We start from the raw sequence: 56757 nt of genomic DNA on the forward strand, positions 1-56757 counted from the left end.
GAGGCGGATGAGCTCGCCCGCGATCTCCTTGACGTGCTTGCGCGCCTGGCTCTTGGTCTTGGCCCAGTCCGAACCGCCCATCTTGTTCAGGCTGGGTGACTCGCCGCCCGTGTACTTGGTGACCTGGTCGAGCTGGTCGGACGGCACGAACAGGCGGTCGCCCGGCTGGCCGCGCTTGCTGCTCGCGTACTCGATCACGAGGTACTCGCGCGTCGCGGCGTTGCCGCCCGTGCCGAGCGTGCGCTGCACGAGCTCGACGAACTTCCCCACGCCGTGCTGCTCGTGCACCACATAGTCGCCCGCGCGCAGCGCGAGGGGGTCGACGACGTTGCGCCGCCGCGAGGGCATCTTGCGCATGTCGCGCGTGCTCGACCCCTGGCGTCCCGTGAGGTCCGACTCGCTGAAGACCGCCAGCTTGAGCTCGGGCGCGACGAACCCCGGCCCCACGGGCGCGGGCGTCACGAGCACCACGCCGCCCTCGGGCTCGGTGTCGATCGACGCGACCAGGCGGGCCGCGGTGTCGACCGCGGAGAGCTGCTCGGTCATGCGGCGTGCGGGGCCGTGGCCCTCGGTCGTCAGGACCAGGCGCCAGCCGGCGTGCTGGAGCGAGCGCAGGTCGTCGAGCGCGCGCTCGACGTCCCCGCGGTAGGACTCGACGTTGCGCGCGGGCACGGTGAAGGTGGTCACGCCGTCCGTGCCCATGCCCGACGTCGGGCCCTCGCCTCCGGGGAGCTCGTCACCCGGGTGCGAATCGCCGTCGGGGGTCGCGCCCTCGTCGAGGCCGAACGGGCTGAGCGTCCACCACCCGAGGCCGCGACGCTCGGCGACGTCGTGGACGTCGGCGAACGTCTCGAACGACGCGGCCGAGAGGTTGATCGGGGTCGAGCCGCCTGCGGCCGCACCGGTCCAGGCGGCGGCAAGGAACTCCTCGGTCGTCGCGACGAGGTCGTGCGCGCGGCGGCGCACGCGCTCGGGGTCGTTGATGATCAGCAGCGCGTCGTCGGGGACGAGCTCCAGGACGGGCAGCATGCGGTCCACGAGGACGGGCGCGAGGGACTCCATGCCCTCCACGGCGATGCCGGCGGCGAGCTTGTCGAGCATGTCGGTCGCTCCGGGGAGCGTCTCGATCAGCTCCGCCGCGCGGGCGCGGACCGCGTCCGTGAGGAGGATCTCGCGGCACGGCGGCGCCCACACGCCGTGGTCCGCGATCTCCAGGCTGCGCTGGTCCGCGACCGCGAACCAGCGGATCTCGGTGACCTCGTCGCCCCAGAACTCGACGCGCAGCGGGTGGTCCTCGGTGGGCGGGAACACGTCGAGGATGCCGCCGCGCACCGCGAACTCGCCGCGCCGCTCGACCATGTCCACGCGCTGGTACGCGGCCGCGCTCAGGCGCTCGGCGACGTCCGTGAGGTCGGCCGTCTCGCCCGTGCTCAGCTCGACCGGCTCGAGGTCACCCAGGCCCTCGACGACCGGCTGGAGCAGCGCGCGGACCGGCATGACCAGGACGCGCACCGGGCCCGACTGGCTGATCTCGCTGGTCGGGTGAGCGAGGCGCCGGAACACCGCGAGCCGCTTGGCGACCGTGTCGCTGCGCGGCGACAGACGCTCGTGCGGCAGCGTCTCCCACGCGGGCAGGACCGCGACCAGGTCGCCCAGCTCGTCGGGCAGGTAGGCGCGCACGCTCGCGGCGAGCTCGTCGGCCTCACGACCCGTCGCGGTCACGACGACGAGGGGCCGGGAGCCCTGGGCGGGGGCGCCCTTCTCGGCCCCGGCGGCATCACCGGTCGCGGTCGCACCCGCCATCGCCGCGAGCAACGGCGGGCGCACGCCGACCGGTCCGACGACGTCGACGGCGCCCCGCAGGCGCACGTGCTCGACGACCGCGCGCGCGGTCGGGTCGGCCAGGAGGGCGGGCAGGATTCCGGTGAGGTTCATGAGTTCCTTCGAGCAGGTCACCGACGGCGTGGCAGGGCGCCCACGGGCAAGCGCCCGGGCAGGTGTGGACACCGTTCGACGCGACCCGCAGCGAGAGGCGGGCGCGCCGGAACAGCACGAGCGGCCCGGACCGAGGTGGAGACGGTCCGGGCTGGGGGTGCGAGCACCAGGTTACGCCGAGGGACCGACACCTTGCCGTGTCCGGTCGCGGCGGACCATCCATCGATGACACGTGTCGTTTCACCCCGCGTCGACGTTGACGCCGACGTCGGGCCGACCACTAGCCTCGATACTGACGGCGGAACGGTCACGCCGAGCGACCGAGAGCACCGAGAGCACCGACGGGGAGGGGGCCGGGCGATGAAGCCGCCACCCGCCACGCACCTCGTCGAGATCACCGCGTCACGCGCTGCCCCGCGGAACTTGACGTGCACGGGGGCCAGAGCATGACCGCCTCCGTACCGGGATCCCTCCTGTTCGGCCCCCGCGCACTGCTGGTCAGGTGGGCCGTCGCTCTCGCGGTCGGTTTCGTGGCGCTCTACTGGTGGGCGGTCCGGACCTCGGCGGGGCAGCGCCAGGACATCCTGGTCTTCGCGGACGCCCAGGCACTCAACCAGGCCCTCGCCCCGGTCGCGGGGGCTCTGCGTCCCGGTCTGCCGGCAGCGGTCGGGCTGTTGGTTCTCGGGCTCGGGGCGATCTCCGCCTACCGTCGCCGCTGGCGCCCGCTCGCCGCGGCGGCGGTCGTCGTCCTCGTGTCGGTCGTCCTGTCGGAGACACTCAAGGAAGACGTGCTCGAGCGTCCCTATCTCGGTGACCTCGGCTACACGGTCAACAGCTTCCCTTCCGGTCATGTCACCGCGGCCACGGCCCTCGTGGTGGCGACGCTCCTGCTCTGGCCGCCGGCGCTTCCTCGCGGCGCCCCCTGGGTCGCGGGTGGCGTCGTGCTGGCCGCATGCGTGGCATCGGTCGTCGGCCACGCGCACAGACCGAGCGACGCCCTCGCATCGGTCCTGCTCGTCGGCTCGGTGACCTGCCTGACCTGCGCGCTCCTGCGCGTCCCGAGAAAGGCGCCGGCGTGACCGGTGCACAATCGGACCGTGTGCGCCGTCCTCTGGGAGGGCGCCGACCGAAAGAGGTAGGACATGACACGCTTCATCGTGGTCGGGGCAGGGATCATCGGGCTCGCGACAGCGGCCCGGCTCGCGGCCCGCGGGGACGAGGTGACGGTCCTCGAGAAAGAGGCGGACGTCGCCGAGCACCAGACCGGCCGCAACTCCGGAGTGATCCACTCGGGTCTGTACTACCCGCCCGGCAGCCTCAAGGCGACGCTCGGTACCGCGGGGGCGCGGTCCATGACGGAGTTCGCCGAGGAGCACGGGATCGCGGTCGAGACGTGCGGCAAGCTGGTCGTCGCCGTCGAGGAGGACGAGGTCGCACGGCTCGCGGTGCTGGCTGAGCGTGGACGGGCGAACGGCGTGCCCGTGCGTGAGATCTCCGCGGCCGAGGCACGCGAGTACGAGCCCCACGTGGTCTGTCGTGCGGCGCTGCACGTCGAGAGCACCGGCATCGTCGACTATCGCGGCGTGTGCCGAGCGCTGGCGGACCAGGTGCGCGCCGGCGGCGGCGAGATCCTGTTCGGACGGGCCTTCCGCGGCGCCCGGACCGAGGGCGACCGCGTTCGGGCATGGGTGGATGTCCTCGACGGAGGGCAGCGCGAGGAGATCGTCGCCGATGCCCTGGTCGTCTGCGGCGGCCTGCACGCGGACCGGCTCGCTCGGGCATGCGGTCTCGAGCCCGAGGCGCGCATCGTCCCGTTCCGCGGTGAGTACTTCGAGCTGGCACCCCAGGCGGCCGAGCTCGTGAACGGACTCATCTACCCTGTGCCGGATCCCCGCTTCCCGTTCCTCGGTGTGCACCTGACCAAGATGGTGGGGGGCGGAGTCCACGCCGGGCCGAACGCGGTTCTCGCCCTGGCACGCGAGGGCTACAGGTGGCGTGACGTGTCGCCCGCGGACGTCGCAGACGCCCTGACCTGGCCCGGCCTGTGGCGTCTCGGGGCACGCAACTGGGTTCCAGGTGCCCGTGAGGTGGCACGTTCGATGTCACGCTCTCTCTTCGCATCGTCGCTCGCCCGCCTCGTCCCCGAGATCGGTCGCGACGACCTCACTCCCTCGCCCGCCGGCGTCCGTGCCCAAGCACTTCGACGTGACGGCGGGCTCGTCGACGACTTCCTGATCCAGACGGTCCCCCGGCAGGTCCACGTGCTCAACGCTCCGTCCCCTGCGGCCACGGCCTCGCTCGAGATCGCCAAGCACATCGAGCGTGAGCTCGATGCGGGTATCGCGGCATGAACGCGCAGAGCGGCACCTCACGGCGCGTGCTTCCGCTCCCGGCAGACGTCCAGGATCTCTGGCTCCGACTGCAGACCCGCGTCGTCGAGGCGGTGCGGTGGCGGGTCGGCTACTACACCGAGCTCATGCTTCCGCCGTTCCCGGCCGGCGGCATCGCCGGACCGGTCGCCACGCTGCGCCAGCACGTGGTGTCCGACGGCGAGGGACGCATCGAGCTCGAAGGATCCGCCGGCATCCTGTTCTGGAACCCGTTGCTCGAACCAATGACCACGACGGCGGAGTACGCGCGCTGGCTCGCGGTGCGCAACCGGATGTTCAAGGAGAGCAGGGGGCCGTACTCGATCGCGATCGCGACGACGGACGACGACCAGTACGTCGGCGAGCTGACGATCTTCCCCCTGCGAGACGTCCCGCAGACGGTCGAGCTGGCCATCGCGCTTCGTCCCGCGTTCCGCGGGAAGGCGTTCGGCCGGGAACCGGTCGAACTCGTCCTGACCTGGCTCCGAGAGACCCAGCAGGTCCACCGCGTCGTCTCGCGCCACAACGTGCTCAACAGACCGGCCTGCTTCATGAGCACCTCGCTCGGTCTCGAGAAGGAAGGCGTCATGCGCAGCGCCTACCACGCGACCCCCGAGGACGACGTCCGGTGGCAGGACGCCTGCCACCACGGGCTGGTCCTCGACATGCCGTCTCCGTAGGCACCGGGAAGCCTGCAGGCGCTCAGCCGCGATCGAGGAGCAGGAGCCAGTCGCCGTCCCCCGCGGCGTTGGCGCCGGGGGTCGTCATGTCCGCCGTCAGGGCGACCTCCACGAGTGCACCCGACGTCGGGTCGAACCACCGCGCACGGGTCACCTCCGGGACGAGCGAGAGGTCCAGGGAGAGCCTGCGCGCGGTGGGGACGTAGACGACGGCGAGGTCCCCCGCCGCGCTACGGGCCGACGTCGCCCGGTCGGACTCGAGAACGTCGGCGAACCCGCCGTCCTGCGTCCCTCGGGTGGTCGCCTCGCCGCCGCCCTCGACCAGGAGCGCGTCGTCAGCGTCGGGGACGAGGTCCCACCACCGGATCGACGAGAACTGCGCGTGGATCAGCTGGAGCTGCTCGACGGCGGGAGTGTCCGTCACCGACTCCCAGTCGTCGCTGAACTGCCACACCGAGCGGTGACCGTACGCGGCGCCGGTCCCACCCGACGTGTAGGTCCAGAGCATCTGACGGCGGAGCGTCTCGTCCGTCGTCGGCGGGCCGCCCTCGTTGTTCTCGGACTCGAAGTTCGCCTCGATGAGCATGACCGGCGCGATGCCGCGCTCGTAGGCGGTCAGGACCGGGCCGTAGGAAGGTCGGTAGGTGTAGGCGGCCTCGAGCTGGTAGACACCACGCCAGGCAGGGTTGTCGTAGGACGTCGAGTCGGTGTTGTAGTACTGGACCGTCACCAGGTGCCGGTCGCCACCCGCCCGAAGCCCGTCGACGAAGGCGAGCATCTCGGCGTCATACCGTTCCCAGTCCTCCGGGCGGTAGTCGACCCCCATGAGCCACACGATCCCCGGGGTGGCCGCGTAGCGCTCCCCGATCGCCCGGCCCATCGCGCTCGCCTGGTCCGCACCCCACGCGTGCCCCTGCTGCTCGGCCGCGACGCCGGCCCCCGAGGCCGCGAGGAAGACCGTGATCCCGTTCTCCCGTGCCACGGCAAGACGACGGTCCAGCTCTGCCCAGTACTCCTCGACGAACGTGACGCCGTCGTCCTCGAACGGGCGCAGCCCGTCCACCGTGGCCATGGACTCACCATCGAGGCCGATCCAGGGCACCGGAGTCATGAGCACCGCGTTGAAGCCCTGGGCGTGCCGACGGGCCATGTGCGCGGCGAACTCGTCGCCGTCGAGACTCTGCATCGCTGCCCAGATGGTCTCTGCGTGGACCAGGAGGGGATCGCCCCGCTGGTCGACCAGGTGCTGCCCGTCGGCTCCCGCGACGACCGGCAGGCCCTCCGTGGACCAGGTGCCCGTCGGCGCCGACGGCGGAGCGCTCTCGGAGCGTGCCGGTGCCGACGACTGCGGTCCGGCGGTGCTCGGTCCCGTGGTGAGGCTCGGCTCGCGCTCCTGGGGCCCGCCGGTGCACGCTCCGAGCAGCAGGGCGAGGAGGAGCGCGCCGACCGCTCGCGTGCGCATCGTCATCGTCTCACCGCCGCACGGGCGCGCTCGAGCGTCCGGGCGATCCGCAGGGCAGCCCGTCCAGCAGCGTTCGCCCCGTACACGATCTTGCCCACGGGCAGTCGGCCGGGGTAGAGCGCAGAGGCTTGTGGATAGGTCTGCGGGTTGGCGCTGGAGTCGAACTGCAAGCCGCTCTGCTCCATGTGCCGGATCTCGGAGAGCCGCCCCAGGTTGCCGACACCGAACCTCGAGAACCGCTCGTCGTAGGCGTCGCGCATCCCGAACCACCGGTCCCCCGCACGGAGATCGATGGTCGAGAACACGGTGACGTCCCCGGCGCGCAGCTCACCGACGAAGAGCTCGCCGGCGTCCCGCAGACCGTCGGTCACCTCGGCGAGCCAGCGTGCGCCGTCCGGACGCGTCGCCACTCCTTCGCCTCCGCGCGCGACGTCGCCCTTCCATCCCCGCTGCTCGAGCGCGATGAAGTCGACGATCGCCTGCGGGTCGTCAGAACGGTCCGACCAGGTGACGCGGCCGACATCCCGGGCCAGGCCGGACAGCGACCGGTTGAGCGACTTGCGACGACTGCCCGACAGGTGCCCGAGCATCGTGGCGTCGATGGCCACCGGCGGGCCCGACGCCGGCCGGTCGACCGGACCCGAGTCCGCAGAACCGTGCGCAGGCAGGACCGCCCCCCGTTCGCCCCGGTGTCTGACCAGCACGTTCGAGCCCCCGACGGCAGCGACGAGGCCGTCCCACGCCGGACCGTCGAGCCGCTGCTGCTCGACGATGACGACGACGGGCGCACCGTGCACCCCACGACCGACCTCCGCCAGGATCTCTCGAGACGCCTCGAGATGCCGTCCTCGCCGCAGCAACGGCGTCTGGAGGTCCACCACGGTGGAGCCGAGCGGGGGCCCGGTGCTGCGCACCACCACCCCCGTCCGCGAGCGCCTCTGGACGTACGGGAGGACGCCGCACAGCCCGTCGTCGTCCCGGACGAGGACGACCCAGGGGTCGACGTCAGGACGAAGCCGACGGTGCGTGGTGCGCAGGAAGTCGACGTCGAAGTAGGGGTTCGGTTCGACGGCGTCTGACGAAAGCCCTCGCCATGCCTGAGCGTCCTGCGCACCGACGTCCGACAACCGGACGGTCTCCGACCTCACGATCGGCTCCTCACCCCGGAGCGGCGGTACTGCTCGACGTAGTCTCCCGCGACCCGCTTCCAGCTGTAGCCTGCCGCCCGGACCCGGCCCGCGTCTCCCAGGCGGTGGGCCAGGACGGGATCGCCCACCACCGCGGTGATCGCGGCGGAGAGGCGCGCAGTGTCCTCCGGGTCGACGAGCAGGCCGTCGACCCCTGACGTCACGAACTCCGGCGGTCCACCGTGCGTCGTCGCGATGACGGGGAGGCCTGCACGCCAGCCCTCGAGGATCGCGATGCCGAAAGCCTCGGCACGGCTGGCGACCACGAGCAGCTCCGCGCGGGACATGCACTCGACGACCTGGGGCCGTTCGAGCGCACCGGTGAACAGTGTCCGGTCGTCGATGCCCAGGTCGCCGACCAGCCGCTCCAGACTGCGCCGGGCAGGGCCGTCCCCTGCGACGACGAGTCCCACGTCGTCGGGGAGCGACGCCGCGGCAAAGGCCTCCACGAGAAGATCCATGCCCTTGTTGTCGACGAGCCGACCGATACCCAGGACGTACCGGCCCGGGAGTCCCGCCGGCGCAGCCCCCCCGGGCTCGTGCAGGTCGATGCCGTTGGGGATCACGACCACGTCGGCCGGCTCGATGCCGTACGACGTGAGGTCGTCGGCGGCATACCTGGAACAGGCGGTCACTGCCGCAGCTCGGCGCAGGGACCGCCGGAGCGCGGCAGGAAGCAGCCTGGACGACTGGAAGACCTCGTCGGCGTCACCGAAGGTCTCACCGTGCGTGGTGACGACGAACGGGATCCGGTACGCGCTCGCCACGGCCGATGCCCAGACACCGTTGGGGCCGAAGCAGTGCACGTGGAGCAGTCGCGGCGAATCCGCGCGCATCGCCCGACGCCACTCGGCGAGTGCCTGCGGGGCTCTCCGGGCGAAGGACAGGACGGCGCGCGGGGAACGAGCGGGCAGCGGGCACGGCAGGTAGCGCACGACGATCCCGTCGACCTCGGAGGGAGCCCCCACGTCGCTCTGGTCGACGGCCCAGATCGCGACGGAGACCCCTTGCGCTCGCAGCTCCCGCGCGACGTTGAGCACGTGCTCCTCGACACCGCCGAAGCGAGGGAGGAACGAGCTCGTCACCAGCACGACGTCGGTCATCGGTCAGGTCTCCACCTCGTCGTCCCGTGTCTCGTTCGGCTGCCGATCGCCAAGCCACCCCAGGCCAGGAGCATACGTCGTCGGTCTGCGGCTGTGACCTCGACGGGCAAGATTCACCCGTGCCACCCGACCCCGATGAGAGAGAATCGTGACCATGGCGTTGCACCGTCGAGCGCCCTGTGTCAAGAACCTCGAGGAGCACCGTGCCGACACGGCTGACCATAGCCACTCTCGCTTCTGCTGCCCCGATGGGGGCACAGGTCTACGAGGAGGAGATAGCGCGGCGAGCGCCGCAGGTGGCCCCCGAGCTCGACGTCCGCCGGACCGTCGTGCGGAGCCTCCGGTCCGATCTGCCCGGGACTGATCGGCTGCCGGCGTGGGTCCTCGGCGCCGCTCCCTCCTCGGTGCGACGCGCGGCCGGGAGGCTCGTCTATCCGCGGAGCGGGCTCGTCCATCGGATGGGTCTCTCGCTCCCGCCCGCCCCAGGGCCAGAGGTCGTCACCATCCACGACACGGTCGCCTGGCGATTCCCGGACGAAGGTACCCCCGAGCCGCACGCGGCCGTCGAGGCGCGACGCGCCGCCGCCGTCGTGTCCGTCTCTCGGTTCTCCGCCGACGACGTGGCCGAGCGCCTCGGGCTCGAGCACGTCGACGTCGTCCACAACGGCGTCGACGACGCGTTCTTCCACGCCGAGCCCCTGTCGAAGGACGACCTGGCGCGCCTCGGAGTCGAGCGCCCCTATGTGCTGCACGCGGGAGGCTCCTCGCAGCGCAAGAACCTCGACGGTCTCGCTGCGGCCTGGCGCCTCGTGGAACGCGCGGTCCCCGACGCCCTGCTCGTGCTCTCCGGCCCGCCGTCGACGCGACGCGACGCGCTGTTCGGCCCCTCGCGGACGGCGACGCGCGTCGGAAGGGTGCCCTCACGGCTCGTTCCGGGCCTGGTCGCCGGTGCGCGCGCCGTCGTGGTGCCGTCGCTGTACGAGGGCTTCGGGCTGCCTGCGATCGAGGCCATGGCCTGCGGGGTCCCGGTCGTCGCCGCCGACCGGTCGTCGTTGCCGGAGGTCTGCGGGGACGCCGCACTGCTCGTCGAGCCCGACGCCGACGGGATCGCCGAAGCACTGATCGCGGTGCTCCGGGGCGAGGTGCCGCTCTCGGACATGATCGAGCGTGGTCGCGCCCGAGCGCGCAGCTTCACGTGGGAGGCGAGCGCGACCAAGCACGCCGAGATCTGGCGGCGCGTGCTGGCCGCCGCCTGACTCGGGAGCGCAATTCACCCCGTCCGCGGTGCTACGAACCCCGTCACTTGGCTATCGTTCCCTGTGTGTCCTCCTCCACTCCTGCGGTGCGTGTCGCCGGCCTCGGCAAGACCTATCGCATCGGTCTCTCGGGCGACCGTCCGACGACCGCCGTCGAAGCAGCGCTTCGCTGGGCACGCAATCCGGTCCGTCGCGGGTCGCACGAGCTGTTCGACGCGCTCGACGATCTGACGTTCGACATCCCGTGGGGCGAGGCGACCGGCATCATCGGACGCAACGGCGCCGGGAAGTCGACACTGCTCAAGGTCCTGACCAGGATCACTGCCCCGACACGCGGCCGGATCGAGCTCAACGGACGCATCGGGTCGCTCCTCGAGGTCGGGACGGGCTTCCACCCGGAGCTGACCGGCCGCGAGAACATCTACCTCAACGGCGCTCTGCTCGGGATGACGCGTGGAGAGATCCGGCGACACTTCGACGAGATCGTCGACTTCTCGGGAGTCGCGCAGTTCCTCGACACGCCCGTCAAGCGGTACTCCTCCGGGATGTACGTCCGCCTCGCCTTCTCCGTCGCGGCACACCTCGAGACGGAGATCCTGGCGATCGACGAGGTCCTGGCCGTGGGAGACGCCGAGTTCCAGGCGAAGTCGCTCGCGAAGATGCGCGACGTCGCGAAGGACGGACGAACCGTCCTGTTCGTGAGCCACCAGGTGCAGACGGTCACCGCACTGTGCACGTCGGCGATCTATCTCGACAAAGGACGCCTGGCGTACGAGGGAGACGTCGCGGGCGCGCTCGACCTGTACCGGCGCAGCTTCGAGAAGTTCGCCCTCGAACAACGGGACGCCGGCACCCGGCCTGGATCGGGAGAGCTCCGGGCGATCGACGTGGAGATCGGCGAAGACCAGCTCGAGCCCGACGGGGAGAAGACGATCCTCGTCCGGGTCGGTGCCAACCCGAAGCTCATCGGGAGCTACTTCGTGTCCTGCCACATCAACGACGTCAACGGCAGCGTCCTCGTGCAGTGCGACTCGCGCGTGGTCGGCGGGTGGTACGACGCCGCGACGGAACACACCATCCGGCTGACCGTCCGGACGCCCTGGCTCAAGCCCGGCCGCTACACCGTGGACGTCTTCGTCTGCAAGACCGGTGTCCTCGACGCCTGGGAGGGCGCAGCCGGCTTCGAGGTGCTCCCGCACAACCCGTACCCCGAGCTGGCCGGCGACGAAGCGCTGACCAAGGGGCTCGTCCTCGCCGACTTCGACTACAAGGAGGACTGACCGTGGTTCAGACCGTCATCACGCCGCCCGGCCGGTTCGCCGCGCCGAACCTGCGGGAGATGTGGAACGCCCGGGAAGTCCTCTATCGGTTCGGCATGCGAGACATCGTCCTGCGCTACCGCCAGACCGCCGTCGGCGTCGTGTGGGTCCTGCTGCAGCCGCTCGTCTCGGCGGGCATCTTCTCGATCGTCTTCGGCCAGGTCGCGGGGCTGTCGAGCGACGGCAAGCCCTACTTCATCTTCAGCTTCGTTGGGATGCTCGCCTGGAACCTGTTCTCCCAGGTGCTGAACCGTTCAGCCGGCTCCATGGTCGGTAGCCAGGCGCTGATCTCCAAGGTGTACTTCCCGCGCATCCTCGTCCCCCTGTCGGGGATCCTCTCCGTCTTCGTCGACTTCGTCATCGCGCTCGGGCTCTGCATCGTGCTGCTGTTCGTCTACGGCATCAATCCTGGCTGGCCTGTGCTGCTCCTCCCCCTCTGGGCAGTCCTGATCGCGTTCCTGGGCGCGGGACTAGGGCTGGCGGCATCGGCGATCATGGTCCGATACCGTGACGTGGCCTACGTGCTGCCCTGGCTCGTCCAGACCCTCATGTTCGCGTCGCCCGTCGCGTACTCGGTCAGCGACGTCCCGTCGAACCTCACCACGCTGTTCAACCTCAACCCGCTCGCATGGTTCCTCGACCTGTTCCGCTGGTCGCTGCTGGGCACCCCCGCACCCGAGCCGTGGAAGTTCGTCGGCGCCGTCGTCGTCTCGCTCCTGGTGCTCACGTGGGGCATGTTCGTGTTCCAGAAGTTCGAGCGCGAGTTCGCGGACGTGATCTGAGTGCGCCTCCACGCGTACGTGCTGGCTGCCGACCCGGCGTTCCTCGCCCAGAGCGTGCAGTCCTACTACGACGTGGTGGACCGGATCGTCGTGTCGTACGACGCGGAGGGTCTGTCGTGGACGGGTACCCCGATCCCCGTCGAACGGTGCCTAGAGATACTGCGAGCCATCGACACCGAGGACAAGTGCGTGTTCGTCCCCGGGGCGTTCGCCCGCCTCGACCACGAACCCCTCGAGAACGACACGTACCAGCGCCAGACCGCGCTCGACCTCGCGTCCGAGGGCGCGGACTGGGTGCTCCAGCTCGACACCGACGAGGTGCTCCCGTCGTCGGCCCCGCTGGTGTCGGCCATCCGGTCGGCCGAGGCGTCGGGCCACGGTGGCGTCGACTACCCTGCGCGTTGGCTCTACGCCCGCGTCGGCCCTGGTACCTACCTCGAGGCCAGCACCCGATCAGGCCGCCCGGCCGCGAGCTTCCCCGGACCGCTCGCTGTACGGTCAGGGACCACGCTCAGACACTGCCGGCAGGCAGACGTACCGCTCTTCCGCGTCGACCTGCGGCCGTGGAACACCGACCCTTTCCACCCGCGGACGGCCACGGTCCACGAGGTCGTGGGCCATGAGGATGCGGTGATCCACTACAGCTGGGTCCGCTCCGACGAGACCATGCGTCGCAAGTTCGGCTGGTCGGGACACACGGCCGTGTACTCGCGGCCCGATGTCTACGACGCCTGGGTCCGTCGTGCACGACACCCTCGACTCACCGCCCTCACGAGCCCCCTCCGCTCCCGAGACTGGTACCGCGTCACGCACGCTCCTGACCACCTGGAGGGCGAATGGTGAACCCCACGGTGTCGGTCGTCATCATCACCTACGCTCGCCCGCACTTCGTGGGTGAGTGCCTGCGCCACCTTGCCGCCCTGCGGACGGCGCCCCACGAGGTGCTCGTGGTCGACGCCTCCCCGGACCCTCGCACCCGCACCCTCGTGAGCGAGGACTTCCCGGACGTGCGATACCTGCGCAACGACCTCGGACCGGGCACGATGCCCGAGTCACGGCAGATCGGGTTGGTGAACGCGACCGGTGACGTCGTCGCGTTCATCGACGACGACGCGTACGTCGACCCCGACTGGCTCGACGAGCTCGTGCGGCCCTATGCCGATCCGAGCGTCGGCGGTGTCGGTGGGCGCGCCTCGAACGGGATCGACGGCGAGGAGTCGCGAGGGCTCGACCTGATCGGTCGCTTCCTGCCGGACGGGCGGCTCACCGGGTACTTCGGGGCCGATCCGGGACGTTCGATCGACGTCGATCACCTCCTGGGCGCGAACATGTCGTTCCGTCGGTCCACGCTCCTCGCCCTGGGCGGCATTCGTGGCAACTATCCCGGCACCTGCCTGTGCGAGGAGTCGGACATCTCGCTGCGCGTTCGACAGTCGGGCCACCGCCTGGTGTTCATGCCGACAGCCGTGGTGCGGCACGTCGCAGCCCCGTACCAGACCGGTGGACAGCGGTTCGACCGGAGATACCTCTACTACGCCCGGCGCAACCACGTGGTGCTCCTTGCTCGCGTGTTCGGCTTCCGCGCCCCGGTGCTGCGACGATACGTCCTGACCGCTCTCCGAGAGCAGCGTGACTACCTGCGGACGACCTACCGGTTGGTCCGCGGGCGGCCCGACCACGAGGGGGTCGTCCCCTCGAGACGGCGCCGGCTGACCGCCCCGGTCGTGCTCACCCGCTCGCTCGCGGAGATCATCGGACTGGGCGCCGGGTTCCCCGCCGCGCTCGTCGCCCGACGGCGGGACCGCGCCGAGGGGGTGTCGACGCCGTGAGCCGAGGGGGTGCGGTTCTCGGACACACGCATCTCCTCACTCCGGGGGACCACTACTCCCCCCGGACCGGCAGTGCCGTGCCCACCGTGGTGCACGGCCTGTGCGGTGCGACACCCACCACCGCACCCCGCCCACGCGTCCTCGTCGCCCGTGGCACCTACTCCGAACGCTACGACAGTGCCGAGAGCGTCGAGTACCCCCTGCGCCCCGGCCGACGGACCGACCGGTACCTCGACCTCGCGCTCGCGCGTACCCTGGCCGTGCGCCCGGCGGCGCGCGCCACCCTGCGACCGGCGCTCACGGCGCAGTCGGACTGGGATCCCACGGTGTTCTTCGCCCACAACCTGCCGCAAGCCGTCCCCTTGATCGACGCCGACCGGCACGCGCCCGTCCTCTACGCTCACAACCAGCTGCTGCGCACGTACGACCGGCGCGAGGCCCGTCGCACGCTCGGCCCCGCCGCCGCGATCGTCGCGGTGAGCGACTATCTGGCCGAGGCGCTGGCCTCGCACCTGCCTCCCGAGCTTCGTGACCGGGTCGTCGTGGTGCGCAACGGGGTCGACGCGGAGGCGTTCGCGCCCCGGACGCGGACCGACGACGGTGTGCTGCGGGTCGTCTTCGTCGGGCGGACGATCCCCGAGAAGGGTCCCGACGTCCTCGTCGATGCGGTGGTACGGCTCGGACGTCCCGACGTCCACCTCCTCGTCGTCGGGAGCGCGGGCTTCGACCCCGAGGCCCCCCTCACCGACTTCGAGACCCAGCTGAGACGTGCCGCCACCCCGGCAGGAGGACGAGTCGTCTTCCGTCGCTTCGTTGACCGCCCTGGTGTCGTCGACGTCCTGCAGGAGGCAGACGTCGCGGTCGTCCCGTCGCGATGGCCCGACCCCTGCCCGCTCACCGTGCTCGAAGGCATGGCTGCGGGCGCGGCCGTCGTCGGCTCCGCGACTGGCGGGATCCCCGAGACCGTCCGTGGCGCGGGGGTCCTGGTCCCGCCGGGAAGCGTCGACGCCCTGGCACAGGTGATCGAAGGGCTCGCCGACTCGCCCGAGGAGGTCGCTCGTTGGAGCGACGCAGGCATCTCCCGTGCACGCTCCAGGACGTGGTCGGCCGTTCGCGACGAGCTCGACGACCGGATCGCGCCATTCGTCGGACAGGGACCGGTCGACAGGAGAACGAGATGAACAGCAGGATCATCGACGTCTCGGCCCTCTCGTCTGACGACCTCGAGCGATGGCGCGCGCTCGCAGAGGACGTCGTGGAACCCAACGTCTTCTACGAACCCGAGTTCCTCCTTCCGACGCACCGGCACTTCGGCGAGGGGCGAGGCATCCGAATCGTGGTGGCTCTGTCACCGGGCGGATCGTGGTTGGCCGCGCTGCCGTTCGAGTCGGTCCCGGGAGATACGCAGTGGCCGTTCGCCCACGCGAGCAACGCGGGTCCGAGCCTCTACGAATACACCTCGCTCGGCACGCCTCTCCTGCGCGGTGACCCGGCGGAGTCTGCGCGTGCGCTCCTGGAAGCCTTGGTCGCGCACCGATCGGCTCTCGGCCGCGTCTTCACGTTCCACCTCGTCACGACGACCAGACCGGGGGGCCGTGCCCTCCTCGACGAGATCGCGCGCCGGCGTTGCGCCGTCCACGTGTGGGGCACCTCGGAACGCGCCGCGGTGGTCGCGGCGGACCGCCGTCCGACCAGCTGGCAGGACCTCGTCTCGACCAAGCGTGCCCAGGTACTCCGGCGACGCCTGCGCCAGCTCCGGGACGCCCTGGGCGGTGACGAGCAGCACCCGGTCGCACTCGTCCGCTCGTCGCAGGACGTCGACACGTACCTCGCCTTCGAGCTGGGATCCTGGAAGGGCGGCGACGACGGGCCAGCATTCGCACGACGCGACGGAGGTGCGGAGTGGTGGCGAACCGTGTTCGAGGGCTTCAGCGCACGGGGCGACGGGCATCTCCTCGAGCTCGCCGTCGACGGCGGGCAGACTGCCTACATGGGAACGTTCCTCAGCTCGGGTCGGAGCGTCTTCTGCATGTACGACGCATACGCCCCGGCTTTTAGCTCGTTCTCGCCTGGCTCGCTCGGGCGCTTGCTGGTCAACGAGCACTTCTCGGTCTCGGGGGCCTACGACCTCCTCGACACCTGCATGGATCCCTCCCGCTATCCCGACCAGACACGGCACTTTCCCGACCGGGTCAGCACCGTGTCATTGACGGTCGCACTTGGCCCATGGCCCGTCCACGAAGCGCTCAGGCTGCGGACCACGGCTGGGCGTGCGGTGCATCGCCTCCGTGACCGGCTGCGCCAGGACTGAGCTCGCGGCCGGAGAACGTCAGGACGTGAGCGACTCGACCAACCGTGCCAGCGAGCCGATGGTCAGGAACGCATCCCCGGTCACGAAGTCGTCGTCGATCGTGATCTCGAACCGATCCTCGAGGGAAGCGATGAGGTCCAGGACCGCGAGCGAGTCCAGCTCGGGCATCGCGCCGAAGAGCTCGGTCTCGGCGTCCAGGCTCGCTGCCCGGTCGGCGATGCCCAACGTCGAGACGATCACTTCGACGACACCGTCCAGAGTCGAACCCGCACCCGAATCACTCATGACGTCTCCTTTGCTGGTGCATCTCCGACGAGGACCTCGACGGCCTCGGGGTGGCTGAGGAAAGCTGTGGGACTCGCTGTCAGGCCGTAGGCCCCGGCCTGGAAGACAACCACGAGGTCGCCTTCCGTCGCAAGCGGGAGCTCGACCCGATCCCCGAGCAGGTCGAGCGGGGTGCAGGACTTGCCCACGACGTTGATCGGCTCCGTGGGTGCTTCGCCCATCCTGTTGCCGATCGCCAGGGGATAGTTCCTCCGGATCACCTGACCGAAGTTGCCTGACGCGGCGAGCTGGTGGTGCAGCCCGCCGTCCACGACCAGGAAGACCTGTCCGCGAGACTCCTTCCGATCGATCACGCGGGTCACGTAGACCCCCGCCTCGCCCACCAGGTAGCGGCCCAGCTCGATGACCGGCTGTGCCTCGGGCAGGGCCCGCCCCAGTCGGTCGACGGCAGCGGCGAGCCCCGCGCCGACCGCCTCGAGGTCGAGCGGCGAGTCCTTCTCGAAGTAGGGGATCCCGAAGCCGCCGCCCAGGTTGACGTAGCGGACGGGGTCGACGCAGTCGGCCGCGAGCTCGACCACGAGATCGACGGTCCGTCGCTGGGCGTCGGCGAGCACCTCGGCGCTGAGGTTCTGAGACCCGGCGAAGACGTGGAACCCGAGCAGGTCGACGTCGGCCTCCCCGAGCCACCGCAACAGGTCGGGCACCGCCTCTGCGTCGACACCGAACTGCTGCGCACCACCACCCATGCGCATGCCTGACCCCTTGACCACGAAGTCCGGGTTGACCCGCACAGCGACGCGAGGACGGATCCCCAGGGCGTTCCCGGTCTCGGCGACGCGCACCGCCTCACCTCGCGACTCGAGCTCGATCGTCGCGCCCGCGGCCACGGCCTGCGCGAGCTCCTGGCGAGACTTGCCCGGTCCCGCAAAGCTGACGCGTGAAGCGGGGACGGTCGTGTCGAGCGCCGTGCGCAGCTCGCGCCCTGACGCGACGTCGAAGCGGTCCACCACCTGCGCCAAGGCCTGGACGACCGGGACGAACGGGTTGGCTTTCACCGCATAGCTGAGCTGTACCGAGGGGGGAATCGCGCCGCGAACCCGCGAGACACGCTCGAGGAGGCGCCCCCGGTCGTACGCGAAGTACGGGGTGGTCCCCACGCGCTGCGTCAGCCGCGCAAGGGGAACACCCCCGACGAGGAGCTCTCCGCCCTGAGTCCTGTAGGAGCCGATCACCTGTTCGTGGCCGTTCATGAAGCATGCACCTCTCGCAGCGTCGCGCGGTCGAACTTTCCGTTCGGGCCTCGTGGCACCTCGTCGACCACGACGACCTCCGACGGCACCATGTAGCGAGGAACTTCCCGGCGCACGGCCGTGAGGAGCCGCTCGACGTCGACGACTGATCCGTCGGGAGCCGTCACCACGAGCAGGATCGACTGGCCGAGATCGTCGTCGGGGACACCCAGGGCAACGGCGTCGCCGACCAACCGTGTCGCGTAGACCACCTCCTCGATCTCGGTGGGGCTCACGCGGTAGCCAGAGGTCTTGATCATCTCGTCCGCGCGTCCCACGAAGTAGAGGAACCCGTCGTCGTCGGTGCGCACCAGGTCGCCCGACCAGACGGCGATCTCGGGTGCTCCCCACCCGGCGCCGCTGCCCGGGACCGGCCTGAACCTCTCAGCGGTGCGCACGGGGTCGTTCCAGTAGCCCAGCGCGACCAGGGCACCACGATGGACGAGCTCACCGACTTCTCCCGGGCCGGCGCGGGAGCCGTCCGGCGCCACCACCAGGATCTCTGCGTTGGGGATGGCCCTGCCGATCGAGTCCGGGCGCCTGTCGACCTCGTCGGGTTCGAGATAGGTCGAACGGAACGCCTCGGTCAACCCGTACATGAGGAACGGCGCTGCCGACGGGAAGGCCGAGCGCAGCCGGTCCAGGACGGTTCGCGGCAGGCGCCCTCCTGTGTTCGCGAAGTAGCGAAGCGTCCGCCCTGCCTCTTCCCACTCCTGATCGGCGATCTGCCGCCACAGCGGAGGCACGCAGGTCAGTCCCGTGACCCCATGCTGTGCACACAGCTTCACGACGTCCCGCGGGAGGAGGTAGTTCGTCAGGACGACGTGAGCCCCCGCTGCCAGGCCTGTCGTGAGCTGGCTGAGCCCCGCGTCGAAGCTGAAGGGGAGAACGGCCAGGAGGACGTCGTCCGGACCGTTGTGCAGGTAGGCGTTCACGCTGTCGGCCCCGGCCAGCAGGTTGCGATGAGTGAGGGCGACCCCCTTGGGCCCACCCGTACTCCCCGAGGTGTAGAGGATCGCTCCGAGGTCGAGGTCGATCGACCGTACCGCCGTCGCGCTCTCGTCGTCCGGACCACAAGGGGCGGTCAAGACGTCCCACGGGACGATGTTCGCCACCGATCCCTCCTCGTGCGTGGCGGCACCCACGAGCACGACATGACGCAGGGACGAGGCCTCCGCGCGTGTCGCCGTCAGAGCCCTCCACCGGTCCGCGGAGGTCACGAGGATCGTCGCACCGCTGTCCCGGAGGATGTGCTCGACCTGGCGAACCTTGAGAACAGGGTTGATCGGTACGAAGGCAAGGCCCGCGGCCGAGGCACCGAGAATCGTCGTGACCAGCTCGTGGCGCTTCTCCAGGAACACGGCCACGCGGGCACCCCGCTCGGCTCCGAGGCGAGCGAACCCGCGCGACACGTCCAGCGCTGCGCGGCGGAGCTCGCCGTAGGTCGACGTCGACTCGCGGTACGTGATCGCAGGCGCATCCGGGTCCCGCTCCGTCGCGAGCTCGACGAGGTCGAAGAGTGTCGTGAGCACGCGGTGCGCTCCCTTCCTGGGCTGCTCAGCCATTCGACTCGGGAGAGCCGACGGTACGCTCGATGAACATCAGCTCGCTGTAGAGGTAGTCGATCGCTTCGTCGGGGAATCCCTCGCCGCGGTACATCCGGTCCAGCCTGATTCCTGCGGGCTTGGAGAACCTCGGGCGGAATCCCGCAACTCGTTCCTCGATCAGGGTGAAGAGTCGCCCGTAGCGGAACAGGAACCAGCTGAAGACCCGCGGACCCACGGTCCTGAAGACGTCCCGGTCGCTCACGTGCAGGATCGCGACGACCCCGCGCTGCCTCAGCGCGACCATGACCCGGCCGAGCGCCAGGTCCGGGTAGGCCCGGTACGCGACGTAGCACGGCTTGCCGTCGGCGACGACGACGAGATGCTCGAGCTTGTCGATCTCTCGATGATCGAGATACTGCTGGAGCACGGCCCCCGTGAGCAGGCTCTCGATCTCCGCGGGGCGGGTGACGACGCGGATCCTGCGTCGAAGCGACATCCGCGGCACGTTCGGGACACGCTGCCCGACCTGGCTCAGCGACTCGAACCCGATGCGTTCGTTGATCCGGACCACCTTGGGGCTCGGCGAGACGTCGGTGAACAGGTCATGGTCCTGCGCCAGGAGCGCACGGAGCAGCCTGAGGCTCGCGATCCGGTGGTCCTCGTGGACCACCCACGTCGCCAGGTTGCAGACGCTCAGGTCTCGCCCTTCCACCGACCGGGTGGAGTAGTAGGCGAGATAGACGCCGACGACGTGCCCCGCGCTTCGAAGCAGGAACCCGTGGTTCGGCGCAGCACTGGTCCAGGACGGAGCGATGGTCCTCTGCCAGTCCTCGGCGGTGAGGCCCTCATGGGTGTTCTCCTGGAGGAACCGGGCGACCTCGGTGACGCTCTCCGCTCCGATCGGTTCGACGTCAGCACGAGACTGGCCACTCATCGGGCATCCCGTTCTGCCGACCCCGGCCGTCCACCGCGAACACCTGCGAGGACCAGCGCTGAGAACTCGTCCGTCCCCATTTCATGTGCGCCGTACCGTGCGAAGTTCGCCGTGAGGCTTCCACAGTCGATGACGTCCCACTCATCTCCCAGGGCGTCGACCAGCGTCGCCATCACCACTGCCCCCGCCCCGCTCTCGTGGTGGAACATGCTCACGATCCCGAAGGTCCGTCCGACCTCGATCCCCCAGATGCCGGCTACCAGCTCACCATCGCGGTACGCGGCGAGGTTCCGCACGTAGCCAGCATCTTCGACACGACTCCACGCTTCGACGACCGGAGCGACGATCCATGTGCGGGAACGGTCGGCGCACCCCGCGATCACGGGCGACAGCGGCGCGTCCATGTCCACGACGTACTCCCCTCGGCGCTGGTAGGTCCGCACCCGCTTCGGCACGTGAGCCGTGTCGACGTCGATGATCGCTCGCGGTGACACATAGCGGAAGACAGGCTCCGGCTGGGCGTCGCCGCCACGTCCCATGAGGACGAAGCCACGAACGTACTGTGCGACGACGTCCGAGGCAGTGACGGGTGCCAGCGGCGTGAGCTCCTCGGTCACATAGGCGACGGCCGCGCGTCGATCCCTCGTCGACTCCACTGCCCAGGCCGCGAGCCGGGGAGCCCCGAGCAGCTTGGTGAGAACACCGACCACCGCACGGCCGACATGCCCACCCAGTCCTCGTCCGATGTCACGGAGTCGCTGATGCTGCTCCCAGGACAGCGCCCTCACAGCTCGGCCTCGCTCGTGGTGGACGGATGGAACGCCCCCACGTAGCGCCCCTTGGCGAGTCGGATCACATTCCTCTTCACGTCGAAAGGGAAAAAGCGCCAGTTCGGGACGGTCCATCGGCGGACCACGACACCCACCGCACGTGCGCGCTGGGTGACGGAGGCCGGCGCAGTGGCGGCCTCGACGATCATCCGATGATTGAGGTACCACTGGGGAAAGGCGACCGGTCTGCGCCAACCGGGCGCATACGTCCGGACCTGGTCGAGCACGTCGCCGCCCTGAACCTTGTTGGTCTGCGCGTCGTGGCGTCGTGAGACGAAGAGCTGCTCGGGGACCTGGATCCACGGTGCACGCATCGCCATCTTGACGCCCAGGGCCACGTCGCCACCGTAGTAGCCGGGCAGCCCGCCCATCGCCCGGAGGACGTCCGTGCGGATCACCCCGCCGAAGCCGATCACCTGGTACACGTGCCGTGCCAGGAAGAGGTCGACGCGTGAGGACGGCGAGCCGTGCACGAAGTCCAGCCCCAGGTCGTCCATCTCGCCGACCGGGACGTCGTCGACGTCCACGAGGAGCACACGGGAGAACGCGATGCTCGCGTCACGGTGCTCGACGAGTGCGTCGCGGCACCTGCGCAGGTGGTCCGGTCGAACCACGTCGTCGGCACCGTTCCACATGAAGTAGGGGGCTCGGGCCTTCGCGAGCACCCGGTTCCAGTTCCAGGGGACTCCACGGTTCTCGGTGCTGCGCAGGACGACGAAACGTGGGTCGTCCTGCGCGAACTTCTCGGCGATCGTCAGAGTGCCGTCGGTCGAGCCGTTGTCGGACACGATGACCTCGATGTCAGCGAGGTCCTGCTCCTGCAACGCGACGAGAGTCCGCTCCAGGAAGCGTTCGCCGTTGTAGACGGGGACTCCCACGGAGACGGACGGCACAGCGTGCAGCCGGGGGGACTCGGGATCCACGGAGAGCTCCATCGGTCGCGGGCAGGTGGTCGACACTCACGAGCCTAGGGCAGCGACCTCCTCCGGACACCACCGTGACCGGGCGAAATACCGTCCGTCCCATGTCCTTCCCGAGCTCGCTCCGGCAGAATCGACAGGTGAACCGTCGTCGCCACCCTCACGTTGGAGAGAGAGTGATCGAACATCCTCCCGGCGCATCCGTGACACCGCGCGTGAGCGTGGTCGTCGCGACGGACCGAGGAGGTCCCTACCTCGCCGAGGCGCTCGAGTCCATCGATCGGCAGACCTTTCGCGAGGTGGAGACGATCCTGGTGGACGACGGCTCGAAGGCACCTGACGCACTCCGGGCCATCACGGACCAGTTCCCCGACGTGCGCGTGCTCCGCCAGCAGAACGCCGGAGTCTCGGTCGCACGCAACTACGGGGTCTCCGTGTCCAAGGGCGACCTCCTCGTCTTCCTCGACGACGACGACCGCTGGGAACCCGAACGCCTCGCGCGCCAGGTCACCGCCCTCGATGCCGATCCTGGAGCAGTGCTGTCGTACTGCGGGATGCGGACGATCGACGCGGACGGTCACGAGCTCCTCGCTGCCGACCAGCGCCAGGTCCGCGACGTCCACGAGGTGCTTCGTCGGACGACGGGGATCATCCTCCCGAACGTCATGATCCGCCGGGAGACGTTCCTGCGAATCGGTGGATTCCATCCATCGTTCCGTCGCGCCCAGGACCTCGACCTGGTCCTCAAGGCCGCGCTCGAGGGCGACTTCCTGTTCATCGACGAGACGCTCGTGGACTACCGGTTCCACGGAGCGAATAACACTCGGCGTCACCGGGAGCTGTGCCGCAGCATCGATCATGTCGTCCGGCTGCACCTGTGGAACGCTCGGGAGCGCGGACGCGGCGACCTCGTCCCGGACTACGAGGCGAGCCTCGCGGCGAACGACCGGTTCGCAGCGTGGAGCTCGGCCCGGGCGGCCAGACGGCTCCTCGCCGAGCGCCGACCTGGTCCAGCTCTCGGCGAGCTCGCCTGGGCGGCCCGGTTCGCACCGGGCGCACCCGTGTCGTGGGTTCGTCAGAGGCTCGGGCGAGCCGGAAGTCGTTCGACGACAGACTGATGTGCTCGGCCCCCGTGCCGACCCTTGTTCCATCTCTCGAGAAGGTCATCCAGCTCGCGGAGCTGGGCCTCGGCACTCAGCGCGAACTGGCGCGTAGTCGACGAGACGGCCGCGCGGACGTCGTCGAGGTGCGCCACCACGTGCTCGATCCGTTCGACAAGGTCCTGCCCGTCGAGGCCCCGTGCCTCGACGACGAGGTCTGACACCCCAGCCTCCCTCATCAGGCTGCGGACCTTGACGCGGTCCGCCACCGCGATGACGCCCGTCCCGCGGAGGAACGCGGCGACGAGGTTGTGGTACCGGGAGCAGACGACGACGTCGACATCGCAGAGACGTTCGACCGTGTCATGAAAGGCGGGCGAGCCCCAGACCTCGACGCGATGCAGTACCACCTCGTGACCGACCCGCCCTTCGACGACACGGACGAGCGCTTCGATCACCGGAGCGTCGGCCTTGTCTCCACCGAACACCGCGACCGTGCTCGTCGGGAGCAAGTGCTCAACGACGTCCGCGAGCGCCTGCACATATGCCGTCCGAGCAAGCTCGTCGGCCCAGCCCTCGCCGAGCCACGGGAAGCGCATCACGCCGATCGCCACCCGCTTCGGCCCTGACTGGGCGCGAGAAGCCCTCGAGATCATGGGTGTGGCGAATACCAGGTCGCTGCTGACCCGGTCGTCGTCCTGCGCACCGTGCATGCCGACCAGGGCGTCCTTGCTCGCCGCGTCACGGAAAGACCGATACTCCGCGTAGCGCATCGAGCGGACCAGAAGGAACCGCTCGAGCGACCGACGCATCGACGTCCCACCGATAGAGAGCGTCGCGAAGTGATGGTGCCGATGACTGCTGACGAGTGCCAAGAGGAAGAAGCCCACCGCTCCCACCAACCCCCCGGCGGCCGCGGTGGACTCCGCCTCGAACACCCCCCCACCGGTGATCACCATGGCGTCGAACTGCCGGGTGATCGTCCAGTCGCGTCCGAGCTGACGGACCGACTGCCAGCGTCGATGGACCGCGCGGCCGACCCGTGTCCGACCACGCTCCTCGACCGGTTCACCGAGCGTCATGAGCGGCAGGTGATCGATCGAGGTCGACGGCGTCGTCTCGTCGGCATAGGACACGAGCACGACCTCGACGTCGTCGTGATGGCCGCGTACATGCTCCGCCACGACCCGTGCCGTCGCGTCGTTCCCGATGTTCCCGGTGCCGAAGCCTCCATAGAGCCCGACCTTCAGCGGTTCGTTCCCGCCGACCTTCGACCGTCGTGCCATCGCATCACTCTCCGAGGGTGAGAACTGCCTTCCGGATGACGAAGCCCTCCGCGTACTGCCGGCGACACTCGACGCCACGCAGACGCATCAGGCCGAGGAAGGTCTCGGCGTCCCACCAGTCGCGGTCCACCTGAGACGGGTACGACGTGGTGAGGAGGGAGACCTTGCGCCGTGCGTTCTCCGCACTGACGGGCACGTAGTGGGTGACACGGCCGAGGTCGCCGTCCCACTTGGGGATCTCGTACTCGAGGACGAGCGCGTCGCGCCACGCGGTAGGGACGAGCTCGGCCACGAGCCGATGGTCCTGGTGCGAGTCGGTCTTGCTGGGACACAGGACGAGGTCCGGCCGCAGCGACGACGCGAGCTCCTCGATCGCTGCCTTCACCTCGCCCCAGTGCGCGGGCAGGCGGCCGTCCGGCAGGTCCCAGAACCTGACCTCGGAACCGGGGACGAACGCCTCGGCGGCCGCTGCGGCCTCGAGTCGGCGTTCGGGCGATCCGGTGAGCATCACGAAGGTCGCACGGACGTCCCGGGCGGCGGCGAGCTCGAGGAGCGTGCCTCCGCACGCGATCTCGATGTCGTCCGGGTGCGCCCCGACGCACAGGACCTCCAGCGGGCCCGCGGGGAGCGAGAGCTCGATCAACGCCGCCTCCCCGACCCGATCGTCGTGACGTCCCCGACCTCGACCACGGGCACGACTCGACCGGGCTCGCGGTCCGTCCCGTCCCACACGGCCCAGGGACTCTCGCCCGTCCGGTAGAGCTCTTCCAGGTGCGACCGTTCCTTGAGCGTGTCCATGGGGGCCCAGAAGCCGTCGTAGCGCACGGCACGGAAGCGACCGTCCTTGGCGGCGCGCACACAGCCGTCCATGACCAGGTCCTCGCCCTCGTTCAGGTAGTCGAAGATCCCCTGACGCAGCACGAAGAAACCACCGTTGATCCGCATCTCCATGTCGGCGACCGGCTCGATCCCGGTGAGGTTCCCCGTCGGGTCGATCTTCACGACGTGGAACGAGTCCTGGGGGTCGACCGCGAGGAGCGTCCCGACGGCGTCGGTCGTGAGGAAGTCGTCGACGATCTGGTCCATGGGGGCGTCCGTCAGGACGTCCCCGTAGTTGGCCAGGAACACCTCGTCGTCGTCGAGGTACCTGCGCACGCGCCGCAGGCGCTCTCCGATCGCGGTGTCCATCCCGGTGTCCACGAACGTGATCCGCCAGTCGCTGATGTCGCTCGACAGCAGCTCGATCTCCTGCCCACCCTTCGAGAGCACGAAGTCGTTGGAGTGAGTCTCCTGGTAGTTGAGGAAGTAGTCCTTGACGGCCCGGGCGCCGTAGCCGAGACAGAGGATGAACTCGGTGTGCCCGAAGTGCGCGTAGTACCGCATGATGTGCCAGAGCACCGGGCGCGAGCCGATGGGCATCATCGGCTTGGGCAGGGAGTCGGTCCCGGAACGCATGCGCATCCCGAGCCCTCCGCAGAACAGCACGACCTTCATGGCGTCACCCCTCCTGTCGGTCCGCGTCGCCCGCGGACGTGTCCGGCAGGCGCCGCGGTGCGGCGTACTCGCGCATCGCGGGCGCCACGGGACGTCCCCGCAGCAACCCGTCCGTCGTGCCGGCGTCGACGGCTCGTGCGTAGACGGCGAGCGCCCCGCGCGCCGCGTCGACCGTCAGGTCGAGGTCCTCGTCGGTGTGGGCCGCGGAGATGACGAGCGACTGTCCCAGCACGCCCCGCTCGAGCATCTCCTGGATGAAGAGGGTGCGGAACGCCTGCGAGGGGTTGCCCTCGTGGTCCCTGGTACCGAAGACGAGGCACGACGGGCGTCCCATGATCGTCACGTGGTCGGCGAGGCCCGCCTCCGAGGCAGCCGACACGAGCGCGTCGCGAAGCTTGGCTCCTTGCGACTCCATGAGCCCGACGACGTCACGCTCGGCATAGGCGTCCGCAACGGCGAGATAGGCGGCGAGACCTGTCGTCTCGGCGCCGTGGGTCGTGGACAGGAGGAAGGGACGGGACCCGTCGGTGTTGAGGCCACCCTGATCCATGAGGTCTCGACGGCCGGCGAGGGCCGACACCGAGAAGCCGTTGCCGAGCGCCTTGCCCCAGGTCGACAGGTCCGGACGGACGCCGTAGACGGACTGGGCGCCCCCGGCAGCCCATCGCATCCCCGTGATCATCTCGTCGAACACGAGCACGAACCCGTGGAGGTCGGCGAGCTCGCGCAGCCCCTCGAGGAATCCTGGTGCAGGTTCCGCGGTGGCGGTCGCCTGCTCGAGGATCAGTGCGGCGATCTGCCCGGGATGGGCGTCGAGCAGCGCACGGACCGAGTCGAGGTCGTTGTACCGGAAGGACACCGTGAGGTCGCGCTGGGCCTGCGGGATACCGGCCGTCATCTGGGTGGTGCCGATGAACCAGTCGTCGGTCGAGAAGAACGGCTGGGTGCCGCAGACCGCGACGAGGTCGCGCCCGGTCGCGGACCGTGCGAGCTTGATGGCCGCGGTCGTGACGTCGGAGCCGTTCTTCGCGAACTTGACCATGTCGGCGCCCGGCACCTGCTCGAGGAAGCGTTCGGCGGCCCGCAGCTCCCACACCGTGGGCCGCGAGAAGTTCACGCCGTCGCGCGCTGCTGCGGAGACCGCCTCGACGACGGGAGCGAAGCCGTACCCCAGCGTCACCGCACGCAGGCCCATGCCGTACTCGACGAACCAGTTCCCGTCGAGGTCCTCGACCCGGGCCCCCACGCCCCGGGCGATGACGGGTGCCATGTTCTCGGGGTACTGGTCAGACCCCCGCGCGTAGGTGTGCGCCCCGCCGGGAACGAGCTCGTGGAGCCTTCGCTGGGCCTCTGCGGACCGGACGAACGATCGACGAGATGCGGCACCGGACGGGGCGAGCGCGGCGTGGGCGGGGTAGGACATCTTTGGCTCTTCCTGAGGTTGCGGTCGTGCGGGCGTCTTCGGTGGAGGACCAGCTGACGGCGGTTGCGGCTCCGCTCTCCGGTGGAGGGCCGTCCTGCGTGATGCGCCACGGCGTCGACGGTCCAAGTGTCCCCGCCCTGCGGCAGGCAGGGAAGCCGACCGGGCCGTTTTCATCCGCGCCCGATTCATCCGCTCCCCCTGTGCCGCACGGGACGCAGCAGCCCTACGCTGAGCGGATGGAGATCATCGAGACGTCAATCCCCGGCCTCATCGTGTTCCAACCGACCCCCCACCGCGATGCCCGCGGCTACTTCTCCCGGACCCTCGACGTGAACATCCTGGCCGACGCCGGGATCGACCCGGCAGGTTTCAAGCAGGAGAACCAGTCGCGCTCCTACCAGGGAGTCGTCCGTGGACTGCACGGTCGCACGAACAAGGGGGAGGCAAAGCTCGTCCGGTGCGCCCACGGCGCGGTCCTGGACATCGCGATCGACGCCCGGCCCGGGTCGCCGACGTTCGGCCGCATGGAGACGTTTCTGCTCGACGACCAGGTCTGCCGCCAGGTCTACATCCCGCGCGGGTTCCTGCACGGGTACCAGGCGCTCACCTCGGTGACCGACTTCGTCTACCGGATCGACGACTTCTACGGTCCCGACGAGGACGTCACGGTGAACTACCTCGACCCCGAGCTCGCCGTCCCGTGGCCCGCGCCGATCACCGTGGTGAGCGACCGGGACAAGGAGGGCATGTCCTGGGCCGCCTTCCAAGAGACGCTCGGCGTCTGAGGCACGTGCCCAGGCACGACGAGAGGGACTCGACCCCGTTCCGGGTCGAGCCCCTCTCGTCGAAGGGATCGGACGTCACGCCACGGGTTCGACCTCACGCGGCATCGGGTCGAGGACGACCCATCGCCCGCCGTTCGCCTCGATCTCGGGGAGCGCCTTGCGGACCTCGTCGAGCAGGTCCGGCACGAAGAGCAGGACGCGATCGGGGCGCAGCCCGACCAGGTCGGCGGGCGAGACGATCGGGATGCGGTTGCCAGGCATGGTCCGCCCGTGCTTGGCGACCGACGCGTCGGCCACGGCCACGACCTGCTCCTTCTCGATGTGCGCCGAGCGGAGCAGCGCCGAGGTGCGCGAGGCCGCGCCGTACCCCGCGACGACCAGACCCTCGGCCGTCGTCCCGCGCAGGTACTCCTCGATCGCGGCGACCGACTCCGACAGTGCGGTCCCGAGCGTCGCGACGTACGCCGGGTCGGTGATCCCCTCCGCAAGCTCACGCTCGACCATCGCCGTCACGTCGGCCGTCTGGGCTCCGAAGCGGGACCCCTCCTTGGCGAAGGCGAGCATCACGGTCCCGCCGTAGAGCGGGTACTCCCACGCGCCCACGGCGACGAGGCCGACCTCCTTGCCCATCTCGACGAGGGCAGGCGTCGAATAGTACGCGAAGTGCCCGTGCCGCAACGCGTTCCAGATCCCGGAGCGGACGATCGCCGCGACCGTGTGGTACTGCATGAGCAGCACCCCGTCGTCGGTCAGGTGCCCGGCGCGCTCGAGCAGCGCGGCCTTCTGGTCGGCGTCGTGCATCATGCCGAAGATGTCGACGAGCAGCTCGGCCTCACCCTCCGAGACCTCGACCATGTCGCGGGCCGCGAGCTGGTCCACCCAGGAGCCGCCGTGCGGGCTCGGGTACTCCAGGACGCGGGTCCCCGGCCGGACGAACCCCGCCGCCTCGGCCTGCGCCACCGCCGCCTCGGCCTGCGCCACGAGGGCTGCCGGCTCGACGCCGCGCGGCTCCTGCGGGGTCGTGGGGTCGGTCTCGAGCTGGACGAGGCCGGTGCCGGTCCCGATCACCATCCGCAGCGGGTGCTCGGGGTCCGGCGTGGGGTCGTCGGGCAGGGGGAAGAGGTCGGCAGGCGGCTGGTCACCCAGGTCGAGGACGACGTAGCCCCCCTCGGCCCCCGACCAACGGTCGCGCCAGGAAGGGTCGGGCAAGGGGAGGTTGATGGCCTCTGCGGTGCGGGTCGCGTCACTCATGCGGGCTCCTCGATGGGTCGTCGTGTGCGGGATGTCAGGGGGTGCGCAGTGTCGCGAGGTCGAGGCGTCCCGCGGATGCGAGCTCCTGGATCTTGCGCAGGCGGACGAAACGCGGCCCCTCGAAGTCGTCGGTCGTCAGCCCCCGCTCGCCGGCGTCGCGCCAGATCTCCCGGATGCCGTCGGGCACCGTCCACTGCGGGGCGAAGGCGGGCAGCACCGAGCGGATCTTCGTGAAGTCGACCTGATAGTTGCGGGCGTCCGGACCGGCCCCGTCGGCGAACGACACCGGCGCCCCGGTGATCTCGCTGACCTGCTCGGCGATGGTGCGGATCTGGACGACGTCCTCGTCGCGCCCGACGTTGAACGCCTGGTCGTGGACGGCCTCGCGCGGCGCCTCGAGCACCGCGAGGAAGGCTCGCGAGATGTCCTCGACGTGCACGAGCGGACGCCACGGCGACCCGTCGGACTGGAGCCGGACCTGGCCCTGGGTGAACGCCGTCCCGGTGAGGTTGTTCACCACGATGTCGGCCCGCAGGCGCGGCGACGAGCCGTAGGCCGTCGCGTTGCGCAGGTAGCTCGGGGAGAACGAGGCGTCCGCGAGCGGGGAGATCCCCTGCTCCGCCATGACCTTGCTCTCACCGTAAGGGGTGACCGGGTTGAAGTCGCCGTCCTCGGCGACGGGGGCGTCGCCGCCCGCCCCGTACAGGGAGCACGACGACGAGAAGAGGAACCGCTCGACACCGGCGGCCTTGGCCGTGCGTGCCATGTGCAGCGCACCCTCGGCGTTGACCGAGTACGTCGCCCCGGGGTTGAGGTGACCTATCGGGTCGTTGGAGATCGCCGCGAGGTGGACCACCGCGTCGAAGCCCTCGAGGTCGGCCGGGACCACGTCGCGGATGTCGCCGGTGCGCTGCTCGTACCCACCGGGCTGGGGGCCGAAGTCGCACCCGTCGTACCACCCGGCATCGAGGCCGACGACCTCGTGCCCCGCCTCCTGGAGGAACGGGACGAGGACCGCTCCGATGTATCCACGGTCTCCGTCAACCAGTACGCGCATGATGGTCCTTCTCAGCCAGGGGCAGGGTGGGTAGGTTCGCTGTCGAAGATACTCGCTCCCCCGACGCCTCAGCACTGCAGGAGCGGGTGGAATCCGCCCCGGGTGATCTTCCGGCGATCGGTGCATCAACCAGCAGACCGTGCGGGAGAATCGCACGCATGAAGGTCCTCCGTGTCTCCCACAGCGCCGTCGTCGACGCCTGGCGCGGGCGGGAGCGTGGCCTGCGGGCCCGCGGGGTCGACGTCCGCCTCCTGAGCGCCCGGACCTGGGACGAGGGCGGTGTGGCGGTCGACCTGGTGCGCCGTCCCGGCGAGAAGGTCCTGGGCGTGCGCACGATCGGCAGCCACCCGGCGCTCTTCCTCTACGACCCGCTGCCGCTGTGGCGCGCGCTCGGCGAGACCTGGGACGTCGTCGACGTCCATGAGGAACCCTTCGCGCTCGCCACGGCCGAGGTGCTCCTCCTTCGCGCGCTGCGGCGGATGACGGGGACGCGTCCTGCACCCTACGTCCTGTACTCGGCGCAGAACATCACGAAGCGCTATCCCTGGCCGTTCCGGTGGCTCGAGGCTCGCGCCCTGCGCTGGGCCTCCGCGATCTCGGTGTGCAACGAGGCGGCCGGGCGTGTCGCCCGCGCCAAGGGCATCCGTGGAGCCGTCGAGGTGATCCCTCTCGGAGTCGACGTCGAGCACTTCTCGCCCGTGTCGGCGGACGAGCACGCACCCGGGCATACCGACCACAGGACGCACGCACCGTCGTCGGGCCGTGTCGTGGTCGGGTACGCCGGGCGGCTCGCCTCGCACAAGGGCGTCGACGTCCTCCTGCGCGCCGTCGCCGACGACGACCGCCTGGCGCTGCGCATCGCCGGAGCGGGACCCGACGCCGACGCGCTCCGTGCGACGGCCGGCCAGCTGGGCGACCGGGTCACGTTCCTCGGGCCGCTCGACGACGCCGCGCTGCCCGACTTCTACCGCGGGCTCGACGTGCTCGCGGTGCCCTCGCGCAACACGCCGGGGTGGATCGAGCAGTTCGGTCGCGTGGCCGTCGAGGCGATGGCGTGCGGCACCCCGGTCGTGGCGAGCGACTCCGGCGCGCTGCCGGACGTCGTCGGCGGCGCGGGGCTGCTCGTCCCCCCGGGCGACCCCGACGCCCTGCGGCGAGCCCTGCTCCGCGTGGGGACCGACCCGGACCTCGCCGCGACGCTCCGGCGCGAGGGGCTCGAGCGGGCCGCGACCTGCAGCTGGGCAGAGGTCGCCCACCGCTACCACCGGATGTACACCGACGTCCTGGCCGAGGCCGTGCGGCCCGGCGCGACACCGGCTCGACCAGCAGGCGACCTCACCGCACCTGAGGTCGTGGTCGTGGCCTACGGCTCCCCCGAGCTGCTGGCCGACGCCCTGGCACCGCTCGCCGGAAAGTTCGAGCTGACCGTCGTCGACAACTCCTCGATGCCGGAGATCCGCGAGGTCGCGGCACTCGCGGGGGCGATCTACCTCGACCCGGGACGCAACGGCGGCTTCGCAGCGGGAGTCAACCACGCACTCGCTCACCGGCGGACTCCCGGGTCCGACGTGCTGCTCCTGAACCCTGACGCCGTGGTCACGCCCGAGGACGTCGTCGCGCTCCAGCTCGGCCTGCACGCCGACCCGCGGGCCGCGAGCGCCGGACCACGACAGGTCGACGGGGAGGGGACTGCTGCTCGTGTCACGTGGCCCTACCCCTCGCCGCTCGCCACCTGGGTCGAGGCAGCGGGCCTCGGCAGGCTGCGGTCGACTCCCCCCGACCGTTCGTTCGTGATCGGGTCCGTGCTCCTGCTCCGTGCACAGGCGCTCGCAGAGGTGGGTGGCTTCGACGAGCGGTTCTTCCTGTACGCCGAGGAGACGGACTGGGCGTACCGGGCCACGCTCGCCGGCTGGCGCCACGTCCTCGTCCCTGAAGCTCGCGCACTGCACCTGGGAGGCGCGACGAGCAGCGACCCGGCCCGACGCGAGACCCACTTCCACGCGTCCCAGGAACGCTACCTGCGCAAGCACTTCGGAGTACTCGGCTGGCAGACGGCCCGGGTCGCGGCGCTGCTCGGGTCGGCCGCGCGAGCCGTCGCCCTCCGTGGCCCCGCACAGCACGCCGCGCGTCGGCGGGTCGGCCTCTACGCACGCGGTCCGGTGCGCTCCGAGGCGGCGCTCCCGGTGGTCGCACGATGAGGCTCCGGCAGCTCCGGCACGGGTCGGCGGTCCTCGTCGGAGGGGTGGCGCTCGTCGCGGTGCTGGCCCTCGTCGGCGTCCTGGTCCCGGCCACCGGTCCGGTCGCGCTCGGCGCGGCCGTGGTCCTGCTCGCGATCGGGCTCACGGTGTACGAGCCCGTGGCCGTCCCCATCCTCGCGATGCCCGCGCTGGTGGTCGTCCAGCGGGTCGGTGGCGGTGGGGTCGACCTGTCGCTCAGCGACTTCGCCCTCTTCGGCGCCTTCTGGTTCGCCCTGTTCTTCGCCCCGCGCCCGTTCTCCGGCCCCATGCGTTCGTTGCTCTGGCTGTCGGCGCTCTACCAGGTCGCGACCCTCTTCACGGTCATCGCGAACCCCTACGTCGCCAACACCGTGGAGTGGTTCCACGCGTGGCTCTCCGTGGGCGGCGCCCTCGTGGTCGGCTGGGCCGTCGGACGCGCCGGCAGGGCCCGTGTCGGCCTGACGCTGTTCCTCGTCCCGTGCCTGGGGATCGCCGTCCTCACGTGCGTCACCGCGCTGCAGCAGCTCGCCGCGGGCAACACGGGAGCCGTCTATCTCGAGTGGCCCTTCGGGATGCACAAGAACTTCATCGGGTGCGTGCTCGCGTTCGCCGCCCTCGTCGCGTACGCCCGGCCGTGGTGGGTGGGCTGGCCCCGTTGGTTCGCGCTCGCATCGTTCTGGCTGTGCAGCCTCGCGGTCCTCGCTTCCCAGGCGCGCCAGGCCCTGGTCGGGCTCGCCATCGGGCTCATCCTCGTGACCCTGCGCGCCGACCCGGACCGCAAGCGGTCCAAGCTGATCCTGCTCGCCGTGATCCCGGCGATCTACTTCGTCGTGCTCGTGGTGCGCGAGCAGCTCTCCGAGAACAACCAGTTCAACTCCGCCTACCAGAGGCTCGCCTGGTACCAGCAGGCGCTCGAGGTGTGGCGCCAGAACGAGGCCTTCGGCGTGGGCCTGCGGTGGTGGACGGCCGGACGGACCGAGTACTTCTTCCAGCCGCCGAACGCCGAGCTCGAGGTGCTCTCCTCGGCGGGCGTCGTGGGGCTCATCGGCTTCCTGGTGCTGTTCTTCGGGGCCTTCGTCGTCCTGTGGCGGATGAACCCCCGCTTCGGCACGTTGGCCTTCTCCATCCTTCTCATGCGTTTCATCCAGGGCCAGTTCGACCTCTTCTGGTCCTCCGTGGTGGTCTCGGTCCCTTTCATGATCGTCGGCCTGTGCGTCGGCGCGGAGGCCTACGCCCGAAGACAGCAGGAGGCGCGAGACCTCACCGGGGACGTCCTCCCCAACCCCGACCACCTGCGGTCGGTCGAAGAGATGAGAAGCGTGTGAGGATCCTGCAGATCGCCCCGGTGATCGGGCCGGGCACCGGCGTCGGGGCCGTTGCTCACCACCTGGAGCAGGAGTGGCGCGCGGCCGGGCACCAGGTGGGACGGTTCACCATGGACGACGCCCGGGGCTCGTGGCTCCCCGAGCCCGGTCCTGGCATGCGCGGGAAGCTCGCACTCATGGCACGGGTCGTCTGGTTCTCGACGGTGGGCAGCCTCCTCGCACGCAGGGAGCTGCGGCGGCACCCCGACGTCGTCGCGCTCTGCCACAACGACGTCCTGGCAGGCGACGTCTACGTCAACCACGGCATCCTGCAGGCCGCGATGCGCTCACGAGGCAGCTACGGGCTCCGCATGCTCCGCAACCCCATGCACCTCTTCGTCGCGGCACGTGACACCTTGCGGTACGGGTCGGCGATCCACCAGGCCGTGGTCAACCTCGTCGACGAGGAGGACTCGGCGCTCCGGGCCACCTACCCGCGGCTGCGACCACGGACCGTCACGATCGGCAACGGGGTCGACGTCGGGCGGTACCGGCCGCCCACGACGTCGGAGCGCACCGCAGCACGTCGTCGCCTGGGTCTGACCGACGACGACGTCGCCCTGCTCTTCGTCGGGCACGAGTTCGAGCGCAAGGGACTCCCGGCGGTGATGCACGCCCTAGCCCTGCTGCCGGCCCGTTTTCGCCTGATCGTCGTCGGGGGGACACCGGACATGGTGCAGGACGCCGGTCGTGCCGCCGACCGCCTGGGCCTGTCCGACCGCGTCATCCTTCTCGGACAGGTCCCCGACCCTCGTGAGGCCTTTCACGCGAGCGACGTCTTCACGTTCCCGAGCGCGTACGAGTCCTACGGGCTCGTGGTCCTCGAGGCGCTCGCGTGCGGGGTACCGGTCGTCGCGACGCCCGTCGGCTGCGTGCCCGAGGTCCTGCACGACGGCATCGAGGGCTACATGACGTCGGCCGACCCCGGAGCACTCGCACGAGCGGTCCGTGACCTCGCCGGCCTGGACCGCAGCGCGCTCGCCACCGCGGCGCGAGCCGTGGCCGAGGAGCACTCCTGGCACGAGGTGTCGCAGTCGTACCTCCGTCTGTTCGAGTCCCTCCACCACCCAGGCTCGACGGGGCCGACCACGAGCATCAACCCCGCGCCGCTGCGCACGAAGGGAGAGACCGCGTGAGGATCGTCCACGCCATCCGGTCCGACGGGTTCGCCGGGGTCGAGAGGCACGTGGCCCGCCTCGCCGCCGAGCAGGCTCGGAGGGGCGACACGGTGCTCGTCGTCGGAGGCAGACAGGATGCCATGGCCTCCGCGCTGGCGAACACGGGGGTCCGCAGGGCCGCGGCCGCGCGAACGATGGACGTGGCCCGGGCGATCCGTTCCTCGTCCCGCAACGCCGACGTGGTCCACACCCACATGACCGCGGCCGAGGTCGGCACGACCCTCGCAGGGGCATCCGGCCGGAGGCTGCCCCCCGTCGTCACGACACGTCACTTCGCCGGCCCGCGCGGCAGCGGTCCCGGCTCTGCTCTCGTGGCCGCGGTCGGACGGCACCGGGTCGACGTGCAGATCGCCATCAGCCGCTACGTCGCGGAGTCGGTCGACGGCCCGAGCGTCGTCGTCCACCCCGGAGTCCTCGACCAGCCCGCGGGGCTGAGCGTGTCCGACCGGCGCCGCACGATCGTGATGCTCCAACGGCTCGAACCCGAGAAGCGGACCGGTGCAGGAATGCACGCATTCGCCGCGTCCGGGCTCGCTGCGCACGGCTGGTCCCTCGAGATCGCGGGCGACGGCTCGGAGCGTGGGGAGCTCGAGGTCCTGGCGGGCCAGCTGGGGATCGCGACGGCTGTCACGTTCCTCGGCCATCAGCGCGACACCGAGCCGCTTCTCAGGACGGCCTCGATCCTGCTCGCTCCCTGCGACGTGGAAGGCCTCGGGCTGAGCGTCCTGGAGGCGATGTCCTACGGGCTCCCCGTCGTGGCCTCTGCGGCCGGTGGCCACCTCGAGACCCTCGAGGGTCTCGACCCGCTCGCGCTCTTCCCGCCCGAGGACGTGGAGTCCGCGGGGACACGGCTGCGGTCGCTCGCGCGGGACCCGAGCCGTCGCGAGGCCTACGCGAGCGCCGCCCGATCCGCCCAGCGCACCCGTTTCACCGTCGAGGCACAAGCCTCGGCGACCGCTGCTGTCTATCGGAGCGTCCTGTGAGTCGGTACCTGTCCCTCCGGCCGCACCGACCACGTGACCCGGACGGCAACGAGATCGTGGTGGTCTCGCTCGAGGCGTGGGACGACCACTGGCGGCGCAACCAGTACCTCGTCGCCGGTCTGCTCCGCGCGGACCCCACGCTCCGGGTGCTCTTCGTCGAGCCGGCCACGGACCCCCTGCACGAGCTCCGACGGGGGTTCCTCCCTCGCCCGGGCAAGGGCCTGCGCCGGGCCACGGATCTCGAGGGCGTGGACCCCGACCGCCTGTGGCTCTATCAGCCGACCAAGATCCTGCCTCGCAGGATCGACCCGGTGGTCGACGGCAGGCTCGCAGCGCTCACGCGTCGTGCCGCACGTCGCGCCGGCCTCACGCACCCTGTGCTGTGGATCAACGACCCGGCGGCGGCGAACCTGCTCGACCTGACCTCCTGGCCCGCGCTCTACGACGTGACGGACGACTGGTTGGCGGCGAACCGGACGTCCGAGGAACTTCGGCGGCTCGCAGCCGACGAGCGGACGCTGCTCGTCGGCTGCGGTGAGGTCGTCGTGTGCTCCGAGCACCTCGCACGGTCCAAGGGAGCAGATCGCGCGGTCACGCTCATCACCAACGCGGTGGACCTCGACCGCTACCGTCGCCCGGTCCCTCGACCGCCCGACCTGCCTGCCGGCCCCGTGGCCCTCTACCTCGGCACGGTCCACCACGACAGGTTCGACGTCCCGACGCTGCTGAGGACCGCACGAGAGCTCGACGGCACGGGGACGGTCGTCCTGGTCGGCCCGCTCGTCGACCTCAGCACGGAGGAGGTCCGTGCCCTGCGGGCTGCCGGGGTCCGGCTGCTCGGTTCACGGCCCTGGTCTGCCGTTCCCGGTTACCTGCAGCACGCGACGGTGCTCCTGGTCCCGCACCTCGTCAACGACTTCACCGACAGCCTGGACCCGATCAAGCTCTACGAGTACCGTGCCGTCGGGCGACCCGTCGTCGCGACGCCGGTCGCAGGTTTCCGGGACACGACCGATCCGCAGGTGACGGTCGCGGCTGCCGCCGACTTCGCCTCCGCCGTACGAGAGATCCTCTCGGCCCCGCGGACCGGGGCCGAGGACCGGCTTGCGGACGTCGCAGAGGACGTCCCGACGTGGGAGGGACAGACCCGCCGCATGGCGGAAGTCATCGACCGCCTGCGGTCACCCGTTCCCACACGTCGCTGAGCGTGCCGGCCGTCGATGCCACGGAGAACCTGGTGGTCGCGGACAGGTGGGCTCGGTCAGCCCGACGTCCCGCAGCGACCGGGTCGTCGAGGACCGCGACGACGGCTGCCGCGAGTCCTGCGACGTCGCCCGGGGCCACGAGGAGGCCCAGATCGGACTCGTGGACCGTCCCGGGTGCCGGTACGTCCGTCACCGCGCCGTCCGGGTCGAGGATCTCAGGGACGCCGCCCGCAGCGGTGGCCACCACCGGCACACCCCGGACCATCGCCTCGACGACGACCTGTCCGAAGGGCTCGGGGACAGGAGACGCGTGCACGAGGACGGTCAGCCCGTCGATCTCGGCGCGAGGATCCTCCGCGAAGCCCGTCCAGGTCACTGCCTCGTCGACCCCGAGACGTCGTGCCTCGGCACGCACGCTCTCCACATAGCCCTCGGCCCCGAAGAACGGTGCTCCGACGAACCTGAACCGCGCCTCGGGGTGCCGCTCGAGGACGGTCGCTGCGGCGCGGACGAGCTCGAGCTGCCCCTTGGTCGGCGCGTACCGGCCGACCAGGCCGACCACCGGGGGGCGCGGGGCGCGGTGCACCGCCTCGCCGGTCGCCTGGTCGGGCGTGAACCCCGGGTACGCGATCGTCACCGGACCCGGCAGCGTCGCCGCGGTGGCGTGCGAGTTCACCACGACGGCGTCCGCGAGGCGTGAGAGCGCCCGGACCGCTGTCACGAGGTGCCGGGCGAGGTAGTCGTCGCTGATGCGGTCGTGCACGTGCCAGACGAGGGGGCGTCGGGCCACGCGGGCAGGCACGATCCCGAGCAGGTCCGCCTTGAGCGACGTGGTGTGCACGACGTCGGGCCGCAGCTCCCGCACCCTGCGCGCCAGCCGCACCTCGAAGGCTAGGAGCCGCGCGACGCTCTTCGCGTGGGCCGGTGCGGCCCTCGCCACCGTGGCCCGGTCGAGCTCGTTGAGGTCCGGGTCGAGCGGCAGGACCTCAACACGTACCCCGAGGCTCTCGAGCCTGTCCCGCAGCGGACCGTCGGCGAAGAGGAGGACGCGGACGTCGACGTCGGGCCCGAGCGCCTCGCACGTCCGGACGAGAGCGAGCTCGGCTCCCCCCAGCGCCCCGGTGTGGTCGAGGACGAGGACTCTCAACGGCCTGGCCGGGGTCCCGGGAACGTCGGAGCGACGGCCCCTCGTCACCAGCGGAAAGGCAGCCGGCGGGTACCGCTCTGCTGCTCCTCGTCGGTCGCCGGGCGGTGCTCGGTCTGGTCGGCGACGACGGTCGGCACCTTGCTCCACTCGGGTGAGAGGAGCGGACGGCCCTGCCCTGGTGCCTGTCCTTGCCCGCCCGAGTGACTCGTCGGGGGGCTCGCCGGAGCCCCGGCGTCGACCGTGGGCGCGGCTCGCCGTGCACGTCGGTCGTCGGTGCCCGGCGCCGTGGCCTGAGCGTGGCTACCGATCGTCGGGGGGACCGGCTCGGTCGTGTCCGGGCCGGTCGAGGTGCGCGCGACGTCGATGGCAGCGGCGCGCTCTGCCGGACCTCGCAGCCCGGTGCGTGCCGCGTCGTCCTGCGTCGAGGTGGCGACGGGGTGACCGTCGTCCGTCGCCCCGGTCGAGGTCGGTTCCGCGGGGACCGGGTCCTCGATCGATCCAGGGGCTCGCTCCGGGACCTCCGGGGACGCCTCCGGAAGGGCGGTCGTCCCCTCGGCGGTCGGGTCGGAGGTCTCGGGTGCCGCCCCGGTCACGGGAGGGCTCGCCGGCTCCTGAGGAGCGGCCGCCTTGTGCCCGCCGGGGGACGCCTCGGGTCCCCGTGCTGCCGCCGCAGACGCATCGGCACCGTAGGTCGACGCGTACAGCATCCGGCGATCGCCCTTGACGCCTGCCAGGGCGAGGCCTGCAAGGGGAACGTTGTTGATCCGGAGCCTCTCCGCGGCCTCGGTGAGCACCGCGCGGTCGGTCTGGCCCGCGGCCGCCAGCAGGACGACGCCGTGCGCGTACCCTCCCAGGATCGTCGCGTCGGCCGCGGCGAGCACGGGCGGCGCGTCGATGACGACCACGTCGGCCTGACCACGGAGGTCGTCGACGAGCCGCCGCGCCTCGGCCGTGGCCAGGTAGTCGGCCGGGTCGAGCTCCTCGACCGGCACCGGGAAGACGCTCAGGTTGTGGACCGCCGTGGGGCGCAGCTCGTTGTCGCCGCCGCTCCAGCCCTCCGGTGGCGGGAGGATCCGGTCGAGCTGCGGCCGGCGCAGGTCGCCGGAGACCGCGATGGTCCGACGACCGCTGAGCGCGAACGACGCAGCCAGGTTGGCCGCGATGAACGAGCGCGGCGCATGAGGGTCCACGGCCGTGACGACCACGACGATCCGCTCCGTGTCGCCGAGCGAGACCTGGACCGCCGTGCGGAGCTCTCTGATGGACTCGGTGAACGGCGTCGCGACCCGGCTGGAGATGGGCAGGGTGCGCGAGCGGTGGAACTCCTTGTCCGCGGCGCGCACCTCGTACAGCTCGGCGAGGACGGGGGCGTCGGCGAGACGCGAGGCCTCGGCCGCCGTCCGGACATGGAGGTCGAGGCCGCGACGGGCGAACGCGATGCCGATCCCGGCCACGAGACCGGCCAGCAGGGCGATCGCCAGCACGAGCGGGGTCCCGAGCCCGAGCGGTTCGGCCGAGGTCGCGGGGGTCGCCACGACCCCTGGCGTCGTGATCGAGCTCAGGGTGTTGTTCTGGGTGATGAGGCTCTTGTACTCGGTGACGATCGCGTCCTGCTCGGCGAGGACGAGCGGGTTGGTCGGGTCCGGCCCCAGCCGAGCGGTGACGCTCGCGAGCTTCTCGCTGAGGGCCTGCATGCGGGCCGTGATGTCAGCGCTCTGCGCGTCCCGGAGGACCGACAGCTGGGCCACGTAGGCGGTGGCCACGGCGTTGGCCGTGTCGACCGACTCGTCGGGGTCCAGGCTCTCGGCGTTGACCGCGATGAGTGCCCCGTCCTCGGATGCCACCTCTGCCGTCACGGAGCTCGCGACGCTCTCCGGCGTGGCGGGGGACCCGAGCTCGTCCGCTGCCTGCGTCACGACCGGCTCGGAGGTGACGTCGTCGAGCCCCGTCGTGACCGTGACCTGGACCGGGGTGTCCCCGCCCTGCGAGGACTGCACGGACGTGATCTGGACCGTCGCCGTCGCCCGGTAGACGGTCTCCTGGTTCTGCACGTAGAACGTCGCGCCGGCGACGACCACGAGCACGGCCGCCAGCACGTACCACTTGCCGGCCCACACGGTACGGATGAACTCCCGGACGGTCATGGGTTCCTCTCCCCTGGCGTGCTGAGCTCCGTGTGCACGAGCCCTCGTTGCGCGTCTACCACCTCGCGGAGCCGAGCGACGAAGCGCGGGAGCGCGAAGGTCTCGACGTGCGACGTCAGAGCGCCATCATCCCACGAGACGCCCAGGGCTTCCTGGACGGCCTGCGCGACGAGTCCGGGCTCGGGGGCGTCGAAGAACGTCCCCGTCACCCCGTCGACCACGGTGTCGAGGTAGCCGCCGTCGCGCAGGACGACCGACGGGCGTCCGAACGCCCCCGCCTCGAGCGGCGAGAGACCGTAGTCCTCGTACGAGGCCGCGACGAGCATCGAGCAGTGGCGGTAGAGCCACCGCAGCTCGGGATCGTCGACGCGACCCAGGAGCGTCGTCCGGCCGCCCGTGCGCCCCGTGCCCGACGGCGTGCCCCAGCGTCCGGTGGTCGCTCGCCCGCGCGCGGCGAGCCCCTCGAGGCGTGCACGGTCGGGACCGTCGCCGACGATCACGAGCTGTCTGCCGGCCAGGCGGGCAGCCTCGATCAGGACGTCGACGTTCTTGTACGGGAGCAGCCGGGCAACGCACAGCAGGAAGCCCGGTTCGAGCCCCGGCACCTCGCGCTCGGCCCCCGCGGGCATCATCGCGGGTGGCGGCGGCAGGATCTCCGCCTCGATGCCGTAGGCGTCGCGGATCGCCCGCTGCGTGACGGTCGAGTTGGCGAGGTAGACGTCGGCGCGCTCGGCGGCTCGCCGGTCCCAGCCCCGCAGGGCAGGGGTGAGCGCGGACAGCGCGGTCGAGGCGACCCCGCCGCGCAGGCGGTCGAGCGCGCTCGCGCCGTCCCGGCCGCCCAGGTAGCGGTCACGCTGGTAGAGCCACCGGGCCGGGGCGTGGCAGTAGACGACGGTGCGCCCGGCCCCCCGGTAGCCGTGGGCCCAGCCCGTCGAGCTCGCGAGCAGGACGTCGGCCTCGACCCGCTGCGCCGAGACGGCGGGGGCGAGGAACGGCAGCGCAAGCCGGTGGTGACGGCGCAGGGGGCCGACACGGTCGAGGGCCGAGGTGCGCAGGTCGAGATCCGCGAACTCCGGGAACGTCCCGTCGGCGTCGTACAAGGTGGTGTACATCGGCGCGCCCGGGAACGCCTCGGCGAGCCAGAGCGCCACCCGTTCGGCGCCGCCGCGCTGCGTCGCGTAGTCGTGCGCCAGTGCCACACCGTCGGTCATCGTGCCTCCGTCGTGGGGCAGGACGTCGGAGACCCGCCCAGGAATGGATATCGATCCAGCCTAGGTGCGGGGTCGGGGCGAAACGGGGCGACAAGGACACCTCACCCGGGTGAAACGCCATCCGTCCGCGCCCTCGGGGCGCGGAGCGACGGCCTCACGCCTTGGTGTGGAACTTCCCCTGGGCCGCGAGCAGCCCCTCGGTGAGGACCATCTCGACCGCGTCGGCGGCGTCGTCGAGCAGGAAGGGCAGCTCCTTGGCCTCGGCGCCCGAGAAGTTCTTGAGGACGAAGTCGGCCGTGTCCATGCGCCCCGGGGGGCGGCCGACGCCCACGCGCACGCGCAGGTAGTCGCGGGTCCCGAGCGCCTTGGTGATGTCGCGCAGCCCGTTGTGGCCGCCCTCGCCACCGCCCGACTTGAGCTTGACGTCGCCGAACGGGATGTCGACCTCGTCGTGCACGACGACCACGTGGTCGGGGTCGATCCCGAAGTACTGGGCGAGGCCCGCGACCGGGCCGCCCGACGTGTTCATGTACGTCGAGGGCTTGGCCAGGATGACGCGCGGCCCCGGCGCTCCGCCGGGCAGCACGCCGAGACGGGCCTCGGCGACGGCCGCGCGGGCCTTGTGCGCGCTGAAGGTCGAGCCGGAGCGGCCGGCCAGGACGTCGAGCACCATGTGCCCGACGTTGTGGCGGTTGCCCGCATAGGTGGGGCCGGGGTTCCCCAGCCCGACGACGAGCCACGGCTGGTCGGTCATGTCACCTGTGTCCTTGGTCGAGGTCGGGGGAACGTACCGAGGCGTCCGGTGCAGTGCTGCACCGGACGCCTCGGGTCGTCAGGGTCCTGCCGCTCGAGGACCGGGTCCAGAACGGTGGATCGGACCGTCAGGTCGATCAGACGAGCGGAGCGGCCTCTGCCTCGGCGGCGACCTCGGCGGCCGTCGCCTCGACGCGCGGCTCGGTGATGAGCACGACGTCGGCGGTCGGCTCGGTCACGAGGACGCTGCCCTCGGGCAGCGCGATGTCGCCGGCGAAGACGACCGTGCCGGCGGTGAGGCCGGTGATGTCGACCGAGATGACCTCGGGCAGGTTGGTCGCCAGGGCCTGGATCGAGAGCGTGAGCTGCTCGACGATGTGGATGGTGCCGGGAGCGGCCTCACCGATGACGTGGACGGGAACGTCGACGTCGACCTTCTCGCCCTTCTTCACGATGAGGAGGTCGATGTGCTCGACGACGTCCTTGACCGGGTCACGCTGGACGTCCTTGGCCAGGGCCAGGACCTCGGTGCCGTCGAGAGCGATCGTGAAGAGCGCGTTCGAGTGCTTGAGGGCGAGCGTGGTCTGGTGCGCGGGGAGCGCGACGTGGACCGGGTCCGTGCCGTGCCCGTACAGGACGGCGGGGATCTGGTTGTTGCGGCGGGTACGGCGGGCGGCACCCTTGCCGAACTCGGTGCGGGCCTCTGCGACAAGCTTGATATCGGACACGTGAGCTCCTGAAGAACGTTTGCGGGCCGACCACCAGTGGGAAGCAGTCGGCTGTCCGGCCGGCTGGTTGGTCACCGGAGGACGGGCGGCTGCGTCGGCGCGGGACACATGACGGGCGCACGAGGACGACCGCCCAGTCGATTACGGGGATCCTTCAGGATCCTGCTGACCTTCCGGTGACTCACCGGCCGTCAGACGTCCCTCGCCGAGGCAACCGGACTACTGTACCTGGGCGCACGACGTCAAGGGAAACCCGCTCGTGTCGCGACACGAGCGGGAAGCGGGTGGGAAGCGGGCAGGGCGTGCGGGTCAGGCGGTCGCCCCGGCGATGACCACGGTCGTCGTGATCGCCGCGGTCGTGGCCGCGGTGATCTCCTCGACGTACTTCCGGGTCGCCCCGGCCGCCCAGCTCCCCTCGGCGAGCGCCGTGGCCCGATGGTCCACGGCCCGACGCTCGGAGGCCGTGAGCGGTGCACCGGCAGCCATGACACGCCCTGCCTGCCGGGTGGCGGCGAGGATCGCGACGAGCGCCCCGGTCCGCTCGTCGGGCACCCCGCCGTCGAGCAGGACGCGCGCGAGCGTGCCCCGCAGCTCGCCCTCGTGACGCGAGTCCGCCGCGGGCCAGCGCGTCGTGGGGAAGATGCCGAGGATCCGACCGTCCTCGCGGCGCAGCAGGCCACGCGCGACGAGGTCGTCGAGCGCGGCGTCGGCCGGCTTGGTCCGCGAGAGGGCCTCGACGAGGCTCTTGGGCTTGGACCCCTCCCTCGACTTCACCACGGTGAGCGCGTCGTCGAGCAGCGACCGCCCGGTCGGCGACTGGTCGCGGACCACGACGCGTCCCGAGCGCCAGCCCGAGCCGTCGCCCGCGAGGTCGACCCGTCCTCGGAGGGCGAGCTCGACGAGGAGCGCACCGCCGGCGATCTGCTGGAGGTACGAGCTGTCACCGACGGGCTTGCCCGTGACGTCGTCCAGCACGAGCAGGAGGTAGTCCTCGATGATCAGCATGCCGACAAACGTAGCGCGCCCGGGCTCACCGAAGCCCTGAGATTTGTCACGCTCCTCGGCGGAACCGGCCAGCGGCCCGACCTCACCGCGCTCGACGACAAGTTCACCCGCCCCCGGCAGAACCTTCATCCACACCGCACGGTCGATGTGTTCGGTCCCGGTAGTAGCGTGAGCGATCTCTGCTTCCTTCGGGTCGCCCACCGTCAAGAGCCTCCGAGGAGTTCACCGTGAGACTGTCGGTCATCGGCTGCGGGTACCTGGGCGCGGTGCACGCTGCGAGCATGGCCGTGCTCGGCCACGAGGTGGTGGGTGTCGACCTCGACGCGGACAAGGTCGACGCCCTCAACCGTGCCCAGGCGCCGTTCTTCGAGCCCGGTCTCCCGGACGTCCTCGCCCAGGGCATCGCCTCGGGCAGACTGACCTTCACGACCGACGTGACGCTCGCCCACGGCTCCCGCGTGCACTTCCTGTGCGTCGGGACCCCTCAGAAGCGCGGGGAGTACGCCGCCGACCTGGCCTACGTGAACGCCGCCGTCGAGGCGCTGCTCCCTTCGCTCGAGCCGGGCGACCTGGTCGTCGGCAAGTCCACGGTCCCGGTCGGCACCGCGGGACGGCTCGCCGAGCGCGTCCGCGAGGTGAGCCCGGGCGCTCACCTCGTCTGGAACCCGGAGTTCCTCCGCGAGGGCCACGCGGTCGACGACACGCTGCATCCGGACCGCCTGGTCTACGGTCTGCCACCCGAGGACGTCGACCGCCACAGCGAGTCCGTGCTCGACGAGGTCTACGCCTCGCTCCTGGCCGAAGGCGTCCCCAAGGTCGCCACCGACTACGCGACGGCCGAGCTGGTGAAGGTCGCCGCGAACTCGTTCCTCGCGACCAAGATCTCGTTCATCAACGCCATGGCGGAGATGTGCGAGGCCACGGGCGGTGACGTGACCGTCCTCGCGGACGCGATCGGTCACGACGCGCGGATCGGGCGCCGGTTCCTCAATGCGGGGCTCGGCTTCGGTGGAGGCTGCCTCCCCAAGGACATCCGCGCCTTCATGGCACGTGCAGGCGAGCTCGGGGTGGACCAGGCGCTGTCGTTCCTCCGGGAGGTCGACTCGATCAACATGCGCCGACGGGTACGGATGGTCGACCTGGCCCGCGAGGTCTGCGGAGGTTCCATCGTCGGACGCAACATCGCGGTGCTCGGCGCGGCGTTCAAGCCCGACAGCGACGACACGCGCGACTCCCCGGCGCTCAACGTCGCGACCCAGATGCACCTCCAGGGCGCTCGCGTCGTCCTGACCGATCCGCAGGCCATCGAGAACGCCCGCCGGATGGTGCCCGACCTCAAGTTCGCGGACACGGCCGAGGAGGCCGCCGCGGACGCCGACGTCGTGGTGCTGCTCACCGAGTGGGAGGAGTACCGGACGCTCGATCCCGCGGCGTTCGGCGAGCTCGTCGCGCACCGACGCATCCTCGACGGGCGCAATGCCCTGGACCCTGCGGCATGGCGGGCCGCCGGCTGGACGTACCGCGCCCTCGGACGGCCCTGAGCCCGCCCCAGAAGAACATGCTCAGTCCGCCCACGCCCAGCGCACGGTCACGCTCGCGTCGACCTGCTCGTGCCCAGGGTCCACGGCCAGCGCGTCGTGAGCGCCGGCGGCCTTGGCGGACATCATGCGGGGCACCGGGGCGAACCCGCTGCCCTGCTCGCTGACCTCGACGACCGCGCCGAGCGTCCGGCCCGCGAGGGCCGCGTACTGCTCGGCCCTGGTCCGGGCGTCGGCGAACGCCTCCTCGCGGGCCGCGACCGCGAGGGGTCCGGGGGCGCTCACGGCGAAGCGCATCGAGTCGAGCCGGGCGACGGGTCCGGCGGCGCCCAGCGCGGCGCGCACGAGCTCTCCTGACGCCCCGACGTCGCGCACCGTGACCCGCAGCGTGAGGCGGGCCGTGACGCGCAGGATCGTGGCGCCGTCGGGCTGCTGGGACTGCTGCGTCCACGTGGACGTCTGCGCGGTGCGCAGGTCCTCGTCCGCGACCCCGCCCGCGAGCAGCGCCTCGCGCGCGGCACGGACCCCCTCGTTGGCGGAGTCGAGCGCGACCTGGACGTCGTCGCCGCTCGCCTCGGCACCGAGCTCGACCACGACGACGTCGGGCACCGCCGTGGCGGCCCCCTGCCCCGTGGTGGTCACGCCGGCGGACAGGTCCTGGGTCTGCGTCTGGCTCACAGCAGGCATCTTGCCAGCCCGACGACGGAGCCGCCCGTCCCACCTGCCGCACGTGCCGCTCGGTCCCCTCGGGAGGACGACGACGGCCCGGCTCCTCGAACGAGTCGAGGGACCGGGCCGTCGGACGGAGCCGGACTCAGCTGTTGCCGTCGAACAGCGACGTGACCGAGCCGTCGTCGAAGACCTCGCGGATCGCGCGGGCGAGGAGCGGCGCGATCGAGAGCACCGTGAGCTGCGGGAAGCGCTTCTCCGCGGCGATCGGGAGCGTGTCGGTCACGACGACCTCGCTCGCACCGCACTCGGACAGGCGCTGGGCCGCCGGGTCGGAGAGCACGCCGTGCGTCGCCGCGACGATGACCGACTTGGCCCCGGCCGCGAGGCACACCTTGACGGCCTCTGCGATGGTGCCGCCCGTGTCGATCAGGTCGTCGACCAGGACGCAGTCGCGCCCCTCGACGTCACCCACGACGCGGTTGGCGACGGACTGGTTGGGGCGCGTGATGTCGCGCGTCTTGTGGACGAACGCGAGCGGCCCCCCGCCGAGCTTCGCGGCCCACTGCTCGGCCACGCGGATACGGCCCGCGTCGGGCGAGACGACCGTGACGTTCGTCGTGTCGACGCGCGTGCGGACGTAGTCCGTGAGGATCGGCATGGCCCACAGGTGGTCCACCGGGCCGTCGAAGAAGCCCTGGGTCTGTGCGGCGTGCAGGTCGACGCTCATGAGGCGGTCGGCGCCGGCGGTCCGGAAGAGGTCCGCCATGAGGCGGGCCGAGATGGGCTCGCGCCCACGGTGCTTCTTGTCCTGGCGGCCGTAGCCGTAGAAGGGCTGGACGACCGTGATGGTCTTGGCCGAGGCGCGCTTGGCCGCGTCGACCATGAGCAGCTGCTCCATGATCCACTGGTTGATCGGCGCGGTGTGGCTCTGCAGGAGGAAGATGTCCGCGCCGCGGACGCTCTCCCCGAAGCGCACGTAGATCTCGCCGTTGGCGAAGTCGTACGCGGTCGTGGGGAGCAGGTCGATGCCCAGCTCCCGCGCGACGTCCTTGGCGAGCTCGGGGTGCGCGCGCCCGGAGGCGAGGACGAGGGACTTGTCCCCGGTGCCGGCGATCGTGCTGCTCATCGTGGGGAAGACCCTTCGTTCGTGCTGCTGGTCGTGGTGCTGGATCCGTCGGGGACGGTGGGGACACCCGGGCTGGCAGGCACGGGGGTCGGTCGGGGGGTCGGGGGCGTCGCGGAGGCCTCGGCGAGCTGTGCCTGGGCCTGGGCGCCCAGCGGCGGGGGCGTCTCGTCGTCGGTCTCGTGCGCACGGGCTGCGGCCTCTGCCGCGGCCGTGCCGGGACGACGGCGGGCGACCCAGCCGTCGACGTTGCGCTGCGGTGCACCGCTCACGCCGAGCGCGCCGGCCGGCACGTCGCGACGGATCACGGAGCCGGCGGCCGTGTAGGCCCCGTCGCCCACCGTCACCGGGGCGACGAACATGTTGTCCGCGCCGGTCCGGGCGTGCGAACCGATGACCGTGCGGTGCTTGGAGACACCGTCGTAGTTGACCGTGATGCTCGCGGCGCCAATGTTGGTGTGCTCACCGATCGTCGCGTCGCCCACGTAGGACAGGTGCGGCACCTTGGAGCCGGTCCCGATCGTCGAGTTCTTGGTCTCGACGAACGTGCCGATCTTGCCCTTCTCGCCCAGGACCGTGCCGGGGCGCAGGTAGGCGAAGGGGCCGACGCTCGCGCCGTCACCGATGACCGACAGGCTGCCGTGCGTGCGGACCACGGTGGCCCCCGCGCCGATCTCCATGTCGGTGAGCGTCGTGTCGGGGCCGATCGTCGAGCCCGCTCCGACCGTGGTCGCGCCGTGCAGCTGGGTGCCCGGCAGCAACGTCACGTCGTGGCCGAGGTCCACGTCGACGTCGACCCAGGTCGTGGCCGGGTCGATCACGGTCACGCCGTCGAGCATCCAGCGCGTGAGGATGCGGCGGTTGAGCTCGGCGCGCAGCGTCGCGAGCTGCGCGCGGTCGTTGGCACCCTCGACGAGCAGCGGGTCGGCCACGCGCAGCGCGCCGACGCGTCCGCCGCCCTCGCGGGCGATCTGCAGGACGTCGGTCAGGTAGACCTCGCCCTGCGAGTTGTCCTGCGTGACCTGGCGCAGCGCGCCGCGCAGGATCCCGGCGTCGAACACGTAGACCGACGAGTTGATCTCGCGGATGGCGCGCTGCTCGGGGGTCGCGTCCTTGTGCTCGACGATGCTCAGCACGCCGCCCTGCGCGTCACGCACGATCCGGCCGTAGCCCGTGGCGTCGTCGACCTCGGTCGTCAGGACCGTGATCGCGTTGCCGCCCGAGTGGTGCACGGCGAGCAGCTCGGAGAGCGTCGCGGCGTCCAGGAGCGGGATGTCGCCCGCGAGGACGACGACCGACCCCTCGAGCCCCTCGACCGGTCCGCGTCCCTCGTGCCCGATCGGCACGCCGTGGACCGCTGCCTCGGCCTGCGCCCGGACGTCGAGCGCCTCGACCGCGCACTGGACGGCTCGCCCGGTCCCGGGCACGTCGTCCTGGTCGACCACGAGGGCCGACGGGACGACCTCGAGCGCGGCGGCGGCCACGAGGTCGCGCTCGTGGCGGACCACGACGGCGATCCGCTGCGGTGACAGGTCGCGCGCTGCGACCAACGCGTGGCCGAGCATGCTGCGCCCGGCGAGCGGGTGGAGCACCTTGGGGGTTGCGGACTTCATCCGCGTCCCCGCACCAGCGGCGAGGACGATGACTGCGGCTGGCACTGGCGGTGCGTCGGGCACAGCGTCGGTCACTGGGGCTCCCATCGGGTTGGTTGCACGAGCTCCGCCCCCAGGACTCGAACCTGGACTAAAGGCACCAAAAACCCTTGTGCTGCCGATTACACCAAGGCGGAACGGACCAGACACACGCGCACACCCGCGGGGCGACCCCCGACCGCGCGCGCCATCGCTCGTCCGGAGAACAGTCTGCCAGGTCCGGCGCCGTGCTCCACGCCCGAACGGGTCCTGGACGTGGGGAGAACGTGTGAGGAGCACGTCACTCGCGGGCCCTGCACCCCGTCCCAGCACAGCGCGCGCCCCGACCCCGCGAGCACCGGCACGGCATGATGGACCCGTGGCAGCAGACTCCAGACGACCTCCCAGATCCCGCATGACGGCGAGCCAGCGCCGCGAACAGCTTCTGCAGGTGAGCCGCGTCCTGTTCGCCGAGAAGGGCTTCGAGGGCACGAGCGTCGAGGAGATCGCCGCACGCGCCGAGGTGTCCAAGCCCGTCGTCTACGAGCACTTCGGGGGCAAGGAGGGCATCTACGCGGTCATCGTCGACCGCGAGATCCAGGGCCTGACCTCGGCGCTCACGGGCGCACTGTCGTCCGGCGGGCATCCCAAGGTCCTGCTCGAGCGCACGGCGCTGGCCCTCCTGACGTACATCGAGACGTCGGAGGACGGCTTCCGCATCCTCGTGCGCGACTCGCCCGTCGCCCAGGCGACCGGGACGTTCTCGAGCCTCATCGGTGACGTCGCGACGCAGGTCGAGCACCTGCTCGCGGACCAGTTCAAGCGGCGCGGCCTGGACCCCCGGGTCTCCCCCATCTACGCGCAGATGCTCGTGGGCATGGTCGCCCTGACGGGCCAGTACTGGCTCGACGTCCGCAGCCCCAAGAAGGCCGACGTCGCGGCGCACCTGGTGAACCTCGCGTGGAACGGCCTGTCCGGCATGGAGAAGAAGCCCGCGCTCACGAGCAAGCCGCGCCCCGAGGCCTGAGCGCGTCCGCACGCTCCCGGGCCTCTGCCCGGCCCCGCCACGAGGCGAAACCCGTGACATTCCGCCCGTGACGGCTCGTGCCGTCCGTGGTTTCGTTGGTTCATGGCGACTCTCGAGATCGACAGGTTGAACAAGACCTACGGGACCGTGCGCGCCCTGCGCGACATGTCCTTCACGGTGGGGGCCGGGGAGATCTTCGGCTTCGTCGGTTCGAACGGGGCGGGCAAGACGACGACCATGCGCATCGCGCTCGGCGTGCTCGCGCCCGACTCGGGCGAGGTCCGGTGGGACGGCCGCGCGCTCGACCTGGCCATGCGCCGTCGGATCGGCTACATGCCCGAGGAACGCGGGCTCTACCCCAAGATGAAGGTCGGCGACCAGCTCGTCTACCTGGCCCGGCTGCACGGGCTGGGCACCGCCGCGGCCCGCTCCGCGATGGAGCACTGGACGCAGGTCCTGGGGATCGACGCGCGCCGCGGCGACGAGGTCCAGAAGCTCTCGCTCGGCAACCAGCAGCGCGTGCAGCTCGCCGCCGCGCTCGTGCACGACCCCGACATCCTGGTGCTCGACGAGCCCTTCTCCGGCCTGGACCCCGTCGCGGTCGACGTCATGAGCGGCGTCCTGCGCGACCGCGCCGCCGCAGGCGTCCCCGTCGTCTTCTCGTCGCACCAGCTCGACCTGGTCGAGCGGCTGTGCGACCGCGTGGGGATCGTCAAGGCGGGCGAGATGGTCGAGGTCGGTGGGATCGAGGAGCTGCGCGCGACGCAGCGCCCGCAGTGGGTCGTCGACGCCCCGGAGGCGCCGCCCGGCTGGGCGTCCGAGCTCCCGGGCGTCCGCGTCCTGCGGTACGACGGCGTCAGGACCTTCCTCGAGGTCGACTCGCCGCAGGACGGGGCCGAGCAGACGGTGCTGCGCGCGGCCCTGGCCACAGGGCCCGTGCGCGAGTTCACGCCGCAGCGCCCGTCGCTGACCGAGCTGTTCCGCCACGTCGTGAGCAGCGACGAGGCCCCCTCGCCCGACAGCACGGCCGGCTCCCCCTCGACCCCCTCGACCCGACAGGAGGCCTCGGCATGAGCGCCGTGCGACAGCCGACGACGACCCGCCACTCGCCCGTGAGCACGTGGGGCGCGGTCTCGCTCGTGGCCGGCCGGGAGATCTCGACACGCATCCGGTCCAAGGCGTTCGTCTGGACCACGGTCGCCCTGCTCGTGGGCGTGGTGCTCGGCGGGTTCCTGCTGAGCGTCGTGGGCGACCAGGGTCCCGCGGCCCAGAAGGTCGGCGTCACGTCGGGCGCCGAGGCCCTGGGGCCGCAGCTCGAGGCCGCCGGGGGCGCGGTCGGCACCGAGATCCAGGTCAGCGAGGTCTCGGAGACCGACGGCCGGGAGCAGGTCGCCGACGGCAGCCTCGACGCGCTCGTGACCGGCACCGCCGGGTCCTTCACGGTCGTGGTCAAGGAGGAGCTGGGCTCCACCCTGACCCCCGTCTTCACGGGGCTGGCCCAGCAGGCCGCGCTGTCCGGCGCCATCACCGACCTGGGCGGCGACCCGTCCGCGGTCGCGCAGGAGATCGCGTCCGCGGCCCCCACGGTCGAGTCGCTCGAGCCCGCCGAGGAGCGCGACCCCGCCCAGATCGTCACGGGCATGGTCGGCGGCATCCTCATCTTCATCGCCCTCATGACGTGCGGCCAGCTCGTGGCGCAGGGCGTCGTCGAGGAGAAGACGAGCCGCGTGGTCGAGCTGCTGCTCGCGACGATCCGCCCGTGGCAGCTCATGGCGGGCAAGGTCCTGGGCATCGGAGCGATCGGGCTGATCCAGCTCGTCGTGGTCGTCGGGGGCGGTGTCGGGACGGCGTTCGCGCTGGGGCTCGTCGACGCGAGCAGCGTGAACCTGGGCGCGACCGCGGCCTGGGTGCTCGTGTGGTTCGTGATCGGGTTCGTCATGTACTCGCTCGCGCTGGCGGCGCTCGCGGCCCTGGTCTCGCGCCAGGAGGACGTGGGATCGGTCATCACCCCGGTCCTGATGCTCATGATGATCCCGTACATCATCGGGATCTCGATCGGCCCGTGGGACCCCGAGAACCCGCTGGTCGTGTGGCTCTCGTACATCCCGTTCTGCTCGCCGCTGCTCATGCCCATCCGCATCGCGCTGGGCACGGTCGAGACGTGGGAGATCCTGCTCGCGGTCGGCCTGTCGCTGGCCCTCGTGCCGGTCCTGGTGTGGCTCGCGGGCAAGATCTACTCGAACGCGGTGCTCCGCACCGGGGGCCGGATCAAGCTCAAGGACGCCCTGCGCGCGAGCTGACAGGGGCCCGTCCGGGGGCGGGAGGCCCGTCAAGACTCTTGATGTCGAGGAATGTCGAGTAGCCTCACGTCATGCAGCACCCGCACCCGGACGAGGTCGACCGCATCGTCGACGCCTGGCAGCGCGAGCGTCCGGACCTGGACGTCGAGCCGCTCACCGTGTTCTCCCGCGTCAGCCGGCTGGCCCGGCACCTGGATCTCGCGCGCCGCAGCGCGTTCGCGCGCGGCCATCTGGAGACCTGGGAGTTCGACGTGCTGTCCGCGCTGCGCCGGGCGGGCGAGCCGTACCGCCTCTCGCCCGGCGCCCTCATCACGCAGACGCTCGTCACGAGCGGCACCATGACCAACCGGATCGACCGGCTCGAGGCCCGCGGCCTGGTGCAGCGTCACCGCTCCCCCGACGACCGCCGCGGCGTGCTCGTCGAGCTCACGCCCGAGGGCCTCGAGCGCGTCGACGCCGCCATGACGGACCTGCTGGCCGTCGAGCGCGAGGTCCTCGCGGCGCTCGAGCCCGCGGACCGGCTGGGCCTCGCGAACCTGCTGCGCACGGTCGTGGGCCAGTTCGAGGCGTGACCGCTTCCCGCTGAACGATGGGCGAGGGGCGGGGCAGGCGTCAGTCGAGCAGCTCGGCCGCTTCCATCCACTCGGTCTCGAGCGCCTCCTTCTCGTCCGCGAGCTCCCGGAGCTGCTTGTCGAGGTCGAGGACCGCCGCGTGGTCGGTCGCCTGGGCCGCCATCTTGTCGTGCAGGCGCGCCTCGAGCTCGGCGATCTTGGACAGGCGACGCTCGATGCGACCGATCTCCTTCTTCGCTGCGCGCACGTCCGCTCCCGAGGGGGCCGGCTGGGCGTCCGTCGCGTCGCCCGTGCTCCCCGTGCCCGACGACGACGCACCGGTCTCGGAGGCGGTCGCCCCCGCACGGGTCCCGCCCGCACGCGACGACCCCGCTGACGCGGCGATCGCGGCCTTGCGCAGCGCGAGGTACTCCTCGACCCCGCCCGGCAGGTCGCGGATGGTCCCGTCGCCCAGGAGCGCGACCTCGCGGTCGCAGACCCGCTCGAGCAGGTAGCGGTCGTGCGAGACCACGATCAACGTCCCGGGCCAGCCGTCGAGGAGGTCCTCGATGGCTGCCAGGGTGTCGGTGTCGAGGTCGTTGGTGGGCTCGTCGAGCAGCAGCACGTTGGGCTCGCCGACGAGCAGGCGCAGGAGCTGCAGGCGGCGGCGCTCGCCGCCCGACAGGTCACGGACCAAGGTCTGCGAACGCTCGCGCGTGAACCCGAGGCGCTCGACGAGCTGGGCCGCCGTGAGCTCCTTGCCGTCGACCGCGACCGTGCGCTTCTCCTGCTCGATGACCTCCACGACCCGCAGGCCGCCGATCTCGTCGAGCTCGTCGACGTCCTGGGTCAGCTCGGCGACGTGGATCGTCTTGCCGCGCTTGACCGTGCCCGCGGTCGGCGCCAGCCGCCCGGCCAGCAGGCGCAGGAGCGTCGTCTTGCCCGCGCCGTTGACCCCGACCACGCCGTAGCGGTCGCCCGGGCCGAGGCGCCACGTGACGTCGTCGAACAGGACCTTCTCCGCGGCATCGGGGTCCCCGTCGCGAGCCGGCATGCGGACCGTGACGTCCTCGAGGTCCAGCACGTCCTTGCCGAGGCGGCGCGTGGCCATGCGCGTGAGCTCGAGCGTGTCGCGCGGGTTCGGCTCGTCGGCGATGAGCGCCGCGGCCGCGTCGAGCCGGAACTTGGGCTTGGACGTGCGGGCGGGGGCCCCGCGGCGCAGCCAGGCCAGCTCCTTGCGGAGCAGGTTGTTGCGCTTCTCGGCCGTGACGGCGGCGGTCCGGGCCCGCTCGGCACGGGCCAGGACGTAGGCCGCGTACCCGCCCTCGTACCCCTCGACCGCTCCCGTCCCGTCGCCCGTGACCTCCCACATGCGCGTGCACACCGCGTCGAGGAACCAGCGGTCGTGCGTCACGACCACGAGCGCTCCTCGGGCACCGGGGCGCGCGTACCGCGCCTGCAGGTGCTCGGCGAGCCACGCGACGCCCTCGACGTCGAGGTGGTTGGTGGGCTCGTCGAGGAACAGCACGTCGTGGTCGGCGACGAGCAGGGCGGCCAACGCCACGCGCCGACGCTGCCCACCCGAGAGGGTGTTCGCCGGGGCGTCGAGGTCCAGGTCGCCGAGCAGGCCCGCGTGGACCGCGCGGATGCCCGCGTCGCCCGCCCACGTGTGCTCGGCGGACTCGCCGTGGACCAGGTCGCGGATGCTCGTGCCCGCGGGCGACTCGTCGCGCTGGTCGAGCATGCCGATCCGGAGCCCGCCCACCCGGGTGACACGTCCGGCGTCGGGCACGGCGGTCCCCGCGAGGAGGCGCAGCAGCGTCGACTTCCCGGCCCCGTTGGGGCCGACGACGCCCACGCGGTCGCCGTCGTCGAGGCCCAGGCTCACGCCGTCGAGCAGGGTGCGGGTGCCGACGACGAGACGGATGTCGTCGGCGCCGAGGAGGTGTGCCATGAGTTCCTTCGAGAGGGAGAAGTGCCTTAGCGAGGATACGCGCCGGGCATCGTGTGCCGGGACCCCGGGGAGGGCTGCCCCGCACCGGCCCCCGCGAGCAGCGAGCCGCGGGCTCGGCGTGCACGTGCCGTCGACCGAGGTCCGCCTCCGGCCACGCGCCGCGCCCGGTCCGGCCGAGCGCGGACGGTCAGGAGGCCAGGACGCGCGCGCCCGACGTCGGGCCCGTGGCGCAGTGCACCGAGTCGGCGACGCCTGCGGCCGTCCAGGAGGCCGCGATCGCGAGCGCGTGCTGCCTGCTGCGGGCGAGCGCCGCGACCGTGGGGCCAGAGCCCGAGACGATCACGCCGAGCGCGCCCACCTCGTGAGCGACCTCGAGCGTCCGGCCGAGCTCGGGGGCCATGGCGAGCGCCGCCGGCTCCAGGTCGTTGTGCAGGGCGCGGCCCAGGCCCACGGGGTCGCCCGCGCGCAGGGCCTGCATGAGCTCGGTGTCGTCCGACAGCTCGACGTCGGGGGTCCCACCCACGACCTCGTCGAACGTCTGGAACACCTTGGCGGTCGACAGGCCCTCGTCCCGGACCGCGAACGCCCAGTGGAACTCCCCCCGGGCCATCGCGGGCGTCAGCAGGTGCCCCCGCCCGGTCCCGACGGCCGTGTGACCCACGAGCCCGAACGGGACGTCCGAGCCGAGCCCGGCCGCGAGGTCGGACAGCTCGGCCCGCGACAGACCCGTCTCCCACAGCAGGTCGCACGCCACGAGCGCGGCCGCGGCGTCGGCCGAGCCGCCCGCCATGCCGCCCGCGACGGGCACGCCCTTGTGGATGTGCAGCCGGACGTCGGCGTCCACGCCCGTGTAGCGCGCCAGGGACTCCGCGGCCCGCCACGCCAGGTTCGTCTCGTCGACCGGCACGCGCTCGGCCTGCGCCCCCGAGACCGTCAACGACAGGCCGGCGCCGGGGGTCTCGAGCGTCGCCGTGACCTCCTCGACGAGCGAGACCGCCTGGAAGATCGTCACGAGAGGGTGATACCCGTCCTCCTGGCGTGCCCCGACGCGCAGCGACAGGTTGACCTTCCCGGGCGCCCGGACCCGGACGGAGACCGGAGGCGCGGCGGACAGGTGGGGGCTCACGCGTCCACTGTGCCAGGTCGTTCCGGGTGCTCGCCTGCGGAAGCGGCCGCCTCGGCCTGCACGAGCGGGAGCTGCTCCGCGATGCGCGCGAACTCCTCGACCGTGAGCCGCTCGCCGCGCGCCGTCGGGTCGACGCCCGCACGCTCGAGGGCCTCGACCGCAGCAGCCGACGAGCCCGCGATCCCCGCGAGGGCCGAACGGAGCATCTTGCGGCGCTGGGCGAAGGCCGCGTCGACGACCGCGAAGACCTCCTCGCGCGTCGCCGTCGTGGCCGGGGGCTCGCGGCGGTCGAGCGCCACGAGCGCGGAGTCCACGTTCGGCACGGGCCAGAACACGCTGCGCCCCACGGTCCCGGCACGGTGGGCCGAGGCGTACCAGGCGGCCTTGACCGACGGCACGCCGTACGTGCGGCTCCCGGGCGGGGCGGCGAGCCGGTCCGCGACCTCGGCCTGGACCATGACCAGGAC

General features: G+C 71.3%; 50 protein-coding genes and 1 tRNA gene (2 of these 51 cut by a window edge). 22 read left to right on the top strand and 29 right to left on the bottom strand.

Features of this window, described 5'->3' with window-relative positions; translation table 11 throughout:
* A protein-coding gene (mfd, locus tag ACFWGN_RS18810) for a transcription-repair coupling factor (protein ID WP_377619020.1) crosses the window boundary here: on the bottom strand, positions 1-1935 show its 5' portion. It extends 1764 nt beyond the left edge of the window; only the first 1935 of its 3699 coding nucleotides appear in the window; its start codon is at positions 1933-1935; its stop codon lies off the left edge, out of view.
* Positions 1936-2381: 446 nt separating this feature from the next.
* Here mfd and ACFWGN_RS18815 point away from each other — a divergent pair, with 446 nt between their 5' ends.
* The 3 genes from ACFWGN_RS18815 to ACFWGN_RS18825 all read left to right on the top strand — a co-directional run bounded on the left by ACFWGN_RS18815 (position 2382) and on the right by ACFWGN_RS18825 (position 4984).
* Positions 2382-3014, top strand: a complete 633-nt coding sequence (locus ACFWGN_RS18815) for a phosphatase PAP2 family protein (RefSeq protein ID WP_377619021.1) — start codon at positions 2382-2384, stop codon at positions 3012-3014.
* Between the two features lie 63 nt (positions 3015-3077).
* The gene (gene lhgO / locus ACFWGN_RS18820; protein ID WP_191800366.1) at positions 3078-4286 is read left to right on the top strand and encodes an L-2-hydroxyglutarate oxidase; all 1209 of its coding nucleotides are present in this window, start codon (positions 3078-3080) and stop codon (positions 4284-4286) included.
* Positions 4283-4984, top strand: a complete 702-nt coding sequence (locus ACFWGN_RS18825; RefSeq protein WP_377619023.1) for a GNAT family N-acetyltransferase — start codon at positions 4283-4285, stop codon at positions 4982-4984. Before lhgO ends, ACFWGN_RS18825 begins: the two co-directional genes overlap by 4 nt.
* 22 nt (positions 4985-5006) lie before the next feature.
* Here ACFWGN_RS18825 and ACFWGN_RS18830 read toward each other — a convergent pair whose 3' ends face one another.
* The 3 genes from ACFWGN_RS18830 to ACFWGN_RS18840 are packed head-to-tail and all read right to left on the bottom strand — an operon-like array spanning position 5007 to position 8736.
* Entirely contained in the window at positions 5007-6452 is a 1446-nt protein-coding gene (locus tag ACFWGN_RS18830; protein ID WP_377619025.1) for a DUF4038 domain-containing protein, read from the bottom strand.
* On the bottom strand, positions 6449-7594 hold the full coding sequence (locus ACFWGN_RS18835) for a GNAT family N-acetyltransferase (RefSeq protein WP_377619027.1): 1146 nt from the start codon (positions 7592-7594) through the stop codon (positions 6449-6451). The genes ACFWGN_RS18830 and ACFWGN_RS18835 overlap by 4 nt, the downstream gene beginning before the upstream one ends.
* Positions 7591-8736 (bottom strand): glycosyltransferase family 4 protein, encoded by a 1146-nt coding sequence (locus ACFWGN_RS18840; protein WP_377619029.1) that lies wholly within the window; start codon positions 8734-8736, stop codon positions 7591-7593. Before ACFWGN_RS18840 ends, ACFWGN_RS18835 begins: the two co-directional genes overlap by 4 nt.
* Positions 8737-8984: 248 nt before the next feature.
* Here ACFWGN_RS18840 and ACFWGN_RS18845 point away from each other — a divergent pair, with 248 nt between their 5' ends.
* From ACFWGN_RS18845 to ACFWGN_RS18875, 7 genes are all read left to right on the top strand, one after another.
* Positions 8985-9992, top strand: coding sequence for a glycosyltransferase family 1 protein (locus ACFWGN_RS18845; protein WP_191800376.1), 1008 nt, complete (start codon positions 8985-8987; stop codon positions 9990-9992).
* 65 nt (positions 9993-10057) lie between these two features.
* A complete protein-coding gene (locus ACFWGN_RS18850; protein WP_082608444.1) occupies positions 10058-11272 on the top strand; it encodes a polysaccharide ABC transporter ATP-binding protein in 1215 nt (404 codons plus the stop codon).
* 2 nt (positions 11273-11274) lie between these two features.
* Complete coding sequence (locus ACFWGN_RS18855; RefSeq protein ID WP_191800377.1) at positions 11275-12093, top strand: ABC transporter permease; 819 nt, start codon at positions 11275-11277, stop codon at positions 12091-12093.
* A complete protein-coding gene (locus tag ACFWGN_RS18860) occupies positions 12094-12936 on the top strand; it encodes a hypothetical protein (protein ID WP_377619032.1) in 843 nt (280 codons plus the stop codon). It abuts the gene before it with no gap.
* Positions 12930-13922 carry a glycosyltransferase family 2 protein gene (locus tag ACFWGN_RS18865; protein WP_191800381.1) on the top strand — a complete coding sequence of 331 codons (993 nt, stop codon included), beginning with the start codon at positions 12930-12932 and terminating at the stop codon, positions 13920-13922. The genes ACFWGN_RS18860 and ACFWGN_RS18865 overlap by 7 nt, the downstream gene beginning before the upstream one ends.
* A 77-nt stretch (positions 13923-13999) precedes the next feature.
* The gene (locus ACFWGN_RS18870; protein WP_377619034.1) at positions 14000-15103 is read left to right on the top strand and encodes a glycosyltransferase family 4 protein; all 1104 of its coding nucleotides are present in this window, start codon (positions 14000-14002) and stop codon (positions 15101-15103) included.
* Positions 15100-16233 (top strand): GNAT family N-acetyltransferase, encoded by a 1134-nt coding sequence (locus ACFWGN_RS18875; protein WP_377619036.1) that lies wholly within the window; start codon positions 15100-15102, stop codon positions 16231-16233. The genes ACFWGN_RS18870 and ACFWGN_RS18875 overlap by 4 nt, the downstream gene beginning before the upstream one ends.
* Before the next feature lie 18 nt (positions 16234-16251).
* Here ACFWGN_RS18875 and ACFWGN_RS18880 read toward each other — a convergent pair whose 3' ends face one another.
* Genes ACFWGN_RS18880 through ACFWGN_RS18905 form a run of 6 tightly spaced genes read right to left on the bottom strand, consistent with a single transcriptional unit; the run spans position 16252 to position 22041 of the window.
* On the bottom strand, positions 16252-16518 hold the full coding sequence (locus ACFWGN_RS18880; RefSeq protein WP_056645680.1) for an acyl carrier protein: 267 nt from the start codon (positions 16516-16518) through the stop codon (positions 16252-16254).
* On the bottom strand, positions 16515-17768 hold the full coding sequence (locus tag ACFWGN_RS18885; RefSeq protein ID WP_377619037.1) for a pyridoxal-dependent decarboxylase, exosortase A system-associated: 1254 nt from the start codon (positions 17766-17768) through the stop codon (positions 16515-16517). The genes ACFWGN_RS18880 and ACFWGN_RS18885 overlap by 4 nt, the downstream gene beginning before the upstream one ends.
* A complete protein-coding gene (locus tag ACFWGN_RS18890; RefSeq protein ID WP_377619039.1) occupies positions 17765-19339 on the bottom strand; it encodes an acyl-CoA ligase (AMP-forming), exosortase A system-associated in 1575 nt (524 codons plus the stop codon). Before ACFWGN_RS18890 ends, ACFWGN_RS18885 begins: the two co-directional genes overlap by 4 nt.
* Before the next feature lie 25 nt (positions 19340-19364).
* Positions 19365-20288: a hypothetical protein gene (locus ACFWGN_RS18895; protein WP_377619040.1), complete on the bottom strand. Its 924-nt coding sequence runs from the start codon at positions 20286-20288 to the stop codon at positions 19365-19367.
* On the bottom strand, positions 20285-21076 hold the full coding sequence (locus tag ACFWGN_RS18900; protein ID WP_191800394.1) for a hypothetical protein: 792 nt from the start codon (positions 21074-21076) through the stop codon (positions 20285-20287). Before ACFWGN_RS18900 ends, ACFWGN_RS18895 begins: the two co-directional genes overlap by 4 nt.
* Positions 21073-22041: a glycosyltransferase family 2 protein gene (locus ACFWGN_RS18905; RefSeq protein WP_377619042.1), complete on the bottom strand. Its 969-nt coding sequence runs from the start codon at positions 22039-22041 to the stop codon at positions 21073-21075. The genes ACFWGN_RS18900 and ACFWGN_RS18905 overlap by 4 nt, the downstream gene beginning before the upstream one ends.
* Positions 22042-22214: 173 nt before the next feature.
* Here ACFWGN_RS18905 and ACFWGN_RS18910 point away from each other — a divergent pair, with 173 nt between their 5' ends.
* Positions 22215-23156: a glycosyltransferase family 2 protein gene (locus ACFWGN_RS18910; RefSeq protein ID WP_377619044.1), complete on the top strand. Its 942-nt coding sequence runs from the start codon at positions 22215-22217 to the stop codon at positions 23154-23156.
* Here the strand turns inward: ACFWGN_RS18910 and ACFWGN_RS18915 are convergent.
* Genes ACFWGN_RS18915 through ACFWGN_RS18930 form a run of 4 tightly spaced genes read right to left on the bottom strand, consistent with a single transcriptional unit; the run spans position 23114 to position 27341 of the window.
* Positions 23114-24424: a polysaccharide pyruvyl transferase family protein gene (locus tag ACFWGN_RS18915; RefSeq protein WP_377619046.1), complete on the bottom strand. Its 1311-nt coding sequence runs from the start codon at positions 24422-24424 to the stop codon at positions 23114-23116. The genes ACFWGN_RS18910 and ACFWGN_RS18915 overlap by 43 nt on opposite strands.
* Before the next feature lie 4 nt (positions 24425-24428).
* On the bottom strand, positions 24429-25067 hold the full coding sequence (locus ACFWGN_RS18920) for a PIG-L deacetylase family protein (protein WP_377619048.1): 639 nt from the start codon (positions 25065-25067) through the stop codon (positions 24429-24431).
* Positions 25064-25918 carry a sugar phosphate nucleotidyltransferase gene (locus ACFWGN_RS18925; RefSeq protein ID WP_377619050.1) on the bottom strand — a complete coding sequence of 285 codons (855 nt, stop codon included), beginning with the start codon at positions 25916-25918 and terminating at the stop codon, positions 25064-25066. Before ACFWGN_RS18925 ends, ACFWGN_RS18920 begins: the two co-directional genes overlap by 4 nt.
* Positions 25919-25922: 4 nt before the next feature.
* Positions 25923-27341 carry a glutamate-1-semialdehyde 2,1-aminomutase gene (locus ACFWGN_RS18930; RefSeq protein ID WP_191800405.1) on the bottom strand — a complete coding sequence of 473 codons (1419 nt, stop codon included), beginning with the start codon at positions 27339-27341 and terminating at the stop codon, positions 25923-25925.
* A gap of 236 nt (positions 27342-27577) precedes the next feature.
* Here ACFWGN_RS18930 and rfbC point away from each other — a divergent pair, with 236 nt between their 5' ends.
* Positions 27578-28126, top strand: a complete 549-nt coding sequence (rfbC, locus tag ACFWGN_RS18935; RefSeq protein WP_056646631.1) for a dTDP-4-dehydrorhamnose 3,5-epimerase — start codon at positions 27578-27580, stop codon at positions 28124-28126.
* Positions 28127-28201: 75 nt separating this feature from the next.
* On the opposite strand, the gene ACFWGN_RS18940 is transcribed toward rfbC, so the two are convergent.
* Complete coding sequence (locus ACFWGN_RS18940; protein ID WP_377619053.1) at positions 28202-29377, bottom strand: transferase; 1176 nt, start codon at positions 29375-29377, stop codon at positions 28202-28204.
* Positions 29378-29411: 34 nt separating this feature from the next.
* The gene (locus ACFWGN_RS18945; protein ID WP_377619055.1) at positions 29412-30434 is read right to left on the bottom strand and encodes an NAD-dependent epimerase/dehydratase family protein; all 1023 of its coding nucleotides are present in this window, start codon (positions 30432-30434) and stop codon (positions 29412-29414) included.
* 158 nt (positions 30435-30592) lie between these two features.
* Between ACFWGN_RS18945 and ACFWGN_RS18950 the strand changes: the two genes are divergently transcribed.
* The 5 genes from ACFWGN_RS18950 to ACFWGN_RS18970 are packed head-to-tail and all read left to right on the top strand — an operon-like array spanning position 30593 to position 37380.
* Positions 30593-32632: a glycosyltransferase gene (locus ACFWGN_RS18950; protein WP_377619057.1), complete on the top strand. Its 2040-nt coding sequence runs from the start codon at positions 30593-30595 to the stop codon at positions 32630-32632.
* On the top strand, positions 32629-33975 hold the full coding sequence (locus tag ACFWGN_RS18955) for an O-antigen ligase family protein (protein WP_377619059.1): 1347 nt from the start codon (positions 32629-32631) through the stop codon (positions 33973-33975). Before ACFWGN_RS18950 ends, ACFWGN_RS18955 begins: the two co-directional genes overlap by 4 nt.
* Positions 33972-35150: a glycosyltransferase family 4 protein gene (locus ACFWGN_RS18960; RefSeq protein WP_377619061.1), complete on the top strand. Its 1179-nt coding sequence runs from the start codon at positions 33972-33974 to the stop codon at positions 35148-35150. Before ACFWGN_RS18955 ends, ACFWGN_RS18960 begins: the two co-directional genes overlap by 4 nt.
* Positions 35147-36175, top strand: a complete 1029-nt coding sequence (locus tag ACFWGN_RS18965; protein WP_377619063.1) for a glycosyltransferase family 4 protein — start codon at positions 35147-35149, stop codon at positions 36173-36175. The genes ACFWGN_RS18960 and ACFWGN_RS18965 overlap by 4 nt, the downstream gene beginning before the upstream one ends.
* On the top strand, positions 36172-37380 hold the full coding sequence (locus ACFWGN_RS18970) for a glycosyltransferase (RefSeq protein ID WP_377619065.1): 1209 nt from the start codon (positions 36172-36174) through the stop codon (positions 37378-37380). Before ACFWGN_RS18965 ends, ACFWGN_RS18970 begins: the two co-directional genes overlap by 4 nt.
* Here the strand turns inward: ACFWGN_RS18970 and ACFWGN_RS18975 are convergent.
* The 6 genes from ACFWGN_RS18975 to ACFWGN_RS19000 form a co-directional block, all read right to left on the bottom strand.
* Complete coding sequence (locus tag ACFWGN_RS18975) at positions 37340-38527, bottom strand: glycosyltransferase (RefSeq protein WP_377619067.1); 1188 nt, start codon at positions 38525-38527, stop codon at positions 37340-37342. The two genes, ACFWGN_RS18970 and ACFWGN_RS18975, sit on opposite strands and share 41 nt — an antisense overlap.
* A gap of 44 nt (positions 38528-38571) precedes the next feature.
* Positions 38572-40671, bottom strand: a complete 2100-nt coding sequence (locus ACFWGN_RS18980; protein WP_377619069.1) for a Wzz/FepE/Etk N-terminal domain-containing protein — start codon at positions 40669-40671, stop codon at positions 38572-38574.
* Complete coding sequence (locus tag ACFWGN_RS18985) at positions 40668-41882, bottom strand: glycosyltransferase (protein WP_377619071.1); 1215 nt, start codon at positions 41880-41882, stop codon at positions 40668-40670. The genes ACFWGN_RS18980 and ACFWGN_RS18985 overlap by 4 nt, the downstream gene beginning before the upstream one ends.
* 154 nt (positions 41883-42036) lie before the next feature.
* Entirely contained in the window at positions 42037-42636 is a 600-nt protein-coding gene (gene pth / locus ACFWGN_RS18990) for an aminoacyl-tRNA hydrolase (RefSeq protein ID WP_377619073.1), read from the bottom strand.
* Positions 42637-42772: 136 nt separating this feature from the next.
* Complete coding sequence (locus ACFWGN_RS18995; RefSeq protein WP_191800425.1) at positions 42773-43363, bottom strand: 50S ribosomal protein L25/general stress protein Ctc; 591 nt, start codon at positions 43361-43363, stop codon at positions 42773-42775.
* Positions 43364-43672: 309 nt separating this feature from the next.
* Entirely contained in the window at positions 43673-44368 is a 696-nt protein-coding gene (locus ACFWGN_RS19000; RefSeq protein WP_377619076.1) for a GPP34 family phosphoprotein, read from the bottom strand.
* Between the two features lie 227 nt (positions 44369-44595).
* On the opposite strand from ACFWGN_RS19000, the gene ACFWGN_RS19005 reads away from it, so the two are divergent.
* Positions 44596-45909 carry a UDP-glucose dehydrogenase family protein gene (locus tag ACFWGN_RS19005; protein WP_377619078.1) on the top strand — a complete coding sequence of 438 codons (1314 nt, stop codon included), beginning with the start codon at positions 44596-44598 and terminating at the stop codon, positions 45907-45909.
* Between the two features lie 21 nt (positions 45910-45930).
* Here ACFWGN_RS19005 and ACFWGN_RS19010 read toward each other — a convergent pair whose 3' ends face one another.
* The 4 genes from ACFWGN_RS19010 to ACFWGN_RS19025 form a co-directional block, all read right to left on the bottom strand.
* Positions 45931-46584, bottom strand: coding sequence for an SIMPL domain-containing protein (locus tag ACFWGN_RS19010; RefSeq protein ID WP_377619080.1), 654 nt, complete (start codon positions 46582-46584; stop codon positions 45931-45933).
* 136 nt (positions 46585-46720) lie between these two features.
* On the bottom strand, positions 46721-47704 hold the full coding sequence (locus ACFWGN_RS19015; protein ID WP_377619082.1) for a ribose-phosphate diphosphokinase: 984 nt from the start codon (positions 47702-47704) through the stop codon (positions 46721-46723).
* Positions 47701-49314 carry a bifunctional UDP-N-acetylglucosamine diphosphorylase/glucosamine-1-phosphate N-acetyltransferase GlmU gene (gene glmU, locus ACFWGN_RS19020; RefSeq protein WP_377619084.1) on the bottom strand — a complete coding sequence of 538 codons (1614 nt, stop codon included), beginning with the start codon at positions 49312-49314 and terminating at the stop codon, positions 47701-47703. Before glmU ends, ACFWGN_RS19015 begins: the two co-directional genes overlap by 4 nt.
* A 104-nt stretch (positions 49315-49418) precedes the next feature.
* Positions 49419-49490, bottom strand: a tRNA-Gln gene (locus ACFWGN_RS19025).
* A gap of 257 nt (positions 49491-49747) precedes the next feature.
* Between ACFWGN_RS19025 and ACFWGN_RS19030 the strand changes: the two genes are divergently transcribed.
* From ACFWGN_RS19030 to ACFWGN_RS19045, 4 genes are all read left to right on the top strand, one after another.
* Positions 49748-50359: a TetR/AcrR family transcriptional regulator gene (locus ACFWGN_RS19030; protein ID WP_354509597.1), complete on the top strand. Its 612-nt coding sequence runs from the start codon at positions 49748-49750 to the stop codon at positions 50357-50359.
* Positions 50360-50461: 102 nt separating this feature from the next.
* Entirely contained in the window at positions 50462-51433 is a 972-nt protein-coding gene (locus tag ACFWGN_RS19035) for an ABC transporter ATP-binding protein (RefSeq protein WP_377619086.1), read from the top strand.
* On the top strand, positions 51430-52659 hold the full coding sequence (locus ACFWGN_RS19040) for an ABC transporter permease (protein WP_377619088.1): 1230 nt from the start codon (positions 51430-51432) through the stop codon (positions 52657-52659). The genes ACFWGN_RS19035 and ACFWGN_RS19040 overlap by 4 nt, the downstream gene beginning before the upstream one ends.
* A 71-nt stretch (positions 52660-52730) precedes the next feature.
* Positions 52731-53231: a MarR family winged helix-turn-helix transcriptional regulator gene (locus tag ACFWGN_RS19045; RefSeq protein WP_191800441.1), complete on the top strand. Its 501-nt coding sequence runs from the start codon at positions 52731-52733 to the stop codon at positions 53229-53231.
* 40 nt (positions 53232-53271) lie between these two features.
* Here the strand turns inward: ACFWGN_RS19045 and ACFWGN_RS19050 are convergent, their stop codons facing one another.
* The 3 genes from ACFWGN_RS19050 to rsmA all read right to left on the bottom strand — a co-directional run.
* Positions 53272-55164 (bottom strand): ABC-F family ATP-binding cassette domain-containing protein, encoded by a 1893-nt coding sequence (locus tag ACFWGN_RS19050; protein WP_377619090.1) that lies wholly within the window; start codon positions 55162-55164, stop codon positions 53272-53274.
* 187 nt (positions 55165-55351) lie between these two features.
* Entirely contained in the window at positions 55352-56290 is a 939-nt protein-coding gene (locus ACFWGN_RS19055; protein WP_191800445.1) for a 4-(cytidine 5'-diphospho)-2-C-methyl-D-erythritol kinase, read from the bottom strand.
* Positions 56287-56757, bottom strand: the 3' portion of a protein-coding gene (gene rsmA, locus ACFWGN_RS19060) for a 16S rRNA (adenine(1518)-N(6)/adenine(1519)-N(6))-dimethyltransferase RsmA (RefSeq protein WP_377619093.1). Its footprint extends 450 nt past the window's final position; only the last 471 of its 921 coding nucleotides appear in the window; its start codon lies beyond the right edge, outside the window — the gene reads right to left on this strand; it ends in the stop codon at positions 56287-56289. The genes ACFWGN_RS19055 and rsmA overlap by 4 nt, the downstream gene beginning before the upstream one ends.

The sequence above is a fragment of the Oerskovia sp. NPDC060338 genome (assembly GCF_042726295.1).
GTDB lineage: Bacteria > Actinomycetota > Actinomycetes > Actinomycetales > Cellulomonadaceae > Oerskovia > Oerskovia merdavium.

Excerpts from the sequence above, each read along its gene's own strand:
- ACFWGN_RS18815 (WP_377619021.1), top strand. The coding sequence starts at position 2,382 with ATGACCGCCTCCGTACCGGGATCCCTCCTGTTCGGCCCCCGCGCACTG.
- lhgO (WP_191800366.1), top strand. The coding sequence starts at position 3,078 with ATGACACGCTTCATCGTGGTCGGGGCAGGGATCATCGGGCTCGCGACA.
- ACFWGN_RS18825 (WP_377619023.1), top strand. The coding sequence starts at position 4,283 with ATGAACGCGCAGAGCGGCACCTCACGGCGCGTGCTTCCGCTCCCGGCA.
- ACFWGN_RS18830 (WP_377619025.1), bottom strand. The coding sequence starts at position 6,452 with ATGACGATGCGCACGCGAGCGGTCGGCGCGCTCCTCCTCGCCCTGCTG.
- ACFWGN_RS18840 (WP_377619029.1), bottom strand. The coding sequence starts at position 8,736 with ATGACCGACGTCGTGCTGGTGACGAGCTCGTTCCTCCCTCGCTTCGGC.
- ACFWGN_RS18845 (WP_191800376.1), top strand. The coding sequence starts at position 8,985 with ATGGGGGCACAGGTCTACGAGGAGGAGATAGCGCGGCGAGCGCCGCAG.
- ACFWGN_RS18865 (WP_191800381.1), top strand. The coding sequence starts at position 12,930 with ATGGTGAACCCCACGGTGTCGGTCGTCATCATCACCTACGCTCGCCCG.
- ACFWGN_RS18875 (WP_377619036.1), top strand. The coding sequence starts at position 15,100 with ATGAACAGCAGGATCATCGACGTCTCGGCCCTCTCGTCTGACGACCTC.
- ACFWGN_RS18880 (WP_056645680.1), bottom strand. The coding sequence starts at position 16,518 with ATGAGTGATTCGGGTGCGGGTTCGACTCTGGACGGTGTCGTCGAAGTG.
- ACFWGN_RS18885 (WP_377619037.1), bottom strand. The coding sequence starts at position 17,768 with ATGAACGGCCACGAACAGGTGATCGGCTCCTACAGGACTCAGGGCGGA.
- ACFWGN_RS18895 (WP_377619040.1), bottom strand. The coding sequence starts at position 20,288 with ATGAGTGGCCAGTCTCGTGCTGACGTCGAACCGATCGGAGCGGAGAGC.
- ACFWGN_RS18915 (WP_377619046.1), bottom strand. The coding sequence starts at position 24,424 with ATGGCACGACGGTCGAAGGTCGGCGGGAACGAACCGCTGAAGGTCGGG.
- ACFWGN_RS18925 (WP_377619050.1), bottom strand. The coding sequence starts at position 25,918 with ATGAAGGTCGTGCTGTTCTGCGGAGGGCTCGGGATGCGCATGCGTTCC.
- ACFWGN_RS18930 (WP_191800405.1), bottom strand. The coding sequence starts at position 27,341 with ATGTCCTACCCCGCCCACGCCGCGCTCGCCCCGTCCGGTGCCGCATCT.
- rfbC (WP_056646631.1), top strand. The coding sequence starts at position 27,578 with ATGGAGATCATCGAGACGTCAATCCCCGGCCTCATCGTGTTCCAACCG.
- ACFWGN_RS18940 (WP_377619053.1), bottom strand. The coding sequence starts at position 29,377 with ATGAGTGACGCGACCCGCACCGCAGAGGCCATCAACCTCCCCTTGCCC.
- ACFWGN_RS18945 (WP_377619055.1), bottom strand. The coding sequence starts at position 30,434 with ATGCGCGTACTGGTTGACGGAGACCGTGGATACATCGGAGCGGTCCTC.
- ACFWGN_RS18950 (WP_377619057.1), top strand. The coding sequence starts at position 30,593 with ATGAAGGTCCTCCGTGTCTCCCACAGCGCCGTCGTCGACGCCTGGCGC.
- ACFWGN_RS18955 (WP_377619059.1), top strand. The coding sequence starts at position 32,629 with ATGAGGCTCCGGCAGCTCCGGCACGGGTCGGCGGTCCTCGTCGGAGGG.
- ACFWGN_RS18980 (WP_377619069.1), bottom strand. The coding sequence starts at position 40,671 with ATGACCGTCCGGGAGTTCATCCGTACCGTGTGGGCCGGCAAGTGGTAC.
- ACFWGN_RS18985 (WP_377619071.1), bottom strand. The coding sequence starts at position 41,882 with ATGACCGACGGTGTGGCACTGGCGCACGACTACGCGACGCAGCGCGGC.
- pth (WP_377619073.1), bottom strand. The coding sequence starts at position 42,636 with ATGACCGACCAGCCGTGGCTCGTCGTCGGGCTGGGGAACCCCGGCCCC.
- ACFWGN_RS19000 (WP_377619076.1), bottom strand. The coding sequence starts at position 44,368 with ATGCTGATCATCGAGGACTACCTCCTGCTCGTGCTGGACGACGTCACG.
- ACFWGN_RS19015 (WP_377619082.1), bottom strand. The coding sequence starts at position 47,704 with ATGAGCAGCACGATCGCCGGCACCGGGGACAAGTCCCTCGTCCTCGCC.
- glmU (WP_377619084.1), bottom strand. The coding sequence starts at position 49,314 with ATGAAGTCCGCAACCCCCAAGGTGCTCCACCCGCTCGCCGGGCGCAGC.
- ACFWGN_RS19030 (WP_354509597.1), top strand. The coding sequence starts at position 49,748 with ATGACGGCGAGCCAGCGCCGCGAACAGCTTCTGCAGGTGAGCCGCGTC.
- ACFWGN_RS19035 (WP_377619086.1), top strand. The coding sequence starts at position 50,462 with ATGGCGACTCTCGAGATCGACAGGTTGAACAAGACCTACGGGACCGTG.
- ACFWGN_RS19040 (WP_377619088.1), top strand. The coding sequence starts at position 51,430 with ATGAGCGCCGTGCGACAGCCGACGACGACCCGCCACTCGCCCGTGAGC.
- ACFWGN_RS19045 (WP_191800441.1), top strand. The coding sequence starts at position 52,731 with ATGCAGCACCCGCACCCGGACGAGGTCGACCGCATCGTCGACGCCTGG.
- ACFWGN_RS19050 (WP_377619090.1), bottom strand. The coding sequence starts at position 55,164 with ATGGCACACCTCCTCGGCGCCGACGACATCCGTCTCGTCGTCGGCACC.